Source organism: Clostridium sp. 1001271st1 H5 (genome assembly GCF_005845215.1).
In the GTDB taxonomy this organism is placed as follows: Bacteria; Bacillota; Clostridia; order Lachnospirales; family Lachnospiraceae; genus Enterocloster.
In genome coordinates this window covers 226,707-284,377 of record NZ_SPHO01000006.1, presented here as the reverse complement: position 1 = coordinate 284,377, position 57,671 = coordinate 226,707, and the positions used below count along the sequence as shown (strand labels likewise).

Below are 57,671 nucleotides of genomic sequence, written 5' to 3'. Positions count from 1 at the left end.
TTGGGACATCTGCGAAAGCACTTTGGGCCTCTCTGGCCGCCAGTGCAGAGCTGTTCCTGTCCCTGTACAAACGCCCTGTGTTTTTCCTGTGTGAGGCACGTAATAAAGGGGCGGAGGAAAGCTTGGATGAATATGCCGCCGCGCTGAAGGCGGAGGCCAAGGGGATAGACAGTTATTACGTCCAGGTGTGCAGCGCCTGGTCCCAGTACACACGATGGGACGGCCGGGAGCAGTGCATCAACAACGCCGGGATTGTGGCGGGACTGTACGGGATAGCCGGCGTGGCCCAGTCCATCGGCCGCGTGGATACCTTTTCCATCTCGGAGGCCAAGATGACCCGGCTGATGCCGGAGGGCATTGAGGACTATATCAGCGAGCTGGATGACGCCGGCTATCTGACTTGGCGTAAGTACTACGGCATTGACGGATGCTATGTAAACAACGCGCGCGTGCTGTGCCGCGAGGGCAGCGATTACCGGTATGCGGAGCATGTGCGCGTACTGAACAAGATGATACGGGAAATCTACAAGCGGGCTGTCAACATGGTGCAGATGGATATCAGCGCCTCCGATGACATGGAGACGGATATCAACAACATCCTGGAGACCCTGAACATCCCCCTGGAGGACATGGCGGAGGCCGGGGAACTGTCAAGCGGCTCCGTGTCCATTGAGGACCTGGAGCACGTGAACATCCTGCAGGATGAGCGCCTGGACCTGGTGATATCCTTTGTTCCGAGGGGGTATGTCCGGGAATTCCGGTTCAGCCTGGCCATGGAGAACCCGTACAGGAATTAGGAGGGACTGGGAAATGGTCAACGGAAAGGTATACAGCTGGGAGGACATCACCATTAATGTCCCGGGGCTGGAGGAAATCGCTATCACGGAGATATCCTATGACTTTGAGCAGGAGGCGGAGCTCATTTACCGCAGCGGCGGAGCCCCATGCGGCTATGGGACCGGAAACAAGAAAAACACAGTGAAGGTGGTCATGGGGCGTGAGGATTACAACGTGCTGTTAGCCTGGTGCAAACGGAAGGGAAAGACCCTGTCCCGTCTGCTTCTGGATAAGATAACCGTATCCTATGCCAATGAGGACCAGGACACGGTGACGGATGTCTTAAACAAGGTAATCCTTAACAAGCACAGCTTTTCCGCGAAACAGGGGGATAAGGAGAACACGGTATCCCTGGACGGCTTTGCCTGCCGCGGCGGGAAGTTAAACGGTGTGAATTTCTAAGAAAGGGGAGAAAGAAATGGAAACAAAGGAACTGAGAGAGCAGTTAAAGGGGACGGATGAGAAGTATTACGAGGTGACCGTCACCCTCCAGGTGGATGATGAGACAGAGGAGGATAAGACCTACTTTTTCCGTAAACCGAAAACTCCATCCTATGATCGGTATTTAAAGACGGTCCAAACCTCAAACAGCAAGGCCCTGACAGCATTCTGCCTGGATAACATTCATCCGGACCAGCGGGAGACGCTGGAGGCAGACTTTAAGGAGTACCCGGCCATGGCATTGTCGGTTGGCGAGAAGCTGCTGGCCATGCTTGGCCTGTCAAAGGCGACCGCAGTAAAAAAGTTATAGAGGATGCGCAGGAGGAACTGGAGGCGGACTTCGTGGGAACCAGCCGGCTGCTCATCCATATGTACCTGCCTTCCGGCATGATACCGGGAGAACTGGACGGAATGGACGCGGATGACTTCATCCGCCTGGCGGGCCTGGCCAGGTGCGCACGCCGCTGGCGGCAGGATGACCTGGAACAGGGATTCACTCGGGCACTGGGAAACCTGTTCCCGGAATAAAAAAGCCCCAGTCATAGAAAGACCGGGGGCTTGCCTGTCAGCCTGGAGCGGTAAAAACGCCATGCGTTGCGGAAATCCCGTCTCATGGAGAAGGGCCGCCTGTCCTTGGGGAGCCAGGCACAGGCCCACCACAGATAGGGACCACAGAACAGGAGATATGCGGTGACAAGGATGGCCATGACCACAAGGTACAGCGACAGGCTGACGGCCAGTATGAGTGCCATTATGAGCCAGAGACCATGGAACATACAAGCGCCTCCTTTCCAAACACATCTTTATACCATCATAATAACATAAGCGAGCCCGTGACACAAGGAGGAACGAACCATGGGGATGGAATCTGTTTATAAGCTGAGCGTGGTACTGAACATGGTGGACCAGCTGACCGCCCCCATGGGGAGGGCGTCCCAGAACCTGAGTTCCCGCCTGTCGGGGCTGCAGTCCGGTTTTGGGATGGCGGCCCTGGCCGGAGGTGGGATGACGGCGGCGGGCGTGGGAATCACAAACGGGATGATGAAGATTGCCGGTTCCACCTTCGAGACCCAGGATGCCCTGGCAGAGCTTAAGTCGCTGGGAATCACAGACCTGAAAGCGGTGGAGGATGCGGCCAGACAGTTTTCAGACACCTGGGCCGGGACCACAAAGGCTGATTTCATCACAGCTGCCTATGACATCAAATCGGGCATCGCGTCCCTGACGGACGAAGGGGTGGCGCAGTTCACGGAGCTGGCCGGCCTGACGGCCAAGGCCACCAAGTCCACGACCGGGGAAATGACCTCCCTGTTTGCGACCGGGTATGGCATTTATAAAGGGTATTACTCAGAACTGTCAGACCTGGAATTCGGGGAGATGTTTGCAGGCGGTATTGCGACCGCCGTCAAGGCGTATAAGACCAGCGGCTCGGAGATGGCCTCGGCCATCAGCGCCCTGGGAGGGACCGCCACATCGGCCAATGTGCCGTTGGAGGAGCAACTGTCCGTGCTGGGCATGCTGCAGGCCACCATGTCGGGCAGCGAGGCAGCTACCAAATATAAGGCGTTATTAAATGCTGCCACAGGAGCAGGTGAGAAGCTGGGACTCAACTTCCTGGATGCCAACAACCAACTGCGGAGCTTGCCGGAAATCCTGGGAATCCTGAAAGGTAAGTACGGCGATACCATCGACGCGGTGGAGAAGAAACAGATAAAAGAGGCCTTTGGCTCGGACGAGGCGGTGGCCGTCATCGACCTCCTGTACGGGAAGACAGGAGAGCTGCAGACGGGCATCCTGGATATGTATGATGCGCTGGGCGGAGGAAGCAGCGCTGCCCAGGAGATGGCAACGGCTATCAACGCAACGGAATCCCAGAAGTACACGGTGTTAAAGCAGCAGTTACACAACGTGACGGAGGAGCTTGGGGTGAATCTGCTGCCCACTGTGAATGACTGGATTGGGAAGGCGGGGCAGGCCGTGGGGAAGGCGTCCGAATGGATTGCGGAGAACCAGGGGCTTGTAACCGGCATCCTGAATGCGGTCCTGTTCCTTGGCATGTTCCTGACCGTGACGGGGAGTGTGACCTCCATCATCGGCATCTTCGGGACGGCGATAACACGGACCATTGGCATGGTGGGCGGCTTAAAAAGCGGCTTTGAGACCCTGCGGATTTACGGGATGTACGCCGCGGATGGAATCAAGGCCATGGGGGCCGGCCTGCTCAACATGGTCCGGCAGGGGATTGCTTCGGCAGCTGCGGCCCTTCCGGGCCTGATATCCAGTGTGTGGGGCTTCACAACGGCCCTGTTAGCCAATCCGGTGACCTGGATTGTCATCGGGATTGCGGCCCTGACGGCCGGGCTTATCCTGCTCTGGAAGAACTGGGATAAGGTATCCGCCTTCATCCAGAACGTCTGGAATGCCTGTGTGGAGAAAGTACGGGCGGGCCTGCAGGCCATGAAGGACTTCTTCTTCAACATTGGCGGCGCGATTGTCTCCACGGTATCCAATGTGTTTAACCGGGTCCGCGGGGCTGTCAGAAGCCGAATGGAGGCGGTCCGGAATGTAATGGGCAACGTGATGGGAGCTGCTGTCGGGACTGTCAAACAGAAGCTGGATAACATGAAAAATGCCTATGAGCAGAATGGCGGAGGTATACGTGGGATTGCAGCGGCTGCTGTAGAAGGTGTCAAGGGCTACTATACGGCAGGTTTTGATTTCCTGAATACATTGACGGGAGGAAAGCTGAACGGCATTAAGGAGCTGTGGAGCCAGGGCCTGGCAAAGGTCCGTGGTGTGGTGGATGGGGCTGTAGGTCTGTTCAAACAGTCTGGTGCCAAGATAATGGAGACCTTTACCGAAGGAATCCGTTCCGCCGTGAACAAGCCGGTGGAGGCGGTGAAGGGGGCTCTGTCCAGAATCCGGCAGATGCTGCCCTTTTCCGATGCGAAGGAGGGACCCCTGTCCCAGCTTACCCTGTCCGGCCGGCGTGTGTTTGAGACCATCCATACCGGCATGAGCCAGACGGCTTCCCTGCCGGCGGATACGGCGAGGGACGCATTCCAGGCACTGAGGGATGAAAACCAGGAAGGAGGCGCGGCTTTTGCCAGGCTGTTGACCGGAGGGAAGGAAGAAAGGAAACCGTCCGGCCAGGGAAACATATGGAGCCAGAGGCAGCAGGGAGGCGGGACCGTCATCCAACGCCTGGAGCTGCATGTGTCCCTGGAACGGCTGAAGGACCTTCCGCTCTTATTCAAGCTGATTGACGACATCAAGGAAAAGACCAACGGGAACGTATCGGTCACGCCTGCATAGAAAGCGGCTGGGAGGAAGGAAGAATGCTGTACATAAAGGATACATCCATGCTGGTGGCGGGGGTGGCCGTCCCGGGCCTCGTAAAGAAGCTGGAGATAACCGGGGCCGCCGTGATTGACGCGGTGACGGATGACAACAACGTGACCCTGGGTTACCAGCCTAATGGGTACGAACCGCTGAAGATGAATGTGGACCTACTGCTGGAACCCAGTGCCGGGGAAAGTGTTGAGAGTATGGTGCAGACCATCCAGCTACTGTTTAAGCCGCCAGGGCAGACGACCGCCATACCGCTGCCGGTGGTGAACAGCCAGGCCGCGGCCTGCAGTCTGAGCATGGTGTATTTTAAAGGAATCGACCTGTCCAAGAAGACAGAGAACAGTTATGGGGAGGCAGCACTGGAATTTTGGGAGTACCTGCCGGTTACCGTGCAGACCCAGGCGGCGGGGAGCAGTAAAACCTCATCCTCCGGCAGCAAGGCAGGGACGTCACAAGCCCAGGGAATCAGTAGCGACTACCAGGAATATCTGAACACACAGAGAGGTCAGGCCCCCAGGATTAAGGATAAGACATCGGAGAGCCCGGCCCGGGATACATAGGAGGCAGCATGGCAGAACGGAAACTGATTACACCACGGTTCCGGATAACCGTTGGGGACCAGGTATTCACGCAGGGAATCCGTGTGGAATGTCATTCCAGCCGGAGGGAGCAGTGCAGCTGGGCCACCTTGGAATATGACCCCGGTTATGCCGGGATCCTGGACCTTGCATCCATGGCCCCGGCTCAGGTGGAACTGGGCTATGATGGGGATTATGACACGCTCTTAACCGGATACATGGCGGACGGCCAGGCATTGGGGCCTTACCGGATACTGGACGATACACTGTTCCTGAAATGGACCTACGTAAAGGAGACCTTCCTGGACTGCTGTCCGCAGGATATCATCCGGTTCGGCCTTGGAAGGGCCGGGATTACGGATTACCGCCTGTCCGATACCATGTACCCCAAAAAGGATGTGGTCCCGGTCCCGCGCATGAATGTGGCGGAGCTTATCCAGGAGGTGGGCCGGGTCTGGGGCCTGGAGGCATCCTTTTATTTCCGGTCCGGCCGGTTTTTCTGGGGGACCGGGGAAGAGCAGACGCTTATCTATGTACTGGAGGAAGGGAAGAACATCCTTTCCTTCAACCAATGGAACGGCGGTACCGAAATCAAGACCATCGGGGTCCCGTGGATTCACCAGGGAGAGCGTATCCGGATAAGACACCGGAAGTTTGACGGGGAGGCCCTTGTGACCTCGGTCCGGGTGAAGGCGGATGAAACGGGAAGCGTGAGGATGTATGTATCATTTTAGCTGGAAGGAAGGGGATTCAAAATGGCCGGTTTTCTTGACGAATTTGTCAAACTGACGGTGAATGAGACCATAGGGACAGACTATCCGCATATACGCCATCCGGCCCTGTGCCAGGCAAAGGTGATGGAAGGGACCGTGAAGGATGGGGCATCGTATGTGACGCTGCGGTTGCTGAAGGAAAACGGGGAGACGGATGAAGCCTTTCCCGCGATTCCTTATATAAGGACGGAGCAGGTCCTGAAGAAAGGGGATGTAGTGGCAGTCGGGCTTTTATATGGGCAGTGCCGGCCGTACATCCTGGGGAGATGCTTATGATACTGACGGCAACGGACCTGATGTTAGACGATGCCGGGCAGCCGGTCCCCCTGGCATCGGGAGAGGAAGCACTGGCGGGCGGCCTGGACTGTTTCCTGCAGGACATCCGCCTGGAGGCCCTGACCATGGAGGGGGAATGTTTTTTTGATTCCGATTACGGATGGTCGCTGTTGGATTTCTGCCACCGGGAGATAGGCGAACTGGAGGAGCTGCAGATAAAGAACCGGGTCACGGAAAAGTTAAAGAAACGGGAGGAAATCAACCCGCACAGCATTGAGGTTGGCGTGTCCCGGATGGAGGATGACATAGTGAACATCCATGTGGGATTTAAGATTGCAAATGAGGATGTGTCCTACCAGATGAACCTGGAACTGGACGGGGCGGAGGTGAAACTCGTTGATTGATGAAAGCATTCTGGATGAAATCATACCGGTACAGGATGCCGATGCAAAGATGCAGGAGCTGAAGGAGGAGCTGGCGGCGGAAGGGTTTACCATCACCAAGTGGGGCAGTGGCGGCGTCTTTTACTGGCTGACACGTATCTGCGTGCAGATACACATCGAGCTGCTCCGGCTGGCGCGGACCATCCTGAATAATCAGTTCCTGAGGCATGCGGAAGGCAGGTGGCTGGAACTGAAGGCCGCGGACTTTTCCAAGTTTCGAAAGGCGGCGACCCGGACCCAGGGATATGTGACACTTATCCGGTCTGATTACGGGCAGGCCCTGATCATAACGAAGGGGCACATGTTTAAGACGGCCCCGGACATCAATGGGGATGAGCTGGTCTACTACGCGTTAGAGGATACGGTGATACAGGCGGGCCAGGCGGAGGGCAGCGTGCTGGTGGAGGCGGAAGCGGCCGGAGCGCGCTACAATGTGAGTGAGGACCAGATAAGGGTAAGCATGTTATATATGGAGGGCGTGTCGCAGGTCACGAACCGGCAGGGATGGATATATTCCGAGGGGGCAGATGAAGAGAGCGAAGCCGGCTTACGCAGCCGGACCCTGTCCAGCTGGGAGGAACTGTCCACCAATACCACATCGGCCAAGCTGAAGGCAGCCGTGGAGGCCATCCCGGGTGTGATGTGCGCCTACATTGATGACCAGCATCCAAGGGGGCAGGGAACAGTGGATGTGATTGTGGTGGGGACGGCGGGGGAAGCCAGCGAGGAGCTGGTGCGCAAGGCCCAGGCGGCGGCGGACCAGCTGAAGGATAATTACGAGGACTACCTGGCAAAGTCCGGAACCATCACCTATCAGGATGTGGACATCACCCTGTACCTCAAACAGGGGGCAGGGGTGACGGATGTGGAGGAAACGGCCCGGTCCCTGATAGCAAAGGCCATGTCTCTTTCCAACCGGACGGACTTCAACTTATTCTTACAGGATGACATCCGGTATGTGCTCCGCCAGAGCATACCGGACTACCGTAAGACCGTATTCACGGCCCCCGCAGTGGACGTGGAGCTGACGGCCGGGAATGTGGTCATGCTGGGGAGTATCACGGTCAAGGTAAGGAACACATAGGAGGGACGCCATGCTGGAGACATTCGGGGAATATATGTATTATCTGCTGTCCACGCCCTTCAAACAGGCAAGGAAGGCCAGGAACCAGTGGTATATCTATTTCAAAGTGACCGGGCGGCTGTTCGATGAAAACAAGACCATGCTCCGGCGGGCACGGGAGGAAGGCATGGTAAGGACAGCCAGCCCACGGATGCTTCCGGAGCATGGCCTGGACCGGAAACTGACGCGCTACGAGGGCGAGACCTGGGAAAACTTCCGGGTACGGCTGATGATGTATGCAGACACCTGCCGGCTTGGCGGGACGGAGGTGGGCACGCTCCAGGCGGTGCGGTCCCTGGGATTTACCGATGTGGAGATGGTGCCGGCGTATGAACTGGAGGGCAGCCGGGAGCACTGGGCGGAATTTTATGTCATCCTGTCCCGGGATATAGATGACTCCTTTGACATCGGCCATGATATCATCCGCCGGGAGGTGCGGCGGGTAAAGAAGGTAAGCGGACTGGATCGTTACCGTTTCCTGTACCGGATTCAGGATGCAAGACTGGAAGAATGCATCCGCCCTCATAACATCCTGATACGGGCGGAGGTACGCTGGTACAACAATAACATCCTGAACGGGGAGCACAACAACGATGGAAGCATCCATCATGACAATGTGATTGGAAACCACCTGCCCTATCTGCGCATACGCAGCCGGATGGAGGAGAGGGAGGAGGGAAGGCTGACATGTACAACCTGGCATCACTGGAGAATCCATGATGGGAGCACGTACAATGATGGAGCCAAACATATGGATGCACAAGTCATAGAGGAGGAAATCTGATGGCAAGTACAACCACGATAACCAAGTTGAGTAAGAACAAGATACTGAAGGCTAGGGCGGGCATCAAGGCATTGCCGGCAGTCACACAGATGGCATTTGGGAACGGTGCGGATGGTACGCCGTCAGAGAATGACAACACCTTGAAAAACGAGCTGTTACGGAAAGACCTGAGCAGCATCGAGCAGGTGACGGACACCAACTTCCGGTATATCTGTACCTTATCCAGGGAGGAGCTGGCCAACACGGCCATCAATGAGATGGCGTTGTGTGATGCGGAGGGTGACCTGGTGATGATACGCACCTGTTCGGACAAGAACAAGGATGATGACGAAGAGATGACCTTTGCGTTTGATGATATCTTTTAGGAGGCAGAGAAGATGGCGAATTTTGAGATAGATGAAGACCAGGCGGCGCTCATCCGGGAGTTGAGGAAGCTGGAAACCTCAGACCCGGTCCACGCAAATGTATACAATGCCCTATTCGAGAAACTGATTAACAATGATGCATTCTTGGAGCGGCTGGCAAACAAGATGATAGAAAAAAGCATGTTGTGCCATGTGTTGGACAGCGTCAACGCGCAGCAGGTCCTGGCAGCGGATGTGGGACCTAAAATCACGGCGATAACAAACGAGCTGAAAGAGAATGTTAGTGTGCTCAATACCAAGATTACAGATTTTGATAGCCGAATACATATTGACGATACCACTACCATTGCTAATCTTAGCTCCCAGATAAAAACAGGGTTCCAGTGTGTCTATCTGAAAAGCGCTAATTTAAAGCCCAACTATGGGCATGGTGTGATTTTAGAGTTAAATAATGCATCGGGACTATATGCGATAAGAATAATATCCTGGGATGATGATACACCCAATATAGGAATGTATTATGGCATTAAACTGAGTCCCTCCACGTTAATCAAGGATGTAAGTTACTTTAGCCTACAAGTCAATCGTTAGTTTATCCCTGATATTTGGTCAGTGATACATACGCAGAGTAACCATTAGGGTCCGTGACTATGAGCTTAGGGTTTTGATTATCCCATCTATATTCTAGTCTTTGGATGGAGACGCCAAGCTTATCATTACAATTAGTCCACGCTCCCCACACACCCTCAGTTTTAGCACGTGTGTATACAGTACCTCTATTGGTAATTGCATATATTACAATCCAGTCATTACTCACTGTTTTATGTATCTCAACATAGCCGTCTTGCGCATCTGGAGCACCTGAGGCTGTGCCGTTAGTTATTTCATAGCGTCTACGCAAAAATGTATTAAGTGGTGCATTGTCTGCAAAAGTTGCTATATCCCCGTTAATGGCATTGGTACGCGACATATTTATTAAATTGGTATTGAACACAGTAATAAAAATGCAAAAAAATAAGTTTTTCCTGAATTTTTATACTAATGGGCGCAATACCAATTTGAATATTTGGAAAATAAAAGAGCCTGTTCAAGGAACATGCAACTTGAATACAACTGCTTGGATAGAAACAGGTTCTTCGGTTGAATGGATTGTAGTGAATGGGTTATGTTTTGTACATTATGTGCTGATTGTAAAAACAGACTCTGCTTATGATGCTGAACTGGCAACTGGGTTACCAACACCAAAATTTTTTATACATGAATGCGTAAATGAATGGGATATGTCCTCTAGTAAAAAATGTCAGCTTATGGTTAGCGGCAAACGAATGACCGGGACTGTAAAAGCCGGGACCTACGCAGGGACTATTTGTTATGCAGTGGCATGATGATTAAATGATTATTTTTGATTAATCACATTTAATCGAGCCTTGTCCAACCGCGAATAGCACAGACGGCGGCTCCATCAATCAATATATAAATATAGCGATTTCCATATGTATCGGTACCCCATTTTAAACTGATTGTATTACTATCATATTTTCCGCCCATATCATACTGATCATAATATATATTTGCTTTCTTGGTATTGCGCAGTATAACATATCAAATTATGGTACTCAAAAACTTTAAAAATTTTTATATTTATTCAAGGAGGACGATATTATGTCAAAAGAAACAAAAAAGGGACCAGATTTTGAAAAAAAACAACCTACTACGTATCTGCATGATGCCCCGGTAAATGTGCCGCATCCGGGTAAACATCAGAGTGGTGTGGGCGGGCCATCAGATTGTAACAATAACGGGATAGATGATTCAAAAGAAGGAGAAAGAAAGTAATGTCAAAATTAGTTACTACAACAGGGATATCCATACCGGTTTTTAATGTGGTAAGATATCCAACTGTTCCAGCATTAGAGATACAAATTTTAGAATCACAGGTTCAGGAAATTGACCTGTTGAAACTTTTCAAGACAGAGAGTGAGCTTTCTACACTTACGTTAATGTCAGACCAGGAAATCCTCGAAAATCAGTACATGAATTATTCTAAGTTGGATACATATAACATTCAGAATGATTATATTGTTAAAGAAGCTATAGAGGGCCAGTCAGCTATTGTAGATGAAGAAGGCCATACCGTTTCAGAAGAAGTAACGGCAGCGCCAGCCATAATTGATAATCTTATTACAATAAGGTTGTTAAAAAAAAGTGATTTGGAATGCAAGGTAGATAATAACGGGCAGTTGATTGATGCCATGTCGGTAGCACTTGCTCAAATAATGGGAGGTTGACTTTATGGAAATATGGAAGAAAGTAATATTTGTTAATTCGATAAAAGTAAGACTTCAAAATGGAGAGGGAAGTGCGGAAGAGATAATTAACTCCTATGCAAAATTGACGGATAGCGAGAAGGAAATTCTTAAAGCAGAATTCTTAAAATAAGTGACAAAAATGGGGGCTTGAAGAGAACTATTTCAGGCTCCTATTTTCCCAAAATATTTTGCCAAAAATGTTGAGAATTTTTGCCAAAAATGTTGAGCGCGCACACATTCTATTTCAGGAAAGAGTTTGTTTATGATATTCAGAGTATGAGCAGATAATTAAATCAATTTTTAACTCAAATAGTTGAATCAATGCTCTATCCGGTATTTCAGGAGAGGTATAAGTAAGAAGCTCCGTATCATTGATGGAAAATAAGGTACACAGTGTAAAAAACATTACACCAAGTGGAAAGTTTCAGAGCAGGGGTGGGGGTCTATGAAGGATGAGCGGGGGAATAATCTTTATTCAATTGGTAAGCTGGCCGATATTGTAGGGGTTCCGACAACAGCCCTTCGTTTCTATGATGACCAGGGCGTGTTGAAGCCTCAAATAAGGGATGATGAAACGGGATATCGCTATTACACAGAAGAACAGGTCATGAAATCCATGTTTATATCCGAGATGCGGCGTCTGGGCCTTACGGTAGCTGACATTAAGGAATTATGTGAAAAGCCCGGCCTGACATTTCAGAGGGATGCCTTGATTAATAGGATGGCGCTTCTGAATGATGAGCTGGACCATCTGCTTTTTAAAAAGGCATATGTGGAAGAACTGATGAAAAATGTGGATATGGGGTTAGGGTATTTTGAGAGTGCAAAGATTTGCAATGAAAACCATATTCCTATAAAAATTAAGTATTACCCGGCAACCTATGCTGTTACCATACCGGTTTATAGGTGTTTTTATGAGCAGGAGAAATTTTCCACCACCCACAAGCTTCTCTATGATACATGTGAGAATAAACATCTGAGAATCTGCGGTCCGGCAACTTCCAGATTTGAGGATCCTGGCATGGAACACCTAAAAAAAGCGTTTTATAAATCCCAGTGGATATTACCAGTGATAAGGCCGGAAAAGGAAGTGGAGGGTGTCACCTTGTTTCCCGAAATGTGGTGTGTATACACATCTCATGTGGGTCCTTACGAGAATATTTCGGAGCAGTATGAAAAACTTCTGGATTATTGCGCAGAATACGGCCTGAAGATTTCCGGTAATCCGATAGAGGAATACATGATAAGCTGCGCCAATATATGCGGTTCAGAGAACTATATCACCAATGTGATGTTCCCCATTGAATTGCCGAAATAACTGAATAATTGGGCATATGAGCCTTAAAAACAGAGAGCATTTTCTGCTCTCTGTTTTTTGTGTAAAAATTATCAGGTAATCCTTGACTTTACATCAACTTGAATCTCTATAATCGAAGTTAGGAAAAACGCGTTTTCTTAATATTTTGTAGGAGGAGGTTAGTAGATGGGTACTGAAAAATCACTGCGCCTGGATATGGAAATCGTCCACATAAAGGACATCCGGTTCGGCGCAAAAACAGAAGTCAGGGGCGGTATCCTGTTTATCAGCAAGCAGGAAATGATTGAAGCAATTACGGACCCTTTCTTCAGTTCCATTGACATTGATTTGGCAAGGCCGGGTGAATCCGTAAGAATCATTCCGGTTAAGGATGTGATTGAGCCAAGGGTAAAACTTGACGGCAAGGGAGCTGGTTCATCCTTTCCGGGCTTTGCAGGGACCTATGAAGGATGCGGTGAAGGCCGGCTTAAGGTGTTTAAGGGTTGTGCCATTGTTACTACCGGAACCATAGTCGGTGTACAGGAGGGGGTAATTGATATGAGGGGAACCTGTGCAGACTATTGCTATTACTCTAAGCTGAATAATATTGTAGTCGTTGGAAATTGCCCGGATGGCACAGAACCCCATGCCCATGAGACAGCCTGCAGGCTGCTGGGGCTCCATGCTGCCAATTATGTGGCAGAGGCTGCAAAGGATGCTGAGGTTGATGCATATGAGACGTATCAGCTCACCCCTGTGGACCCTGCCGCAAAGCTGCCCAGGGCCGGTGTCATCTATATGGCCATGGCCCAGGGTCTGATTCATGATAACTATATATACGGGGTAAATGCGGGAAAGACCAATCCTGTTTTCATGAATCCCAACGAAATCTTTGACGGAGCAATTGTCAATGGATGCTGTGTAATTGCCAGTGACAAGAATACCACATGGGACCACCAGAATAATCCTTTGCTGAAGGAACTGTATAAGCACCATGGGGTGGATTTGGAATTTGGAGGCTGTATTGTTACACCTACGCATACGGTACTCCATGATAAGGAGCGCAACAGCCACGCTGCTGTCAGAATGGCCAGGTCTCTTGGCTGGGATGTTGTTGCGGTAGTTGAAGAGGGAGCAGGAAATCCGGATGCAGACCTGATGATGATGATGATACGCAGCCTGGAAAAGGCAGGAATCAAAACCGTGGGCATGCTTTCTGCATGCTGCGGGGAAGAGGGCACTACAGACAGTACACCGGAGGCCGATGCCTGCATCAACACCGGGACAGATGCCGATTATATTCCTGTCCATCTGGAGAAGATGGATAAGGTCATAGGAGATGCAAGGCAGATCAGGGTACTTTCCGGCGGTTCCCTGGACGGCTACAACGGGGATGGCAGTGTTGATGTAAACATGGTCGCCATTATGTGTTCAATGAACCAGATGGGGATGACCAGGATGTACTCTGTGGTTCTGTAAGGAGGATGGGAAAGAATGAAGATTATTCATTATATAAATCAGTTTTACGCCCAGATAGGCGGAGAAGAAAAGGCTGATACTCCTCTTTCCATAAGGGAGAATGCCATAATCGGTCCGGGTCTGGCGCTTAAGGCGGCAATGGGGGATGAGGCTGAAATCGTGGCAACCATTGTCTGCGGTGACAATTATTTTAATGAGAACCTGGAAGAGGTCACGGCAGGCATTGCAAAAGCAATAGAGAAATATAAGCCGGATATAGTAATCGCAGGCCCGGCATTCAATGCGGGACGTTATGGGATGGCCTGCGGCAATGTTCTTAGAATCTGCAGTGTGAAAGGCATACCGGCCTTTTCTGGAATGTATCCAGAGAATCCGGGCGCTGAAATGTTCCGTACGTTCGGTTATATTACAAAAACCAGAAATTCCGCTGCCGGAATGAGGTCCGCAATAGCCGATATGGCCGCCCTAATCAGGAAAGTCCTTGCAGACCCCAGGTCCTTAGACCCCAGGGCGGACAACTATATCCGGAGGGGACAGAGGATTAACCGGTTTTCCGACAAGACCGGCGCTGAAAGATGTGTTGAGATGATGCTTAATAAGGTCAATGGAAGGCCCTATGAAACAGAACTGCCCATGCCCACATACAACAGAGTGCCTCCGGCGCCGGCCATTAAGGATTTGTCTAAGGCCGTCATAGCACTGGTAACCACGGGCGCTGTTGTGCCGGAGGGGAACCCGGACCATATTGAAACCGGTATTGCAACTAAATTTGGAACGTACTCATTTACTAAGGATTACGGCGGCTTCCATATGCCCAGGCACCAGATGATACATGGAGGCTGCGACCCGGTATATGTCCAGGAAGACCCTAACCGGATGATTCCTGCGGATGTATTAAAGGATATGGAGGCAGAGGGAAAAATCGGTAAACTCAGCGATACGCTTTTTGTCACCTCCGGCAATGGCTGTGCAACCAACAATGCAGTTGCCTTTGGTCAGGCAATTGCAGCAGAGCTTAAGGCCATGAAGGTTGACGGTATTATTCTGACTTCCGCCTGAGGCACCTGTACTCGTTGCGGCGCAACGATTGTCAGGGAAACCGAAGCCCAGGGAATTCCGGCAGTGCATGTATGTACTGTAACTCCTATTTCCATCAATGTAGGCGCCAACAGGGTGGTTCCTGCCATGGCAATTCCTTATCCAACAGGAAATATTGAGCTGACAAAGGAGGAAGAAAAAATATTCCGCCGTCATATGCTTGATACAGCCGTGGAAGCACTTGCTACAGAAATTACGGAACAGACAATTTTTTGAGAGGAAAATGCGGTATGAACGTATTGGTAGTGACAAATAATCCGGCAGCCGGAGAAAAACTGGAAAAGCTGGGTTTCCGTGTGGAGCTGACAGAGGGGAGCGCCAAACAAAGCCTGCTCCATGCCAGGGACCTGGTCATTAATGGCTGGCATCTGGCTGCTGACCCCAGAGGCGGCTACAACAAAAGATATAATCCCTGCCATACGGTATTTTTGTGTGATGAGGCCTGCAGCAATATGGGAGAGGATGTGCTGGTGCTGGAAAAACTGGCACAGTTTCGTGATTCCCCTTATCGCCCGGATGACCCTCACACGGATTTGGAGCTTAAAGACTTTCAAACATTGGACACGTCAATTGCTTTGAGAACCACGGAGCATCTGAAGAACTATATGGACGAATCATCTTTTAAGAAAGTGAGGAAAGAATGAATAAAAAGCTTAATTTTGGCAGGGTCGTCACCATTGGCGGCGCATTCATCGCATTTGCTATTGGTTCAGGTTTCTCTACAGGTCAGGAAATCATGCAGTTTTTTGCAGCATATGGAAAAGAGATATTTCTTTGCGCGGTTGTTTTCTTTATTGGTAATCTCTATATGAACTATAATTTCCTCGAGGCAGGCCGCAAAGGCCAGTTTGAGAAAGGAAGCCAGGTATTTAACTATTTCGGCGGAACATACATAGGCCTGTTTTTTGACTGGTTCTCTGTTATTTTTTCCTTTGCCTCTTACTTTGTCATGATTGCAGGCGCGGGAGCTACCCTGCAGCAGCAGTTTGGAATTCAGCCTGCCATTGGCGCTGTAATTATTGCTGCTCTCGCAGGTGTGACGGTAATGCTGGGACTCAGCAAGCTGGTTGATATCATAGGAAAAATCGGTCCTGCAATTATCGTCCTCTGCCTTCTTGCAGGCCTTGTAGGCATTATGAACGGAAATCTCAGCTTCTCAGAAGCAGAGGTCCTGATTCCCGGCTCCGGTATCATAGCGGCATCGGGCACATGGTGGGGTTCCATGATATCCTATCTTGGTTTTGGCATGCTCTGGTTCGCGCCGTTTCTGGCAGCCATTGGCAAGGAGGAGGAGAATCCCAAGGATGCCCAGTACGGTACAATCATGGGTGTTCTTGTCCTGACCCTGGCGGTTTTGATTGTGGGCAGCGCATTGATTAAGAATATAGATTTGGTTGGCGCATCCCAGATTCCGCTTCTGCTGATTCTGCATCAGAGCAGTCCCTTCCTTGCAACTGTTTTCAGCGTGGTGATTTTTGCCGGAATTTACACAACAGCCTGTCCGCTTCTCTGGACACCGGTAAACCGGGTGGCCAAGGAAGGAACTAATACCTACAAGATTGTTGCCATTGTTCTGGCAGCTGCCGGCTGCGTCATTGGATTGGTAGCGCCTTATGCAGCTATTGTAAATTTTATTTATGCTGTTAACGGCAAGGTCGGTTTCCTGCTGGTGGCATTGGTTATTATCAAGAATGTCAGGGATGCGGCGGCTGGTAAGAAATCATAACTGTAAATCACCCACTTTGTCTGCCGGCGGATTTCCTTCCGCCGGCAGTATGAATTGCGAGTATATGAAATGAGAAAAAAATCTTCTGCGTGGCTGGTAATCATTTGTGCTGTATCAGGCGCTGTTGCGGTTGCCATAGCCCAAAATAAAGTACTGCCCTGTATGGACGTCATTCAGGATAGTTTCCATATAGATATGGCGTCTGCAGGATGGCTCTCATCTGTATTCAGCGTCATGGGGATAGTCATGGCGTTCCCTGCGGTAATGACAGTCAATAAGCTGGGGGCAAAAGCCAGCTGCCTTATCTCTGTGGGCTGCAGCATCCTGGGAGCTGCCATAGGACTGATTTCCCGTTCTTTTCTGTTGATACTTTTTAGCCGGGTAATAGAAGGCGTTGGCGCCGGACTGATATCCATTGCAGTACCCAATCTTATCGCCATGTGGTTTCCGCCGGAAAGCAGAGGGCTGCCAACCGGAATCTGGACTTCATGGCAGTATGTCGGACAGTCTGTGTGCTTTTTCTTTGGAGCGCTTATTTCCGCGGAGACTGGCTGGAAGGGAGTCTGGGTGTTCAGCCTTTTGATTGCGGCCATTTGCTTTGTATTAAATGTTATCTTTGTGCGAGCTCCGGAGCACGGTGAAAATCGTGCCGTAGACTGCAGTGATTCAGCCTTTTCAGCCTTCGGTAATAAAAATGCATGGCTGGTCAGCATTTCCATTTTCTGCTTCTGTTTCGCGTCATTTGGTTTTATAACGTGGGCAGCTGCCTGTTGGACGGAAACTTTGGGAATGGACGGAACCAAGGCTAATCATTATATCAGTCTCTTTGCCGCTATCTCCCTGCCGATGGTGCTGTTAACAGGTTGGATTTTAGACAGGGTCAACCGGAAAATCTTTGGAATCATTGTATTTATTTTCTATGCCTTTGCGGTTGCCGGAGCCTTCGTGCTGCCTTCCCCAGGATGGGTCGTTGTCTTTGTTATGCTGTACCCTTTCTTTGAAAGCGGGGTTATTACAGCCTTATGGACCATCATATCCCAGGTCGCGGGAAGCAGCTCAGAAGTTAACTCTGCCGTGGCCCTGCTGACATTGAGTTCTAATATCGGGATGCTGGTGGGGCCGCCGATGGCAGGTTTATGCATCAGTACTTTTGGCTGGACAGCCGCCGCTTTATTGGTGGGCGGGGTATCCATGGCAGGCGCAGCCTGCATCATGCTGGTAAAGACAGATGAACATCATCCCATATCCAGTCCAACCGATGATGGCGCCGGTATTCCGCGGGCAGCCCCCTGAATGAGGCGTATGGATATACAGCGCACTGACCTCCCGTGCGCTCCGCACAAACATGATTTCAGCCAGAAGGGGATATGTGATTGAAGCTTAAAAGGGTATAATTCAGTATATCCGGGGAGAACATATAAGGGATAACAGACTTAAATTCGGTCACTGTGTGCCCGTAACAAGGAGGTGATATTGTGAACAGTCAAGACAACATACCCAATAGGTTAATCAATGAGAAATCCCCCTACCTGCTGCAGCACGCCTACAATCCGGTGCAGTGGTTTCCCTGGGGGGAGGAGGCGTTTGAGAAAGCAAGGCTTGAGGATAAGCCGGTTTTCCTATCTATTGGGTACAGCTGACCTGTTCCGGATGATGTACATGTCATTGGTGTCATGTAATGGAACGGGAATCCTTTGAAAATGATGAGATTGCGGGGATTTTAAACAGGGAATATGTGTGTGTTAAGGTGGACCGGGAGGAACGGCCGGATGTGGATTCTGTGTACATGTCAGTGTGCCAGGCCATGAACGGCCAGGGAGGCTGGCCTCTGACCATAATAATGACGCCGGATTGCAGGCCCTTTTTCTCCGGCACCTATTTTCCTCCCAAGGCCCGTTATGGAAGGATGGGGCTTAAAGAGCTGCTGACAGCGGTGGCAGACCAGTGGAAGGTGAAAAAAGAAAGACTTCTGGATAATGCAGAACAGATAGAGAGGCATTTAAGAGACAAGGAACAGACAAGTGTATGGGATGAGCCGGGGCTTACAGCGGTGCATCGGGCCTTCCGGCAGTTTGAGGACAGCTTTGATGGTAAAAATGGCGGGTTCTCAGGCGCACCAAAGTTTCCCACGCCTCATAACCTGATATTCCTCATGGAGTATGGCGCAAGGGAGAAGCGCCCCAGTGCCTTGTCCATGGCGGAGAAAACCCTGGTGCAGATGTACAGGGGCGGTATCTTTGACCATATTGGAGGCGGATTTTCCAGATATTCCACGGACAACCAATGGCTGGTGCCACATTTTGAAAAAATGCTCTACGACAACGCACTGCTGGTCATGGCATATGTCAAAGCCTACGGCCGGACCGGCCGGAACATGTATGGATGGGTGGCAGGTAAGATTCTGGAATACGTGGAGCGGGAGCTCACGGATTCACAGGGAGGCTTTTACTGCGGCCAGGATGCGGACAGCGGCGGCGTGGAAGGAAAATACTATGTGTTCACCCCGGATGAGATAATGACGGTATTGGGAGAGGATGCAGGCAGGGACTTCTGTCAACAATACGGGATTACCCTGCACGGTAATTTTGAGGGCGGGAGCATACCCAACCTGCTGCAGAATGAGAACTATGAGGAGATTTGTAAGGAAGCATGGGGCGGTGAGGGTGGCAGCAATACCAACGGAAAAAGAGAGGAATACCGGAGGTTGTACCAATACCGGCTTAACCGCAGCCGCCTTCATAAGGACGACAAGATACTGGTTTCCTGGAACGGGTGGATGATTTGTGCGTGCGCAAAGGCAGGGGCAGTATTAAGAGAAAAACGGTATGTGGATATGGCTGTCCGGGCAGAAGCATTTATCAGCAGCCACCTTGTGAAGGATGGACGTCTGATGGTGCGCTACCGGGACGGGGATGCGGCCGGTGAGGGAAAGCTGGATGATTATGCCTGCTATATCCTTGGGCTGCTGGAGCTTTACCAGGTAACATTCCGGACTGATTATCTGAAGCGGGCAGCCGCCTGGGCAGAGATAATGACGGAACAGTTCTTCGACCTCAAACGCGGGGGATTCTATCTGTATGCAGAGGACGGGGAGCAGCTTATTGTGAGGACAAAGGAGACGTATGACGGCGCCATGCCGTCCGGGAATTCCGTGGCAGCCCGGGTACTGCACCAGTTGGCGCAAATCACAGGTAAACTCAAATGGCAGGAGGTGCTGGAGAAACAGCTCCATTACCTGGCAGGCGCCATGGACGGGTATCCTTCCGGACACAGCTATGCACTTCTGACCATGATGGATGTACTGTATCCCTCAAAGGAACTGGTATGTACGCTGCCGGCTGTCTGCGGCATGGAAACAGGCAGGGAACTGCTTGCTCAGCTTGCATATTTAGCCGGGACCATGGAGGGATTTTCCGTGGTGGTGAAAACAGAGGAAAATGCACGGGAAATGGAACAGCTGGCGCCTTATACGAGAGACTATCCGGTGTCTGAGGCCGGAGAACAGTTTTATCTCTGTGCGGGACAGGAGTGTATGCAGCCTGTATCACGCCTGGAACAGGTAATCCAGAAACTGAAAGAAGAGGATGGGGAGGGGGAGTGAGTCCGGAGGAACTGTTTGGAGCGATTGAAACACATTTACTTCTGGAGGAACAGCCGTCCGGATATTCATTTTAATCAGAGGCTCCGGTTAACGGATTAGCTGGCGCATGAAAAACGGACTGCTTCAGCATTGATATGGGGAAGCAGTCCGCTTATTTTAATTGATTTAATCCGGTGTAAATCCGCAGCCGCAGGCAGGCAGGCGCACGGTGACGCAGGCGGTGTTATTCCTGGTATCCGGGTCAGGTGTCAGGGAGGAAACAGCTGCCGTGTTCACGATGCAGCAGGCGGAGCACGGGCTTACGGTTCCACGTATGAGGATACACAGACAGCTCCCTGGGGGCAGCTCGCGTACCGTAAGGCTTCCGGTCCAGGGGCACCAGGTCCGGCCCTGGTCCGTGGAGTAGGACGGGCTGCATATTTCGCAGGGCAGTGTATCTGTGATAACCACCTGCCGCGCTGTCTCCGGCCCGGCATTGGATACGCTCAGGGTAAAGGTGATGCGTGGAGCGCAGTCAGAGGCCGTGACACAGGCTGTTTTGCGGATGGACAAATCCGCTCCCTTTTGTACGGGAGTAAAGGTGGAGTCTGTGTTGTTATCCGGATTTGGGTCCGGGTTGGAGCTGGCGGCCACAGCCGTATTATTAACTGTATTGCAGGCTGAGGAAGTCACTGTCCCGCGTATCAGGATGGTTGCGCTTTCACCGGCTTCAAGCCGTCCTAGGGAGTATGGGTTACTCCATGTGTTCCATGTGGCGCCTCCGTCCACAGAAAATTCAACACCTGATAAATCAGGGGATACCTCATCATAGAGTACTGTGCGCTCAGCCGGGTCCGGGCCGTGATTTGTGACAATGATTGTATAGGTCAGGCGTTCTCCGGGAACAGCCACGCCGGGGCATGCACGCTTCGTGACTGAGATATCTGAAACAGCCCCGTTTATAATATCAGTGGTATTTCTGTCAATATTATTGGAGGTATCCGGGTCAGGCGTGTCACTGGTAACAACTGCAAAGTTTGTCAGGGAACCGTTTGGCCGCGAACCAATGACAGCCCTGATTAATATCGTAAAGACAGCCCCGGGAGACAGCGTGCCCAGCCTATAGATATTGGACCAGGGCTGCCAGCTGGTTCCGCCATCCACGGAAAATTCAGGATTAATCAGTTCTGAGGGAATGTTATCCTGTATCAGCACATTGGATGCGGTGGATGGACCGGCATTGGACACGGTCAGGGTGTAGGTCAGAAGGCTGCCGGGCCGGGCCGGGTTAGGGGCGGAACTCTTTGTGATGGAGAGGTCTGCAGACGGCACGGCCTGTATATCTGCGGTGGATGTGTTGTTGTCAAGGTCCGGGTCATAGGTGTCACTGCTGACAGAGGCTGTATTGCGTATGGTTCCGATTGCACAAGGGCATACCTGGGCGCGAATCAGAAACAGAATGGATGCGCCGGCTGCCAGAGTTCCAATCTGCCAGGTGCCGTTAAAGGGAGACCAGGTAATGCCTCCGTCTGCCGATATTTCAGGGTTTCTCAGCTCAGAGGGAATGGTATCGGTCAAAATGACCTGCTCCGCCTGGCTGGGCCCTGCATTGGAAATCAGCAGCGTATATTTTATCTCTCCGCCGGCCGGCACAGGAGAGGGCTCTGCTGTCTTGATGATGGACAGGTCGGCAAAGGCCCGGATGGGTGTCCTGTCAGTGGAGGTGTTGTTATCCGGATTGGGGTCAGGCGTGGTACTCTCGGCCACAGCTGTATTTATAATCTCACCGGCAGCAGCAGGGCTTAGGATTCCCCTAATCAGGATGGTGCGGCTGGTATGGGCAGCCAGTATGCCCAGGGTAATGGGACTGGTCCATGCAAAGTAAGTGGCGCCATTGTCCAGGGAAACCACAGGGTTTTGGAGTATGGACGGCACTGAGTCAATCAGCGTTACGGACCTGGCATCCGAGGGACCGGCATTGGTCACAGTAATGGTGTAGCTGAAGGGCTGGCCCGGCAGGCCGGGAGAAAAGTCAGCTGTCTTGGATACAATCACATCGGCGGCAGATATAACCGGTGTTTCCGTGGTATCTGTGTTATTATCCGGATTGGGGTCAGGCGTGGTGCTGCTTACAACCGCTGTATTGGTAAGGGTTCCATTGGACGCGGACGGATTGACGGTTCCGCGTATGGTAACAGTGAAGGTACCGCCTGCCGCCAAGGTTCCCACTGCGTAGGGGCTGGTCCATGGGATGAAATTGCTGCTGCCCTGCACTGCAAATTCCGGGTTAATCAGCCCGGAGGGCAGCATGTCGGACAGCTCCACATTCTGCGCCGCATTCGGTCCTGCATTTGAGATGACAAGAGTGTATGTCAGCAGTTCCCCTGCATTTACAGGTACAGGATAGGCAGTTTTGGAGAGAGATAAATCTGCCGACTCCCTTACCGGAATGATTGCAGTATCCTGGTTGTTATCCGGATTTGGGTCTGGTGTGTCGCTGGACACCAGGGCTGTATTGGTGATGATGTCCGGGGCCGAGAGGCTTACCAGTCCTCTGAGGAGAATGGTCTGCACAGCACCGGATGCCAGTGTACCTAAGGAGTAGGAACCGGTCCATGGATTCCAGGCAGTACCGCTGTCAATGGAATACTCCACGTTAGTCAGGGAAGAAGGTACGGTATCCGTGACAACCGTGTTCACTGCAGGATTTGGGCCGTTGTTTTCAACACGTATGGTGTAAAAGAGATACTGGCCCGGAGTGGCCGGGATGGGGCTGCCGGTTTTTGCAATGGATAAATCAGCGGAGGTATTAATGGGCGTGATTTCAGTATCCTGGTTATTGTCCGGATTTGGGTCGGGCGTGGTGCTGCTTACGGTTACTGTGTTTGTGATGGTTCCAACCGCTGTTTCATTTACAATTCCGCGGATGATGACTGTGCGGGATGCACCCTCAGCCAGGCTTCCAAGGCCGGCTGAACCGGTCCAGGGCTGGAAGGTAAATCCTCCGTCCAGTGAATATTCTGGGTTTCTTATCTGGGCAGGAAGGGAATCCGTCAGTGTTACATTCTGCGCATCTCCGGGTCCGTGGTTGGCAGCCACTACCGTATAGGTCAGCTGGCTGCCGGCAGCTACAGGAGACGGACTGCCGCTTTTTGTGACGGACAAATCGGCGCTGGCTGTTACCGGCGTATTTTCAGTGGAGGTGTTATTGTCCGGATTGGGGTCGGGCGTGGTGCTGTTTACCACGGCGGTATTGGTTATGGTTCCGGAGGCAGAGGGGCTTACGGTTCCGCGAATCAGCACATTCAGCACAAATCCGGGTTCCAGTACACCAAGGGACAGAATACCGCCCCAGGGCCGGAAGGTAACGCCGTTATCCGTGGAAAATTCCACATTTGTAAGCTGTGCAGGCACATTGTCAGTCAGCGTGGTATTCACGGCAGCCCCTGGTCCGGCATTGGAAACAGTTACTGTGTAGGTGAGCAGCCCGCCCGGCGTTACGGGATTTGGACTGCCCAGTTTCACTACTGAGATATCCGCCTGCTCAACCACCGGCGTCTCTGTGGTACTTGTATTGTTGGAGAGGTCTGGGTCGGGCGTGGTGCTGGTGACAGCAGCCGTGTTGATGATGCTGCCTGCGGCGGATGAGGTCACCAGTCCGCGGATGAGAATCGTACGGGACGCGCCGTTTGCCAGAGTCCCAATCTCATATGAACCGGACCAGGACTGCCAGGTAAAACCGTTGTCAGTGGAAAATTCCACCATGGAGAGTACAGGCGGTACCGCGTCGGTCAGCCTGACATTTTCAGCAGGGGAAGGCCCCCTGTTGGTCACGCCGATGGTGTAAGTCAGGGTGCTGCCTGGTTCAACCGGTACGGGGGAAGCTGTCTTTACTACGGCAACATCGGCATTGGCTGCCACTTCCACAGGCACCTCATTGGAGGTGACATTATACCTGCCCGGTATGCCGCCTTCCACCGGTGTATAGGAATAGTCCACGGCTGCCTGGTTCAGGGCCGGATTGGGGTTGGGAACAGCGTATACCAGGGCCTCAAAAGAAACAGTTGCAGTTCCTCCGCCAGGTACATCCGGCAGGTCAAATCCGAAGTTGGGATTATTCCCGGCAAAGGATATTCCATTGACTGTCACGCTTCCGGGTACAAAGGACAGGCCGTCCGGGATGACATCCCGGAAAAACAGGCTGGTCAGAGGGCTCTGGCAGGTATTGGTGAGGGTGACGGTAAAACGGACGGTTTCCCCCACATTGGCAGTCTGGCGGTCAACGGTCTTGACCGGAATAAACCGGGGTACCTGTATCTCGTTAAAGGAGATATCGTCAATGGCATAGTCGTTTCCAATCACCTCAGGACCTTCACTTAAAAATTCAACGGTAAGATGGGTGTTGTTCCGGGAATTAACAACACTGCCAATCTGTTTCCATTCCGGTGCATTCAGATTTGGCGGTATCAGCGCTCCCAGAGTCGCGCTGTAGAGAATGCCGCCATTCTCGTCCAGGACACGTACACCCAGCTGCGGGTCCGGGTAACCGGTAACTTTAAAGAGATTCAGAATCCATGCCGTAAACAGATAACTGGTGTTTGGCTGTACGGTTACAATATCCCGGAAGAAAACTGTGCCGGGATTATCCCCGTTTACAACCATCATCCGTCCTGTTTCGGTGCCGGTGGTATGGTCTGCAATACGCCACCAGGCGCCGATGGCCTGGCTCAGAGCATTATTCATGATATTCTGGACCGTGTATTGGCCGCCAAAGGGCGTATAGGTGTCAGGATTTGGCAGTACGTAGGTGAAATCCGGCGTTACCCCCGGGTATGGTTCAGTGGGAGCGCCGGTATTGGCCGGCGTACCCTGGGGGAAAAACCCAAAGGTCCCATTGTCAGCTGCCTGGATTAGGTTGCTGCCGGAAATGACAGCGCAGGGGTCCAGTATGGTCTGGACCGGGGTATAGATAACGGGTCCGTTTAAAAAGTTCTGGTTGGACAGCCCTGCACTGGTTACTGTTACATACAGGGTATCCGGGGTGACGGAATCCAGGTTGGTGGCTCCGGCCGGCGGATTGCCGGCAGCGGTAATGGGCGGATTGATTCCCTGGGGAATGCTGCCCGGCTCTGCAAGGGAAAAATCGCCGGGTGTGGCAAAGCCGCCTGTGGTTCCATAGGATTCCACAATCCTGTATTCGCCGTTTGGAACATTGATAAAGGAATAGTTGCCGGCAGAGTCAGTCAAAACAGTAAGCCTTAGGCTTGTGCTGATATTCTGAAGCACCACCGGGATATTAGCGAGGCCCGAGTCGCCCCCGGAAATCGTGGCGCTTCGGTCCCGGTCAAAGATTACGCGGCCTGATATGGTAGCCATTGAGATATCCCACCTTTCAATTATGGTTTAAATGCCCGTTTGCGGGCGGAAAACAGATACAAGTTCATGATGTCCTCTCTATAAGAATATGCTGGATTTGGACGAGGTGTGCCTGCTCCGGGTAGATATGAAGAGCGGAATGTGGTAAACTTGAGTGAAAGACGTTTATGGAGGAAAATAGAAGGGTATGGTGAAAAAGATGGTTAAGAAAGAGATGGTATCAAAAACAGATTTAATGAACCTACTGGACCTGATGGAGTCAATATCAGGTATGGGGTACTGGCTGGACGGCGGCTGGGGCGTGGATGTGCTGGTTGGGAAACAGACCAGGGAGCACAGGGACGCAGACATCAACTTTGACGCCCGGTATACAGATGCATTGCTGGAAACATTGATTACCCATGGTTATGAAATCACCACGGACTGGCGTCCTGTGCGGATAGAACTCTGCCACCCGGAGCTGGGCTATGCAGACATCCATCCCTTTGTAATCAATGAGGACGGAACCGCAAAGCAGGCGGATCTGGAAGGCGGGTGGTATGAATTTGAAGCTGATTACTTTGGAAAGGCGGTTTTTGAGGGCAGGACCATACCGTGTATCTCGGCAAAGGGACAGAAGATATTCCATACAGGATATGAACTCAGGGAAGTTGACAAGCATGATATCAGGAATATTGACAATTTGCTCTCCGGTGGCGGGGCATCCGACGGTAAACTGCCGGATGGCGGCCTGTCTGAGGATGGGCGCCATAATTAGCAGGGAGGTTTCCATATGCCGGGTGCAACAATAGCAGAGCGGTTATCCTCGTATCTTAGAAAAAAGAATGAATCCATGCCGTCCCGTACATATGAGCCATTGTCGGATGCCCATGCCGCGTATATAAAGGATTTGGTGAAGCGGGCAGGGAAAAAGGATGAAAACAGGGATGTTTTCGGTTCATCAAGGCATGGGTATAAACTGAATCCCACCGTGACGCGGGAGGAGGTACGGCAGTTTGAGGAGCGATTTCATCTGACCCTTCCGGATGAATATGTATTCTTCCTTACCAAGGTGGGAAATGGCGGGGCCGGGCCGTATTACGGCCTCTATTCCCTGGAAAGCCTGCCAATGTACGCGGAATGCCTGGAGTCCTATGACGACAGGGATAAGGATGGCCTGCCTGCATTCATTGACCGGGATATGAGTCCCGGTGACTGGGCACGGGCCATGGAAGAGTTAGAGGAAACGGATGACGATGAAGCATATAATGCCAGAATGAAGCAGGTCTGTTCCGGCCTGCTGGTCATCGGGACCCAGGGATGCACCTGCGATAATCTGCTGATGTGGAAGGGGAGCGAGAAGGGAAAAATTGTATACATGGATTGGAATCTGGAACCGGAATACGGCCCTTTTTTTACAGGACATACATTTCTGGAGTGGTATGAGCAGTTTTTCCTGGAAATTCTGGCCGGACACGACCTTGTATCCTATGGTTATATCAGCCTGAAATCGGAGCAGGAGCTCAGGCAGGAATATGCGGGCGCTGTCCGGACAGAAGACAAACTGCGGATTCTGTCCGGTTTCCATAAGTTCAGGGAGGCGGAGCCTGAAACCATTGAGCTGCTGATGCAGCGGGACAGACCGGAGACAGATGGAGCCAAGGGAGAGCTGCTGTTCAGGCTGGCGCCGATGAAGGGCCTGGAGGTATTTGAAGAGACCTTGGCGGGAAACCATCCCCAGGGAGCCGTGTCCTGTGCAAGAAGAATGCCGGACCAGTATAAAGACAGGTTTTATGAAAAAATGGTCCGTTTACTGTACCGGCCTGACATAAAGGATAAGTCCAGGATTCTATTTTTCCTGGGAGACTGCAGCTGCAGGAAAGCATCTGATTTGGCTGATTTTGCGGAACATAGTGAAAACAGCATCCAGGACAGGCGGACAGCTGTCTGCGTGATGGGAGGGTGCCCGGATAAGCTGGATTTCATTGAATTATTTGCAGGACTGATGCGGGGAGAGGATTACTGGCTGGCTCACGCCGCATTGCAGGCAATGTCCCGTACCCCCTGTCCGGAGCTGACGGACACATATAAGTGGATGGGGGAGCGGTATAAGGGAGACAGCACAATGGAGTCCAATCTGAAGATTGCGTTTAAGACAAATAAGGTTGCAGATTATACGTTAATAAATCGGAATCAATAGGATTGGGGAAACATGATAATGAAAAAGACAGGGGATATGAAAAATCCTCTGTCTTTCTGTTTTTATAATACCACGAAAACACCCGAAAATCAAGACTTGTAATGCTCCTGCCCCCGCCGTATCATGGGTATCCACTTTAAGGAGGGGTGACGCATATGGGAGAAACAGGGACTTTTTTTATGCTGCTGCAGCAGGAGAAAAGCCGCAGGGAATTAGCGGAGATTCTGGCCTGCAATGAGGAAACGGCCCGGTTCGGGCTGGCACTGTCACAGATGGAGGCGCAGGAACTGGCAGTATGCCGCAACGAGAGCCTGAGAAGATGGCAGCGGGTGGAATTTGGCAGGGGAATCTGCGGCAGAGGCGGGAAAAGGACTGAATACACTGGCCCTTACAGCCGGGGATGTGCGCAGAATTAGCCTGTATTTTGAAGGAAAATCCAGGGAGGAAATTACGCTGGATATGGAGAAGGCCATAATACGGGTGATTAACGGAACCGTGGGCATGGTTCCGTATTCATCCATGCCGTCATCCACAGGTGCTGCCCCGTGGAGCCATGTGGTTATAAAGGCGTATTTTCTTCGTGCAGCCAAAGGATTCGGAACACGGATTTGGAACGGACTCCAACAGGACTGCATGGCAGCTGTGATGCATCAGTGTTGCATACATCCCCCTCTCTTTGTTGCATACATGTTACACAATTATCAAAGTTACTTTTAGGGCTGCCATTCCTTCTGGCCGGAAACCCTTGTATTTAAAATGGTTCTCCCTGTTTTTGGTTCATTTCCTCAAGAGGCTGCTTTTGGCATAATATTTGCTAATATATGTTAATAGCAGCAGCTTTATCGGATAAGCATGGGAAATGAAAATATAAAACAGAAAGGAATTGCGCGGTATGGATTACACAACTTTATTGAAGAACAGCGGCGGAAAAAAGTCGAGAGTAGGTATCATTGGTGCGACCCGCGGTTATGGCTATACACTGCTGGCACAGATTCCAAAGGTTGATTCTATGGAATTGAGGCTGATTTCTTCACGGCACGTGACTGAATGTATAGAAGTGCTGACCGGATTAGGATATGCTGAAGACAGCATTATCATATGTGAAAATAAAGAGCAGGTCCGGGATGCGGCCAGGGACGCGGTCATTATTGTACATGATTACAGGCTGGTTTTGGAAAGTGATATAACGGCATTGGTGGAGTGCACCGGCAATACGGCCGTGAGTTCAGAGGTAGCAGAGGATGCTTTAAAAAAGGGAATCAATGTATACATGGTTTCCAAAGAAACCGACAGTGTCTGCGGTCCGGTTTTAAACCATATTGCTGACGAGTGCGGAACGGTGTATTCCCTTGTAAACGGTGACCAGCCGCGAAATCTTCTGGACCTTTATTCATGGGGCAGGATTCTGGGATTGGAAATCATAGCAGCCGGAAAGGCCAGTGAGTATGACTTTGTCTGGAATCCGGATACCTGTCAGTTTACCTATATGGAGGGCGAGGAGAAACCCCAGGAGAATATACCGGGACTCAGGGAGTTTTGGAACTATGAAGGACGGGAAACACTTGAGGGGCGCCGAAAGGTGCTGGATAAGTATATGGCTGTCATATCTGCGGACCTTTGTGAGATGAACCTTGTTTCCAATGTGACAGGACTGCTTCCCGCGGACGCACGTTTGAATTATCCGGTTGCCAAAATCAGCGAACTGGCAGATATCTTCATTCCTGAGGAGGACGGAGGAATCCTGAAAAAGACAGGGGTCGTGGATGTGTTCTGCAACCTGAGGGCACCGGATGAAGCAAGCTTTGCAGGAGGTGTATTCATCATTATAAAGTGTGAAAATAAAACCGTGTGGAATCTGCTCGCAAGCAAAGGCCATGTGGTAAGCAGAAATGGCAGATATGCCTGTGTCTATCTCCCCTACCATTATATGGGACTTGAGACGCCTCTGTCCATCCTTCTGGGGGATATGCTGGGAATAGGGACCCACAGGGAATGCCGTCAGGTTTCTGTGATGACAGGAGTTGCCCAGAGGGATTTGGCAAAGGGAACTGTCTTAAAAGTGCAGGGGCATCATCATTCCATTGACGGTCTGGTACCTGAGTTGTGGGAGCTTAAGGATGCAGAGAACATTGCGCCGTTCTACTTGCTGAACGGTATGGAGCTTCTTAGGGATATAAAGGCTGGAGAACCCATAACAAGGGACGCAGTGGACTTGTCAGGAAGCCTGCCGTATGAATTATATAACAAGGGGACAAAGCTTTAAGGAGCTGTCATGGGTAAGGCAGTCATATATACAATATGCTGCAAGGATATGCTGCGGGACTGGCGCTGGTTGGTTTTGCAGCATTATCATTTTTGCAGGTTTAACTGAAACTGGATTTGACGTATAATGATTCAAAAGGACTATTTCATAATAACAGGAGGAAGACTATGCCAATATTCGGATGTGTAGCCGATGATTTTACAGGCGCCAGCGATGCAGCCTCATTTCTGGTAAAGGGAGGCATGTCGGTCCAGCTCTTTAACGGTATTCCGGAAAAAGGAAGCAGGATTGCAGAGGGAGTACAGGCCATTGTGATTGCGCTTAAGTCTAGGACCCAGAACACCAGGGAGGCTGTGGCGGATACCATGGAGTCCCTGGAATGGCTGAAGGAGCAGGGTGCTGAGAAGTTTTATCTGAAATACTGCTCCACCTTTGACTCAACACCTCAGGGGAATATTGGCCCTGTTGCGGATGCGGCCATGGAATTTCTTGGCACGCCCTATACGGTCCTGTGTCCGGCGCTGCCGGTCAACGGACGGGCGGTAAGGAACGGGAAACTGTATGTGGGCGGGGTTCCGCTGCATGAAAGCCCTATGAAGAACCATCCTCTGACCCCCATGTGGGACTGCAGAATCGCCAACCTGATGGAGCCTCAGAGCAAATATCCCTGTGTGGAGCTCTGGAAGGAGCAGATGGACGGGCCTGCTGATGAAATCCGCGCCATGTGCATGGGGCAGTCAGGGGCACAGGCGCATTTTTACGTAATACCGGATTATCAGGATATGGCGGATGGGGAGCGGATTGTGGAGCTGTTCGGGGACCTGCCCCTGCTGACAGGGGGAAGCGGGATTCTGGAGCCACTGGCAAAGCGCCTGAGCAAACATCAGGAAATGCCGCCGGAGCTGGACATCCAGGCGGAAGGACCGGCCATCCTGCTGGCAGGCAGCTGTTCTAAGGCTACCCTTGGGCAGATTGGCTATTATCAGGCGCACGGAGGACTCAGCTATAAGATGGACCCCATAGCCATGCTTGAGGGCAGGGAGACGCCGGAGGATGCCTGGAGGTTTGTGAGGGAAAACTGGGGAACCCCGGTGCTGGTGTACAGCTCAGATACAGCCCAAAACGTGAAAGACGTGCAGCGGTACGGCCAGGAGCATGTGGCCCGGATGCTGGAGCAGGCAGCCGCTGAGCTGGCGGAACGGGCTGTGGCCCATGGAATCAGGAGAGTGGTGGTGGCAGGGGGAGAGACATCAGGCGCAGTGACAAAGCGGCTGGGATTTTCTTCTTACCGGATTGGCGCCAGCGTTGCGCCCGGAGTACCGGTCATGGTGCCCATGGAGAACAGGGAAATCCGGCTGGTGTTAAAGTCCGGGAATTTTGGGCAGGAGGAGTTTTTTGAAAAGGTATTGGAGATGACCCGGAGGGAGGAAGGATAGGGATGGACAAGGAATTAGGGCAGAATTTATTAGAGCAGAAATTAAAGGACGCGGTCTGGATTGGAAGAAGCCTGTTTGAACGGAACAAGACAGCCGGTTCATCGGCCAATATGAGTTTTATTCATGATGGAAGAATGTATATCAGCCGGAGCGGAAGCTGCTTTGGGAACATGAAGGAGGATGATTTCGCTGTTATGGATATGGACGGCACCTGTCTGAGCCGGAACAAGCCCAGCAAGGAGTGGCCCCTGCATCTGAAGGTATACCGGAAAAAACCGGAAACAGGCGCTGTCCTGCATACCCACGGCACCTATGGAGTGCTGTGGAGTTTTGTGCCTGCCTTGGACGAGACGGATGCAATCCCGGACCATACCCCATATCTGAAGATGAAGCTGGGAAGGGTGGGTCTGATACCCTATGAGAAACCAGGCTCCCAGGCGCTGTTTGACGCCTTTGAACAGCGCGTAATGGACAGTGACGGCTATCTTCTGAAACAGCACGGGGCAGTGGTGCCGGGAAAAAGTCTGATGGACGCCTTTTACTGCCTGGAAGAACTGGAGGAAAGCGCCAGGATTGCCTGGATGCTGAGGGCGGCAGGGGTGAGGTAAGCGCCGGGACTGCCTTGATTCGTTTTGCTGTTTCCCTTAACACGGCGTCGCCGCAGGCGTGCCCCTGGGTGTCATTGACGGGTTTGAACTTGTCCAGGTCAATATAGAAGACGGCAAAGGTAAAATACTGGTCACGGCAGCGTATATCCATGTATTCCTTCAACCGCCTGCGGTTAAACAACCCGGTCGGCATATCTGTCTCCTGTCAAATATAATCATACTGCCATTGTACCAAATTCCGGACATATTTTCTATATCATACCTTTAAATCAGGCGGCCCCGTCAAGGGGCCGTATTGTTTCTCCCAGCCGGTCCGGTTACACACTAGCTTCATTTGATGGCCTTTCCGGGTCATATGTACTTTAGGGATAGCAAGTCAGGCAAATACGTGATAAAATAAATAACAGCAGGCTTTTGACTTAACCATGGCTGTGTAACACAGCAGAAACCGGACAGGACGGAAAAAAGGAGCTCTGATATGAGAAAATCAATACAGGCAAAAAAGAGGATGGCGGGAGTGGCAGGTGTCCTGGTCTTTTTATGCTTGTTTTTTGTGCTTTCATGCAGCGATGCGCAGGCAGGTATCAGGAACGAAGATAAGGCGCAGGAAGGGGATAAGGTGCTCAGGGTGGCATTCCCGCCTGTGGAGGGAATGTCGGAGACAGACGGGAACGGGACCAGACACGGTATAGTGGTGGACTATCTGAATGAAATAGCAAAGTATACAGGCTGGCAGTACGAGTATATTGATACAACTGCGGAGGCCATGATTCCGGATTTTCTGGACGGGAAATACGACCTGATGGGCGGGACTTATTACCAGCCGGAGTTTGAACAGTATTTCGCCTATCCGGATTACAATACAGGCTACAGCAAAACCGTACTTCTGGCCCGCAGGGATGATGAGAGCATCAAGACTTATGACTGGAAGAGCATGGACGGCAAGACCATAGGCGTATATGAACAGGCTGTGGAGAATACGCGCAGGCTACAGGAATTCCTGGATTTTAACGGGATGGACTGCACCCTCAGATACCTTTCCAAGGAACAGCTGACAGATGGAAATCTTTATCTGCATCTGGCCAATAAGGAAGTGGACATGCTTCTGGGAAATAACTCAGATACAGCGGGACCCTTCCGGGTGGTTGCGGAATTTGACTCCCAGCCATATTATATTGTGACCACTCCGGGGAACCAGGAAATCCTGGATGGCATGAATATGGCTATGAGCAAGATTGTTGACTCCAATCCTAATTTTGCAGAGGAACGGTATAATGCCAATTTTCCGGACAGCGGCATTGAGAGTATTTACCTGAACGAGGAGGAACGGGCATATATCAGCGGAAAGCAGTGTGTGTCGGTTGCAGTGGTCAGGGACTGGCATCCCCTGTTCTGTCTGGAAACAGAAAGTGATATGCACAACGGACTGATTCCGGACGTGCTGGAGATTGTCACTGACTTTTCAGGGCTGGAATTCAGCTACGTATATACAGACACCTATGAGGAAGCCCTGGAGCTGGTACGGCAGGGCAGGGCGGATGTGCTGGGGGCATTCCTGGGTTCCGAGGAGGACGGGGCGGACATGCGGCTGGCTCTTACCAAGGCCTATGCATCCATGAGCGATATCATTGTCAGAAACAAGGGCGTCAGCTATCCTTCGGAGGGCCTGGTGGGGGCTATCATCGAAGGGCGCCGTCTGCCAAAAGGGTTAAAGGCGGATGAGGTCAGATATTTCCCCAATGTCAAGGCGGCGCTGAGGGCAGTAAACAATGGGGAGGTAGACTTTTTTTATGGGATATCCACCAAGATTGAGCACGAAATGCAGGCCAGCCACTATCCTAATGTGGTGCCAAATACACTGATTAACGACAGGAATGATATCTGCTTTGCAGTTACCAGACCGGTTGACGGCGAGCTGCTCCCTATCCTGAATAAGTCCATCAACAGTCTGAGCAGTGAGCAGAAAACAGCATTGACCAACCAGAACATGATAACCATTGGATCCAGCTCCGCTACCATCGTGAAGATGATATATGCGAACCCGGTGATGTTTGTGTCTGTTACGGTGTGCATTTTCCTGATAGTGATGGTCCTGGTAATGGCAGCTGCCCGTTCCAGGGTCCGTGCCGCCAGGATGCAGAGCAGCCTGGAACGGGCAGAGGCGGCCAGCCGGGCCAAGGGCGAATTCCTGTCCAGGATGAGCCATGAGATACGTACGCCCATGAACGCTATTGTGGGGCTCAGCGATTTGACCTCAATGATGGAGGATGTGCCGGAGCCGGTAAGGGAGAACCTGAAGAAAATCAGGTCCTCCTCCCAGTACCTCCTGCGGCTGATTAGCGATATACTGGATATGAGCCGCATCGAGAGCGGCAAAATGACAGTGGCACACGAAGCCTTTTCCATGAAGGATACCATGGATGAGCTGGAGGGGATGATGACGGCAGAGGCTGTACGCCGGGGCCTGGAGTTTACAGTGGAAATGGATGTGGGAGACCATACCCTTATGGGGGATTCTATCCGTCTTCAGCAGGTCCTGACCAATCTGGCTTCCAATGCCTTTAAGTTTACACCGGCCGGCGGCAGCATCCGCATGCGGGTGACCCGGACCAGCTGCACGGACCGGCAGGTGACCTATAAGTTTCAGGTAATCGACAATGGCGTAGGTATATCTGAGGAGAACCAGAAACGCATATTCGGAGCCTTTGAGCAGGTAGGCCCCAATTACTCCAAGAGCCAGGGAACCGGACTGGGACTGGCTATCAGTAAGACCATTGTAGGGCTGATGGGAGGAGAGCTGAAGCTTAAGAGCGAGCCCGGTTATGGCAGTGAATTTTATTTTTCAGTTGTATTTCCCGTAGCAGGTCCGGATGCAAAAGACGGTCTGAAGCTGAAACAGGAGAAACGTCTGACAGACAGGTCAGCCGGCAGCCTGGAACACATGAACATCCTGCTGGCTGAGGATAATGACCTGAACGCGGAGATAGCCAGTGAGCTTCTGAAGATGAAGGGGGCCGCTGTGTGCAGGGCGGAGAATGGCAGACGGGCCGTGGAACTGTTTGCAGAGAGCAGCCCCGGGGTCTATCAGGCCATACTTATGGATATTCAGATGCCTGAAATGAACGGGCTGGAAGCCTGCCGCGCCATCCGGGGGATGCAGAGACAGGACGCTGCATCCATTCCCATTATTGCCATGACCGCTAATTCCTTTAAGGAGGATGCGGATGCGGCAGCAGAGGCAGGTATGGACGGCTTTGTGACCAAGCCCGTGGATGTGGAATATCTTTACCAGGTGCTAGAAGGCGCCCTGAAACGCTGACAAAGGGCGGAAGGCGGCAGGCTGATTGAGGACTGCCAGCGATTTTATGCCGCTGTCCGTATCCGGGATGCCGGGCAGTGATGCACAGGTGATGCAGGAGCCGCTGTAGGTCCGGTAGAAGTATTCTTTGGAGGACAGGTTGATAAAGGCTGTGTACTGGGTGTAATCCGGGGTATCCCGGTCCGTGACAACAGGTCCCTTTGGAATGCTGACGCTTTCCATTATATGGAAACAGGCCGTGACTGCCTCCTCCCGGTCCGCAGGAACAGGCGTATGGGTTTTTAAGAAAGCAGTCCTGACGAACCTGGATGGAGGAGAGTAATCCCCAGGCAGGCCAATGCTTCCTCCGCCCTGTCCAAAGGGGGACAATTCCAGGCTGCCCCAGGTCTGTGTCTGCTTCTGCACAGGGGATGCATTCATGTAATTGCGCAGGTTGGCAAGGTGCCACTGAAAGTCGGGGCTGTTGGAAAGGACGCCTATGGGATTATCCATGAGATGGAGGCCGTCTGCCGTCTTTTCTATGACCATGGATTTGCCGGTCCTGTCCGCTATCAGCCAGTGAAGAGGTGCAATGGTTCCGGTTACAGAGTCCTCAGTGCCCACGATTTGGATGGTGCGCAGCAGGGAGGCTACCTCCTCCACGGATGGGCTCAGGCCCAGGAGGAAGCCGGCCAGCTCCAGGGCAGAGATGGGTGGCCTGGACCGGTCTTTCAGATTCGGGGCGTCATACCGTGCATAACCCGGAAAGTAGAGCACAGCAGCTCCAAAGCCCATCTCATTGACTCCGTCTGTAAAGATGACAGGGGATATATCCTGTCCAATTCCCATGAAACGGTAACGGTTGCGGACCTGATGGGTGTTCAGGATGTTATTCCACTGATAGCCTTTGGGAACCACATACAATTCAGGTTCAAGAGGATAGGAAAAATCCATGGTCCGGCCAAAGTAAATATCCCCCTGGGCTGTCTGTGTGACGATAGCTGTGCACATGGGTGAAAACCTCCTTCATACGAAGTTTATAGAAGCTATGGTTATATATATTCCCTTTGGAGGAGGAACATTCCCGCCAAAGGTTTTTTGGTTTGGCGGATAGAAACCAAAACCATAAAACGGAACAGACAAAAACCACAGAATGAAGCACCCCCGGAACAGGCAGGGAATCCATTTCCCTTCCCGTTCCGGGGGTGTTTTTTGTTTGGAATCTGTTAATAACCCAGTTTTTTCCCAATCTTCAGTGCTGTATCCTTTACCAGGGCAACGTAGCGGTCCCGGTTCAGTTCCATGCGCGTGGTGGGACCTGAAATACTGATGGCCGCAATAGCCTGCCCCATGCTGACAACAGGGGCGGCGTAGCAGGTAAGCCCTGTCTCGGATTCCTCCTCGTCGCAGGCATAGCCCTGGGCGCGAATCTGAGGTATCAGCCGTTCCAGCTGTGAACGGGAGGGAATGGAGTTGGGGGTCTGCATGGTGAAGGGCGCTTGTTCCATGTAGGTGCCTATGACCTCCGGCGAGGAGTAGGCCAGCAGGGCCTTCCCGGTGGCCGTCATATGGGCTGTGCGGGTAAATCCCACCATGGACTGCATGCTTATGGTAGCAGTGCCGATTACCTTGTCTACAAAGATGATTTCCGTATCTGAATGCCAGGTGACCAGATGGGCTGTCTCTCCGGAAAGGGCTGACAGCTCCATCAGGAAAGGATGTATCAGCTCAATCAGTTCGGAGCGTTTGGTGACAATGGTTCCGATGCGGGCGAACTTGAAGCTTAAATGATACTTGGAATTCCTGTCCTTTGACACATAGCCTTTGTGCTGCAGCGTGTACAGCAGGCGGAAAACCGTACTTTTTCCAAGATTCATATAAGCGGCCAGCTCGGCCAGCCCTAAATTGTCGTGTTCACAAAGCACATCTATGATTGCCAGTGCATTATTCACGGATTGCAGAAGGTATTTATCATCTGAGGTTTGTTCGGACATAAAATTTCCCTCCTTATAATTTGTATTTTTATTCTATCATAGATTCCTGAAAAAAGATATGTTTCATATAAAGAAACTATAATTCATATAATAAAACAAAATTCACAAAAATCTTAGCTGATAACCAGGTAAATGTAAGGCTTATTTGTGAAAAACAATGAAAAATATGAAACTAATTGATTTGATATTTACAAATAGGATAAAAAGTTCTATAATCCATTTAGTTCATATAAAGAAACTATATTTCATATAGAGAAACGATGAAGGAGGAATTCAGAATGAAGAGGTTAAAATTCTATGGACTGGGCGGCCAGGGCGTTGTAACTGCCGGAAAAGTCCTGTCTTCAGCAGTGTCCCTGCATGAAGACAAGTATGCCATCACGGTTCCGGCATACGGCCATGAGCGGAGAGGGGCCCCGGTATTCACCGATGTGGTCATGGACGAAAAGCCTGTGCTGGTGAATTGTTTTGTGTATACACCCGATATCGTGGTGGTGATGGACGAGACAATCATCCAAAAGCATGTGGATGTGGCCCAGGGTATTACGGATGACACCGTTCTGGTGCTCAACGCATCCAGCGAGGCTGTTGCAAGAAAGTACCAGGAGGCGTTTTCCTTTAAAACCATTTATTATGTCAACGCGACCCAGGTGGCATTGGACAATATTGGAAAGGGGATTCCCAACGGTTCCACCCTGGGGGCGCTGGCAAAGACCGGTGTGGTATCCATTGAATCTGTTGAGAAGGCATTGATTGAATTTTTTGGAGAGAAGGCAGGTGCGAAGAATGCAAAAGCAGCAAGAGACAGCTACAACCAGACAAGACAGATGTAACGTACAGGGGCCATGCGCCTACATATTTGACTCCGGCAACACGGGAAGCTGGAGACTGGAACGGCCAAAGGTGGACTACGATGCCTGCATTAAGTGCGGCACCTGCGCCATGTACTGTCCGGCCAATGTAATCACTGTGGACAAAGAAAAAAAGGAATGTATCGAAATCATGTGGGATTACTGTAAGGGGTGCGGAATCTGCGCCAATGAATGTCCCAGACATTGCATTACCATGATAGATGAGAGGAGTGTGGAATAATGGCTCATTACAAGATGTTGGATGGAAACGGGGCGGCAGTGGAAGCCATCAGGATGGCAAAGGTAAAGGTAGTCTCCGCCTACCCCATAACCCCTCAGAGCACCATTGCGGAAAAACTGTCTGAACTCTGTGACAGCGGGGAACTGGACGCAAAGTACATACGGGTGGAATCAGAGCACACAGCCATGAGCTGCGCCCTGGGAGCCCAGCTTACAGGAATCCGGTGCGCCACAGCAACTGCTTCCGTGGGGCTGGCCCTGATGCATGAGGTGCTGAATGTGGTTTCCGGCTGCCGCGTACCCATTGTGATGCCCGTGGTGAACCGTTCCCTGGCATCCCCCTGGAGCCTTTGGTGCGACCATCAGGACTCCATGGCTGAGAGGGACAGCGGATGGATTCAGCTGTACTGCGAGAATGTCCAGGATGTCTACGACACAATGATTATGGCCTACCGCATTGCGGAGGATGACCGGGTGCTGACGCCTGCCATGGTCTGTCTGGACGGATTTTTCCTTTCCCATTCCATGCAGAAGCTGGTGGTGCCGGAGCAGGAGGAAATCGACGCATTTGTAGGTGAATACGGTAAGAAGAACATGTATCTGGACCCTGCCAATCCTCTGGTCATCGACAACCTGACCGGCTCCAATGAGATTACCGAGATGAAGTACCAGCAGTCCAGGGGATTTGTGAATGCAGAGACTGTAATGGAAGAAGTGTTTGAGGAATTTGCGGCAAAATTCGGCCGCAGGAAATCCACGGTGGAAGGCTACAATATGGAGGACGCAGAGGCTGTGATTGTATGTCTGGGCTCCATGGCCGGAACAGCAAAATACATATCCGATAAACTGCGGGCCGAAGGCAGGAAGGTGGGCGTGGTGAAGGTGGTATCCTTCCGGCCGTTCCCTTACAGGAAACTGAGAAGCGTTATCGGAGACATTAAAAAGGTGGCTGTCCTGGACCGCACCACGGGATTTGGCGGACAGGGTACGCCCCTGTGGACAGAGACAAAGTCAGCCCTGCCTGGAGACTGTCTGGTCAAGGATTACATTGCAGGCCTGGCAGGCAGGGACATCAGCCTGGATACCATAACCAGGGTATACCAGGACATACTGGAAGGAGAGCCGTCAGAGGAGCCCGTCTGGATTGACTGTGACACGGAGCATGCAATGGGAATCAGGGAGGTGCGTAAAGCATGATAGATATAAGGACAGAATCAAAGGGATATGTGGCCCACGGCGTAAGCGCCTGCGCGGGCTGTGGTATGGAACTGATTATCCGCAATGTGCTGGATGTGCTGGGGCAGGACACCACCCTGGTCATTCCGCCGGGATGTTCCGCCTTATTCTGCGGATTTGGCTGCGAGACAGGAATCAAGGTGTCTGCCTTCCAGGGAAATCTGGAAAATTCGGCAGCCATTGCCACCGGTATACGGGCCGGATATGAGGTACAGGGAAACAACCACTCCCATGTGGTGGCATTTGCAGGCGACGGCGGGACCCTGGATATCGGACTGCAGTCCCTGTCCGGCATGATGGAGCGCGGGGAGGATGTGCTCTATATCTGCTATGACAACGAGGCATACATGAACACCGGAATCCAGGGCAGTTCCGCCACGCCTGTGGGGGCCTGGACCACCACCACTCCCGGAGGAAAGAGCGTATGTAAGAAGGATTTACTGGGAATCGCCATGGCCCACGGTATTCCTTACTGCGCATCCGCCAGCATTGCCAACATACCGGACCTGCGCAAAAAAGTGCAGAAGGCAAAGGACATCAGGGGGCCGCGCCTGCTTCATATCTTTTGTCCGTGTCCAACCGGATGGGGCTATGAACCGGCCAAGAGCGTGGAGGTGGCCCGGATGGCAGTCCAGACAGGAGCATGGGTGCTCTATGAATGTGAGGACGGCAAGGTGCGGGTGACTGTGAAACCCAAGGAGTTAAAGCCTCTGGGTGAATACCTGAAGCTGCAGAAGCGTTTTAAGGGTATCACAGAGGAAGAGGTAAAGATATTCCAGGATTACATAACAGCAAACTATCAGAAACGGCTGGGAGCAGAATAAGAGAGGGCGCCCGCCCACAGGGCGCCGTAAGGGGGTAGCTATGGAACAAAAAAACGGGGTTAGAAAATATGTCTGGATGATAATTACGATTTTACTCTATGTGGTCTGCAGCAGGATGACCCCTCCCGAGGGATTGAGCGTGGAAGGGTGGAGGGCCATTGTGCTGATGGTGTGCGCCATCATTACCTGGGTCACTGAATTCATACCCATTGGCATATCATCCTGTTTGCTGCTGTTTATACCCGGACTGACCGGGGTACAGACCACGAATGTGATAATGCAGAATTTTGGAATCACCACCATCTTCTTTATGCTGTCCTCAGGCATCATTGCCAGGGCATTCATTGACTGCGGTCTGGGATACAGGATATCCCTGTATATCACCCCCATGCTGGGGAAGAAGAGCAGGATGGTGCTGTTAAGCTTCATGATATGCTCAGCAGTCATATCCACGGTGCTGGCGGATATCCCCACCACCATTATCCTCAGCGGAATCGGATACACCCTGTTAAAGGAAAACGGCTGTCTGCCCGGCAAGTCCAGATTCGGACGCAGCATGATGATGGGAATTCCCATTGCAGCCTGCCTGGGCGGGTTTGCCACGCCTGTTGGCAGCGGCATCAATGTGCTGTGCATCAACCTGTTAAAGAACATAGCGGGCCAGGATGTGACCTTTTTGCAGTGGACGCTGATTGGCGCACCACTGGCAGTGGTGCTGACCCTGCTGGCCTGGTTCATCCTCAGCGTGCTGGTGAAGCCGGAGATTGATGAGGTACAGGGACTGGATAATGTGAAGGAGAAGCGGAAAGAGCTGGGAAGCCTGACCCGCGATGAGATGAAGTTCTCCGTCATATTCGGCATTACCCTGCTGCTGTGGCTTACCCAGACATGGACAAAGCTGGATTTGACCCTGATATCACTGACCTGTTCTGCCGTATTCTTCCTTCCGAAGGTGGATTTAATGGACTGGAAGAAGGCAGTGGACGCCACCGGATGGGCCGGCCTTCTGATTGTAGGCGCTTCCAATGCCCTTGCCATGATTTTGAGCCAGCAGGGCAGCGCCGAGTGGATTAGCAACCAGTTCCTGGGAGGACTGGTGGGAAGCTCCATGCTGGTAATCATGCTGGTGGTGACTGCTTTTGGCCTGTTCATCCATTTCCTGGTACCGGTAGGCAATGCGGTGCTGGCTGTATGTGTGCCCCTGATTGTGATTCTTGCGGAGAAGGCGGGAATCAATCCCATGTATCTGGTACTGATTCTGGGCTACACATCCAAGTGCATTTTCCTTCTGCCTCTGGACCCTATACCCATGGCCACCTACGACTACGGCTATTGGAGGCTGGGCCAGATGACAAAGGTGGGATTTGTCATAGCAGTGCTGTGGATTCCCATTATGGTTGCCTTCATGTACGCAGCCATAGGGCTTCACATTATTTAGGAAGAACAGGAGAGACAGAACTATATGAAGGTGTATAAGATTGCTGCAATCAATCTTGGCTCCACATCCACCAAGATTGCCTACTATGAAAATGAGAACTGCGTGTTCAAGGACAGCATTGTCCATCCTGCCAGGGAGCTGGAAGGATTTTCAACCATATGGGAACAGTCTGAATTCAGGAAACAGGCCATTGAAGGCTATCTGAAGGAAAAAGGAATTCTCATATCCGGACTTGACGCGGTGGTTACCAGAGGCGGACACACAGAGCCCATAGTGGGCGGTGTGTACCGCATCACCAAAAAGATGCTGGAACAGTCCGCCAGTGAGAAATATGGGAATCACGCCACGGACCTGGGCCTTAAGCTGGCGTATGAGTTTTCCGGACAGGGACCCCAGGCATTTACCGTGGACCCTCCTACCACAGACGAATTTGAACCCCTGGCCCGCTACAGCGGACTGCCCCAGATTAAGCGCCGCAGCAGTTTCCATGTGCTGAACCACAGGGCTGCGGGCAGGCAGTATGCAAAGGATGCAGGAAAGGACTATAAAGACCTGAACCTGGTGGTTATCCACATGGGGGGAGGCATCAGCATTGCGGCACATAAAAAGGGCAGGCTGGTGGATGCCAACAATGCCATAGACGGGGACGGACCCTTTTCCACCAACCGGTGCTGCTCGGTGCCCATTGGAGATTTGATTAAAATGTGTTATTCTGGAACATATACATATACCGAAATCCGCAGGCTTATCAACGGAAACGCAGGTCTTATGGCATATGTAGGCGAAAATGACGTAAAGACCGTGGAAGAGAGGGCGGCAGCAGGGGACCAGGCCTGCGGTGAGGTGCTGGACGCCATGTGCTACCAGATTGCCAAGGAAATCGGGGCGGCAGCCACCGTACTCATGGGCCGGGTGGATGCCATTGTGTTCACCGGCGGCATTGCCCACTCCAGGCGGATTGTGGAGAGCGTATCGCGCAGGGTATCCTTCATTGCCCCCATTGCGGTTTATCCGGGGGAATATGAGATGCAGTCCCTGGGACTGAACACACTGGCAGCCCTGCGGGGGGAAGAAGAGATAAAGGAACTGAAGGATTGACCGGGTTGACGACAGGGAGGAGACACAATATGTTTCATAATTTCCAGGAAATGGAAGATTATATTAGGAGCCGGACTATCAGGAAACGCCTGGTATTGGCCAACGCCCATGACGATGATGTGCTGGAGGCTGTTGTCACAGCCAGGAGAAAGGGAGTCATAGAGCCCATCCTCATTGGTCTGGAAGACAGAATCAGGGAACTGCTGGCCGGCATGGGAGAGAAGGCTGAGGATTACCACATCATACCCTGCGGGGACGAGCGGGAGGCTGCCAGGATGGCCTGCAGAATGGTTAAGGACAAAGAAGCAGATATTCCCATGAAGGGTCTTATGCAGACAGCCAGCTTCATGCGGGCCATACTGGACAAGGAAGCATATGGGTTTGTGCCGGAGGGAGGCCAGCTGAGCCAGGCCACGGTAATGGAATACCAGGGCCGTCTGATGATTGCCACGGACTGTGCGGTAAATGTGGCGCCGGATTACAGCGAAAAGGTAAAAATTATCAATAATGCGGTAAAGCTGGCCGGAAAGCTGGGAATCCAGTGTCCAAAGGTGGCTGTAATCACCCCGGTGGAGGTGGTGAATCCCAAGATGCAGTCCACCATAGACGCAGCCATGCTGAGTATGGCTGCCCGGAGGGGCCAGATTAAAAACTGTCTGGTGGACGGTCCATTGGCCCTGGATAATGCCCTTTCAGCGGATGCGGCCAGACACAAGGGCATCACCAGCCAGGTGGCCGGACAGCCGGATATCCTGCTGATGCCGGATTTATGTGCAGGCAATATATTTACGAAATCCCTGACCTATTTTGCCCATATGGTATCCTCCGGCACCCTGAACGGCACCACAGTGCCTGTGGTTATGACCAGCAGGACGGATACGCCTGAGGATAAGTACGATTCCATTTTAACGGCCATCGTACAGGGATTATAAAGAAGTAAAAAAGAGGACAGTCTTTATGTGATGTCCGGACGGAGATGCCGGAAGGCGGGATGCATTAAGTGTCCCGCCTTTTAACTTGTCTTTTCCTCTGGGGCTGGTTATAATAAAATGAAATCAGGACACCGGGAAAAACGGATGATGTGCTGCACGGCGCCATAAGCAATTTCATTAAATACGAGAAGTGATTTGGAGAAAAGTATGGAATATCAATGGAATACAGTGACAGAGGAAGAGCTGAAGCATTTATATTATGAGGAAGGCATGACGGACAGGGAGATAGCGGAGCGGTTTGGAGTCTCCATGGGAAAGGTGGCCTATAAGAGAAGAAAGTATGGTATAACCATTAAAAATATGGTATACCAGGAATTCATGGATGAGAATTCAGAATTGTTTGCACAGCTGAATGAAAATTCCAGGGAACGACTGCTCAGAAAGGATAATATTGACGCCATTTCCAAGGCAGTGACCCACTATGTATTCAGGAATGGCCCGGTTGAGGACATGCACGCCAATGGACAGCTGTCGGAACAGGATATGAAGACATTGAACAAGTATATGGTGAACCGCATCGCAGGGCTGCTGACTGCGGCCATGGACGGAGACTGGCTGAATCTGGAACAGCTGTTTTCCTTTTACCGTTTCTTCGGCAGTGACTGGGATGCTGCGGTGCCTGATATGGAAACCATGAAGATGTTGATGGAGCGGATGAAGAAGCGGATGAAGAAGCAGTGACTGGGCTGGAAAGAGGGAGACAGCGGGGATTCATCCGTCATATCAGAACGGTATCTTTTGGATACCATGGCACTTTATAGTGCGTAATTTACCATGTCCTGCGGGCCGGTTATAATAAAAGCAGATTGGGCGGCTGCCCTGGAAAGGATGGGATGACATTGAGTACCGGAAAGACCGGAGATTATCTTAAGATATTAAAGGACGAAATCCATTCTGCTGTGTTTGCCACTGTGGACAGGGACGGGCATCCTGCGGCCAGGGTCATTGATATTATGCTGGCGGATGAAAATACCCTGTATTTTATTACGGCTAAGGGCAAGGAGTTTTACCGGCAGCTGACAGAACAGAAGTATGTGGCCATCAGCGGAATGACCGGGGGCCAAGGCTCCCTCAGCAAAAAGGCCATATCCATCCAGGGCCGGGTGAAGGAGCTGGGGCCCGGACTGTTGGACCGTGTATTTGAAGAGAACCCTTATATGGCGGAGATATATCCTGACAGGGAAAGCCGCATGGCCCTGACTGTGTTCTGCATAACAGGGGGAAGGGGAGAGTATTTTGATTTGTCCGCAAAACCCATTATAAGACAGGGATTTTTAATTGGGGATTGGGATAGGGAAGAAGAGGTCGGATATTTTATCACCAGCCAATGCCGCGGATGCAGAATCTGCTATTCCAGATGTCCGCAGAAATGCATAACCATGGAACGGGTTCCGTTTGAGATACTTGGGGAACACTGCATCCGGTGCGGAAACTGTCTGGAGGTATGTCCCTTCGGCGCGGTGGAGCGCCGGTGAACCGGCTGGGCAGAACCCAGGAAATCAAACAAAGGAAGTGGGATAATGGAAGTCAGGGAACGGAATAAGGGGCTGTTGGAGCAGAACAAAGAGCAGTTAGAGCGGAACAAAGAGCTGCTGAGACAGCGTCTGGAACAGGCGGATGCCATTGTCATCGGTGCGGGCAGCGGCCTGTCCGCGGCAGCGGGCCTGACCTACGCCGGCAGGCGGTTTGAGGAGCATTTCCAGGAGTTTATAGAGAGGTACGGCATGAGGGACATGTACTCGGCGGGATTCTACCCGTTTCCTACCCAGGAGGAAAAATGGGCCTACTGGAGCCGCCACATTTATTATAACCGTTATGACATGCCGGCGGCAAAGCTGTACAGGGACCTGTATGGGATGATGAAGGATAAGAACCACTTTGTCCTGACCACCAATGTGGACCATCAGTTCTGGCTGGCCGGTTTTCAGGATGAGCGTATATTTGCAACCCAGGGTGATTACGGTTTGTTCCAGTGCAAACGGGCCTGCCATAAGAAGCTGTATGACAATGAATCCCTTGTCAGGGCCATGGTGAGGGAGCAGAAGGACTGCAGGATTCCCTCCGGTCTGGTGCCAAAGTGTCCTGTCTGCGGAGGCGATATGGAAGTGCACCTGCGGTGCGACGGTTATTTTGTGGAGGATGAGGCATGGTACAGGGCAGCGGTGCGTTATGAAACATTTCTGAGGAACAACCAGGAAAAACGTCTGGTTTTCCTGGAATTGGGAGTGGGAATGAACACGCCCGGCATCATCAAATATCCCTTCTGGCAGATGACAAAGCAGTGGGACAATGCATATTATGTCAGCATTAACCTGGAGCAGGCGTGGGCGCCGGCTGACATCATGGACCGGTCTTTGGTGCTGGGGGCGGACATTGCCGGTGTACTGGAGCATCTGACACCAGCATCTGCCGGAACGGATGATGGGAGCGGTATGCGGGAAAATGAGCCCGGTGCGCTTGAAAATAGGCCCGGTATGCAGGAAAGCAGTACCGGTTTCCGGGAAAGGAGCAGACAGTCATGAGGCAGATGGACCAGGAACAGCGTCTGGACTATATTGTGGACGCACTTAAGACAGATTCGGTCCTGTACAGGGATATGGAGGTGAGGCCGGGGGACAGGCGCAGGGTTATGCGCTCCCTGATGAATATCCGCATGCCCAAGCCCCTTCCGGCTGGTTTCCTGGAGATTCAGGATGAATTCCTGAGGGAGGAGGCCAGGGAAAAAGGAATTCTGGGTCTGGAGGATATACCGGATGTACAGGAACAGTATGGAAGCAGTATTCCCTTTGGGGACCGTATATCCATATGGCAGGGTGATATTACCCGCCTGCAGGTGGACGCCATTGTCAATGCGGCCAATTCCCGGATGCTGGGATGCTTTGTACCCTGTCACGGCTGCATTGATAATGCGATACCATTCTCAATCACACAGAGTTGTATGCAGTCAAGAATGGCACATGGTTGATGCACTTACGGTATAGGTGGAGTTTTGTTGAGCGTTCTGCCCCGCCACATGAACAGTTGAGATACTATCGAAATTTCAGAGGGCTGTTAGGAAAAGAGCTTGCCGCTCTGATAGGCGTCAACCACGCAACGATTGTAAATTATGAAAATCTAAAATCCCCATTTGATTATAACAACGCAATCAAGATAGCCGAGGTGCTTCAGATTAAAAAAGAATTACTTTTCGATGACTTTAACAAATTTATTGATTATCCATATCATCAGAAGCTGAAAGAGGTACGGACAGAACTACATATGACACAGGTTGAATTTGCTGCATTTTCTGGTATCAATCGTTCTACCCTCTCGGCTTGGGAACAAGGAACTTGGATACCGACCAGAGAGAATTACATATTATTAGCAGAAGCATTTAGAAAGGCTTCGGGAATAAAGGAGGATTGAGCCATGACACATAGCGAAAAAAGATTATATCTGATTAAAGAATTATTGTCAGAAATGCCGCAATATAGGGATATGGACATCCCAGACAATGCAGAGGAACAGAAACGGCTTCTTAGAAGTCTTATGAATATCCGCTCCCCTCGTCCGATTGGGACTGAATTTCTCAAGGTGCAGGACGAGTATCTAAATGAGGAAGTCAAGGAAAAAGGCGTTACTGATTGTGATACTTTACCCGTATCCCCCATAAATAACCGCCTTGTCCTTTGGCGTGGTGATATTACCACATTAAAGATAGATGCGATTGTAAACGCCGCTAACAGTGCTTTAAGGGGATGTTTCGTACCTTGCCACTCTTGCGTGGACAACATCATTCACAGCGTTAGCGGTATCCAGTTGCGTTTGGCTTGCGATGAGCTGATGACAGAGCAGGGATATGACGAACCGACAGGAAAAGCAAAAACTACGCCTGCTTTCAATCTCCCATGCAGCTATGTACTTCACACAGTCGGACCGATTGTATCGGGCATTTTAACAAAAAAACATTGTGAACAGCTTGCTGATTGCTATAAATCTTGTTTGGAATTGGCATCTGATAAAGGTTTAAAGAGTATTGCCTTTTGCTGTATTTCCACAGGGGAATTTCATTTTCCGCAGAAAAAAGCAGCTGAAATTGCGGTAAAGACGGTTACTGATTTTTTGCAGACGGATACACAGATAGAAAAGGTAGTCTTTAATGTTTTCAAGCAAGATGATTACGATATTTACAAAGAGATTTTGCATATTTGAATATTTCAGCACTTCCGTATATGATGAAATTAAGAAATGGAGGTGTTGTTTATGAGAGAAAAGAAAAATCATTTGTATGTGGATAGCCAAGAAAGAACATTGCTTTTACATAGCCTTGTGGAACTAAAAAATCAGCTTATACAGCAAGGCAGATATACGGACTGCGTTGACGAGTTGATATTTAAGGTAGTAAACGCACCGACTAAGAGAATGAAAATTGAATATGTCTAAGGCACATTACTATGAAGCCGCTTATTCTTATTTATTTTTAAGAGTAAGCGGCTTTTTTGCGTGTTGCAATGAGCCAAGTAGAAATGCTTGCATTTCCATTTGGCGACTGCACGGTCAGCGAGATGCTAATCGAGCTGCGTTCTCTGGTACTGTTACATAGCCACCTTGACAAAGTGGCTAAATCTATGCGAAAGGAGGACGCACCTATGTCAAATTGCAAAGTAATCGCTCTGACGAACCAGAAAGGCGGTGTCGGAAAGACCACTACGGCGGTCAATCTGGGTGTCAGTCTGGCACAGCAGGGTAAAAAAGTCCTGCTGATTGATGCCGATGCACCGGCAAATCTTACGATGTCGCTTGGCTATGGCAGACCCGATGATTTATCTGATACGCTCTCAAGCATCATGCAGGACGTGATAGACGATAAGCCTGCCAATGTCCAGAAAGCTATCCTGCACCATGACGAGGGCGTTGACCTGCTCCCGTCCAACATTGAACTGTCGGGCTTGGAAGTAAGGCTTATCAATGCCATAAGCCGTGAAAGCGTGCTGAAAACCTGCATCAATGAGGTGAAAAAGAATTATGATGTGGTTCTTGTGGATTGTATGCCGAGTTTAGGTATGCTCACAATCAATGCACTTGCGGCGGCTGACAGCGTGGTTATCCCGACACAGCCCCACTATCTTTCTGCCAAAGGCTTAGAGTTGTTGCTTCGCTCCGTGTCTAAAGTCAAACGGCAAATCAATCCCCATCTGCGGATTGACGGTATCTTAATGACAATGGTAATGCCACGCACGAACATTTCTAAGGAGATTACCGCAACGGTAAAAAGTGCCTATGGACAGAGGATTAAAGTTTTTGATGCCCAGATACCCCATTCTATCCGTGCGGTTGAAGCCACCGCAGAGGGAAAAAGCATTTTTGCCTATGACAAAGGCGGCAAAGTAGCCGCAGCCTATGAACAGTTTGCAAAGGAGGTGGCAGAGATTGGCGAGAAGCAAAAGAACAGGAATCGAGCTGACCGCATACGATGACCTCTTTGAAACAGACGAGAGCCGTGCAGAAGCGAATTTAAGCAAGATAAGGGAAATACCCATTTCCGAAATTGACGAGTTTCCAGACCACCCGTTCAAGGTTTTAATGAATGAGGATATGGAACAGCTTGTGGAAAGTGTCAGTCGGAGCGGCGTAATGACCCCTGCGACAGTTCGGCAGATGTAGGACGGATTTTGCGGACATTCAAAATAAAAAAGAATGTGGAGGTAACAGACAATGGCAAAATCATTATTTGAGGAACTGGACGGCAAATACGAAAGGCAAGGGGATTATTTGATACCGTGCTTAACTGTACCCGCCGAAGAAGAACAGGCAATAGGCATCTGGGGGCAACGGCATTTAGATTATCTAAAACAGTACCGTAAAGTTACATACACCAATCTTCTTACAAGCGGCAGGCTAAACGCCTACCTTGCCGACATCAACAGACAGGCACAGGAACGCTTTGAAAGGCTCATAGAGGTATGAAACAGGCACAGGGCATAACGGAACAGCTAAAGGCAGAAAACGCCTTAGAATGGACAGGATGCCTCAATAACATAAGGGCTTGTGCGAGGGAGATTGTGGAAAAGGAAATTATTTTTGCATAAACAGATGATTAGTGGCAGGGGGAAATCCTGCCGCTTTTTCTGCTTTAGTTTGTCAGCTTGACAAATAAAGGGTTAAGGAATATAATTAGATTCAGTATTATACAAGGAGTTAATAAATATGCGGCAAGGTATTCTTAAATAAACTGTCAATTTGATAGTGGGAACAAAAAGTAGCAGTCCCGTTTCACTTTTAATATGGGGCTTAGTTTTTTGTACCCAGTTTAAGAATACTTTTATCATGTAATTTTATATGCCCGAAAACATATAAGTGTTTTGGGGCTATTGGAGTTATTTACCCAGTGATAGGAGTATTTATCACTGGGTATTTTTATGCCCTTTTTTGGGTGTTGATAGGAGGAAAATCACATGAAAATAATTAACTTAGGCATTCTGGCTCACGTTGACGCAGGAAAGACAACATTAACGGAAAGTTTATTGTATACCAGTGGTGCAATTGCAGAACTAGGGAGCGTAGATGAAGGCACAACAAGGACAGATACAATGAATTTGGAGCGTCAAAGGGGAATCACTATCCAGACAGCAGTGACATCTTTTCAGTGGGAGGATGTAAAAGTCAACATTATAGATACGCCAGGCCATATGGATTTTTTGGCGGAAGTATACCGTTCTTTATCCGTATTAGACGGAGCAGTATTATTAGTTTCTGCAAAGGATGGCATACAGGCACAGACCCGTATACTGTTTCATGCACTACAGATAATGAAGATTCCGACAATTTTTTTCATCAATAAAATTGACCAAGAGGGGATTGATTTGCCAATGGTATATCGGGAAATGAAAGCAAAGCTTTCTTCGGAAATTATAGTGAAGCAAAAGGTTGGGCAGCATCCCCATATAAATGTAACGGACAATGACGATATGGAACAGTGGGATACGGTAATTATGGGAAACGATGAACTATTAGAGAAATATATGTCAGGGAAACCGTTTAAAATGTCAGAACTGGAACAGGAAGAAGACAGGAGATTCCAAAACGGAACGTTATTTCCCGTTTATCACGGAAGCGCTAAAAACAATCTGGGGATTCGGCAGCTTATAGAAGTGATTGCCAGTAAATTTTATTCATCAACGCCTGAAGGTCAATCTGAACTATGCGGGCAGGTTTTTAAGATTGAATATTCAGAGAAAAGGCGGCGTTTTGTTTATGTGCGTATATATAGCGGAACATTGCATTTGAGGGATGTTATTAGAATATCTGAAAAAGAGAAAATAAAAATCACAGAGATGTGTGTTCCGACAAACGGTGAATTATATTCATCCGATACAGCCTGCTCTGGTGATATTGTAATTTTACCAAATGATGTTTTGCAGCTAAACAGTATTTTGGGGAACGAAATGCTGTTGCCGCAGAGAAAATTTATTGAAAATCCTCTCCCTATGCTCCAAACAACGATTGCAGTAAAGAAATCTGAACAGCGGGAAATATTGCTTGGGGCACTTACAGAAATTTCAGATGGCGACCCTCTTTTAAAATATTATGTGGATACTACAACGCATGAGATTATACTTTCTTTTTTGGGGAATGTGCAGATGGAAGTCATTTGTGCCATCCTTGAGGAAAAATATCATGTGGAGGCAGAAATAAAAGAGCCTACTGTTATATATATGGAAAGACCGCTTAGAAAAGCAGAATATACCATCCACATAGAAGTCCCGCCAAATCCTTTCTGGGCTTCTGTCGGGTTGTCCATAGAGCCGCTCCCTATTGGAAGCGGAGTGCAGTATGAAAGCAGAGTTTCACTTGGATATTTAAACCAATCGTTCCAAAATGCGGTTATGGAGGGGGTTCTTTATGGCTGCGAGCAGGGGCTGTATGGATGGAAAGTGACAGACTGTAAAATCTGTTTTGAATATGGATTGTATTATAGTCCTGTAAGTACCCCCGCAGACTTTCGGCTGCTTTCCCCTATCGTATTGGAGCAGGCTTTAAAAAAAGCAGGGACAGAACTATTAGAGCCATATCTCCACTTTGAAATTTATGCACCGCAGGAATATCTCTCACGGGCGTATCATGATGCTCCAAGGTATTGTGCAGATATTGTAAGTACTCAGATAAAGAATGACGAGGTCATTCTGAAAGGAGAAATCCCTGCTAGATGTATTCAAGAATACAGGAACGATTTAACTTATTTCACAAATGGGCAGGGAGTCTGCTTGACAGAGTTAAAAGGATACCAGCCAGCTATTGGTAAATTTATTTGCCAACCCCGCCGCCCGAATAGCCGTATAGATAAGGTTCGGCATATGTTCCACAAGTTAGCTTAACAGCTTGCAAAAGTCATATAAAATGAGATTTGAAAGGATTAGAGACTAATTATGATGAAATGCGAATGGATATTGTGTCCTGTTTGTGGGAGCAAAACCCGTAATAAAATTAGGAAGGACACTGTTTTGAAGAATTATCCCCTTTATTGTCCAAAATGCAGACAGGAAAGATTGATTAAAGTTGACAACTTGAAGATAACTGTCATCAAAGAGCCAGACGCTTAAGACGCAGAGCCGATGAAATTGTGGAACAATTCACGAATCATCGGCTCTTTTTGTTTCGTATTTGAAAGAACAAACTCACCAAATAAAAAAAACGATATTCGGGTGGGTTATTTTGTTATACCCTAATTTACCCTCTGAATTTGTTTTTAAATTTGGAGGGATTTTTTTATGTCCTTTTTTCGGGCGGTTATCTATCTGCTCATACGAAGTAAAATTTATCAATACATAACACATCAGAGAATGGCAGGAAACCAGTTAAAAAAATCTTTGTCTATGCAACAGTACTTCCTGCCTTGAAAGTAGAAGTACAATCTCCATACAACAGAATTAGCATTTCCTATAACCGTAAAGGTCACAGAGCCTTTGCGGTTTTTCTTTTGTCATTTTTTGTTGGAATATGCCGCAGGGCTGTTTCTGATATGCGGTGTCGTTCTCCGCCTCTCCATCTGGATTTTTTACATTTCAAAAATTCAGATGGAGGTATTAGCGGTGAAATACGCACCAAAAAAAGTATATATCAAAGAAAGCGGCAGTTATGTGGAACTGTCCTACACGGAGTTTTGCAGCCGCAGGAACGCCGACCAGACCTATATGGACAAGCTGTTTATCCCCATTCAAGGATGTCTGCTTGAAGTCGTGAGGGAGCAATACACAGACTTCTACCGTGACAAGGAACGGTGGCGTTATCTGCAAAAATTAGATACAAAGAATAGACTGCTATCTCTCGACGGATTTACAGACAGCGAGGGTAATTCTCTGGACTTTATCACTGATGAAGCGGTGGACATTGCAGAAACCGTTGTCAATGCGGTCATAGTGGACAGGCTGAAAGCCGCCCTGCCTTTGCTGTCGGATAGTGAACAGGAGCTGATACAGGCAATCTTTTTTGACGGACTTTCCGAGCGTGAAGTCGGGGCGAGGTTGGGCATAACCCAGAGCGTTGTAAACAAACGCAAAGCCAGAATCCTAATAAAACTAAGAAAGATAATAGAAAATTAAAATTTAAGGCGTTCAGCCCCCTTGTTTTTTCCTTTGGGAAGATGAGGGGGCTTTTCTCTGCCCTCTCAATCAATTCTGATTGGAGGAAGTAAGAATGGCATACAACCACGGACGGGAGGACAGGAAATGGCGTATCTGGAAAGAAGCGGAGGAAAAGCTGCTGCGTGAGTGCGGCGTTGATGAAGCGACTATTGAGCAGATACGAATAGCGGACAGGGCAGACTTCAATTCCAACAGGCGGTTTTACCGATGGACGAATGACGTTGCGGAATACCTTGAGGATATGGCAGACAGGGAGCGGCAGGCGGAAGTGGGTACGGTTGCGGAGTTACTGGACGAGATTGAGAGCGAAAATCTCTATCAAGTATTAGTCACGGTGGACGGGCGTACCTTGAAAATCGTCCTGCTGAAAATGCAGGGGTATTCCACAAAGGAGATTGCCCCGCTCGTGCATTTGACGACTGGCGCCATCTATGCGAGGTTAGACCATCTGAGGAAGAAGCTGCGAAAATTTTATAGCGTCTAAAACAGCCTGCCGTCCTGTGGGCTACTGGGTGAGGGATGGAAATCCCCTCACTCATTTTTGGCAGGAGGACAACAGGATGGTATACAGAGTTAAGGCATACACGCTTCGGGAGGAATCTACGGAAAGCGGCACAAGGTATTTTATCAGCTTTAAGGACGGGCAGGGCAAATCCCACGAGTTGGAAGTGTCGGAACAGTTCTTTATGGAGTTTCGGCAGATGGAACGCAGGAACAGGAGTCTTCTCCAATGGGACGAGCGGCACAGGGAGTTTAACGAGGTATGGGACGAAACCCTTTACAGACGGGCGTTGCGTGTGCCTAAGAGCCTTGATGAACACATGGTTGAGGAAGAACGGAATGAAACGCTCTGTAAGGCGGTTGGGAGCCTGCCAGAGATACAAAGGCGGCGTTTCCTGCTCTATTACGAGTATGAGTTCAATTTTTACCAAATCGCCGCTATGGAGCATTGCACCGCTTCGGCAATACAGAAATCTGTTGCGATTGCAAAGGAGAAAGTAAAGGCGGAAATGAAGAAGTATCTCCAACCGTGACCGACACCGTCCGAAAAGGAAATCTGTTTTTTATTTGCGTAGGATTGGCGGCATTACATACTCTCACTTTTTTCGTGGGAGTAAATCTATTTTTAAGGAGGTCAACGCCTATGTGCAACGAAAACAAAAACACCGCTCGAAAGGAGGAAACCCATGCAGAAGTTACAGACAGTCAACGCCGAAACGCTCCTTTATGAGCCGCTTGAGAAGCCGTCCTTTGTGGTGGACAGCCTTATCCCCACAGGATTGTCGCTGTTCTGCGGCTCACAGAAGATAGGCAAGAGCTGGCTTATGCTGAAGCTATGCTTATGCGTGTCGCAGGGAATCCCCTTATGGGACATGACGACAATGGAGGGCGACGTGCTTTACCTCTGCCTTGAGGACACGTTCTGCCGCATACAGGACAGGCTGTTCCGATTGACGGACGAAGCAAGCGGGCGGCTCCACTTTGCCGTGGCAAGCTGCAAGCTGTCAGACGGTCTTATCGTGCAGTTGGAAGATTATCTGAAAGACCATCCAGACAGCAGGCTCATTGTGATTGATACCTTGCAAAAAGTCCGAACCGCATCCAAAGACAATGCCTATGCAAGCGACTATGGGGACATCTCCCTAATCAAAGACTTTGCCGACAGGCACTCTCTGGCGGTCATTGTCGTACACCACATCCGAAAGCAGAACGACAGCGACGTGTTCAACAAGGTGTCTGGCACGACAGGCTTAACGGGGAGTGCAGACGCTACCTTTGTTCTGGAAAAGGAGAAACGTGCGTCTGACACCGCCAAGCTGTATGTGACAGGCAGGGACACGCCTTATCAGGAATACACGCTGCGTTTCCGTGATTGCAGTTGGGAACTTGTGGAGAGGAAAACGCAGGAGCAGCTTGCGAAAGAAACGATACCAGACGTCCTTTTTCGGTTGGTGGATTTTATGAGGGATAAGGAAGAATGGGCAGGCACGGCAACGGAGCTGTTAGCCGCTATGGGGGAAACGGAAACCATACCCACGGTGATTACGAAATGGCTGAATGAATACCGCACCACATTTTTAAATGAGAACCATATCGCCTATCAGTACAGCCGCAAAAAACACGGCAGGCAGATTGCCCTTGCAAGGAGGGCGGGTGACAGCGGTGACGGTGGTGACGGCGATATTGGGATACCCCTTGTTACTGTCATTGACGGTTAAAGCCATGTAAAGCTGGCGGCTCTGCCCTGCGGGTGACAGCGGTGACGGCGGTGACAGTGATTTTAGGATACCCCGCCGCTGTCATCCCTACGGGAGAACACCCCGTAAACGCAAAGTGCAGGCGTGGGATTTACCCGTCCTTTTCGGGCGTGTAAAACCACCCCTGCGGTCAGAAAAATCTCTCCGATTTTTCCGACTGCGTTTACAGGGTGTAACACACTACACTTTGCCCTGCAAAGTCGTGTGCCAGACGTTCCCTCTGGACTCCCTTAAGGCAGGGCTGCGCCCTGCTATCCTGCGCCTTGCGGCTTCGGATAAAAGAATGGCGGCATGACGGTGACGGCTCTTGCGAGGGGGTATCCCAAAAACACCGTCATCATCGACATGGCCGTCATGCAGGGGATAAGGGTGACAGTTACGGCAGTCGGCAGGGGGTATCCCAAAACTGCTGTCACCGCCGTCACCGCTGTCACCCAAAGGGCAGTTACCCGCCGAAGAAAGGAAGATGATGAATCATGCCCTATGCAATCCTGCGTTTCCAGAAACGCAAAGCGGGCGGCGTTGCGGCTTGCGAACGCCACAACGAGCGGAAGAAAGAAGCCTATAAAAGCAATCCAGATATAGATATGGAACGCTCGAAAAATAACTACCACCTTGTAAAACCGCCACGTTACACCTACAAGAAAGAGATTAACCGCATGGTAGCCGAAGCAGGGTGCAGGACGAGGAAAGACAGCGTGATGATGGTGGAAACGCTTATTACGGCTTCACCAGAATTTATGAATCAGTTACCGCCCGAAGAACAGAAAGCGTATTTTACGATGGCTCTGGACTTCATTTCGGAGCGTGTCGGGGAGAAAAATATCCTCTCCGCAGTTGTCCATATGGATGAGAGAACACCGCACATGCACCTCTGTTTTGTACCGATTACGTCAGACAACAAGCTGTCAGCGAAAACCATTTTAGGCAACCAGAAATCATTATCCGAGTGGCAGACCGCCTACCATGAGCGGATGTCCTCACGGTGGAATCAGCTTGAACGGGGGCAGTCCTCAATGGAAACGAAACGGAAACACGTCCCCACATGGCTCTATAAATTGGGCGGCAGGCTTGATAAACAGTATGGGGAAATCGTGTCTGCCCTGTCCGACATCAACGCCTTTAACGCAGGGAAGAAGCGTGACAAGGCTCTGGAACTGATAGCGGCATGGCTCCCAGACGTGGAGAAATTCTCTAAGGAAATCAGTAAGCAGAGTGCCTATATCGACAGCCTAAAGGAGAAAATCGGGCAGGAATCAGACTATGCGGGGCGTATGCGTGATGAAAAGTACGAACAGGAATTAAAGGTGCAGAAAGCGAATCAGAAGATATTTGAATTGCAGAGAACCAACGAGCAGATGGGGCGGCTGCTGTCAAAAATACCGCCAGAAGTGTTGGAAGAATTGCAGAAAAACCATAAAAGCAGAATGAAAGAAAGGTAGATATGTGAATGAAGAAACAGGATTTTAAGGTGTTAAAGACCAAAGATTTGTACCCATT

At 50.4% G+C, this 57,671-nt stretch carries 60 protein-coding genes and 3 pseudogenes (2 of these 63 cut by a window edge); 58 read left to right on the top strand and 5 right to left on the bottom strand.

Translation table 11 applies throughout. The features are described 5' to 3' along the window. The 4 genes in view from FGS84_RS11850 to FGS84_RS11835 are tightly spaced (at most 32 nt apart) and all read left to right on the top strand, a layout consistent with a single transcriptional unit that may run on beyond the window. Positions 1-797, top strand: partial view of a DUF2586 domain-containing protein gene (locus FGS84_RS11850; RefSeq protein ID WP_002572716.1) — the 3' portion only. 613 nt of this gene lie to the left of the window's left edge; only the last 797 of its 1,410 coding nucleotides appear in the window; its start codon lies off the left edge, out of view; its stop codon occupies positions 795-797. 13 nt (positions 798-810) lie between these two features. Further along, positions 811-1,239: a hypothetical protein gene (locus FGS84_RS11845; protein WP_002572715.1), complete on the top strand. Its 429-nt coding sequence runs from the start codon at positions 811-813 to the stop codon at positions 1,237-1,239. Positions 1,240-1,255: 16 nt separating this feature from the next. Further along, on the top strand, positions 1,256-1,588 hold the full coding sequence (locus FGS84_RS11840; protein ID WP_138308494.1) for a hypothetical protein: 333 nt from the start codon (positions 1,256-1,258) through the stop codon (positions 1,586-1,588). A 32-nt stretch (positions 1,589-1,620) separates the two neighbouring features. Next, positions 1,621-1,806, top strand: coding sequence for a hypothetical protein (locus FGS84_RS11835; protein WP_002572713.1), 186 nt, complete (start codon positions 1,621-1,623; stop codon positions 1,804-1,806). Between the two features lie 11 nt (positions 1,807-1,817). Here the strand turns inward: FGS84_RS11835 and FGS84_RS11830 are convergent, their stop codons facing one another. Next, positions 1,818-2,054, bottom strand: a complete 237-nt coding sequence (locus tag FGS84_RS11830; RefSeq protein WP_138308492.1) for a hypothetical protein — start codon at positions 2,052-2,054, stop codon at positions 1,818-1,820. Between the two features lie 79 nt (positions 2,055-2,133). On the opposite strand from FGS84_RS11830, the gene FGS84_RS11825 reads away from it, so the two are divergent. From FGS84_RS11825 to FGS84_RS11735, 21 genes are all read left to right on the top strand, one after another. Further along, positions 2,134-4,593 carry a phage tail tape measure protein gene (locus tag FGS84_RS11825; protein WP_138308490.1) on the top strand — a complete coding sequence of 820 codons (2,460 nt, stop codon included), beginning with the start codon at positions 2,134-2,136 and terminating at the stop codon, positions 4,591-4,593. Positions 4,594-4,616: 23 nt separating this feature from the next. After that, on the top strand, positions 4,617-5,189 hold the full coding sequence (locus FGS84_RS11820; protein WP_138308488.1) for a hypothetical protein: 573 nt from the start codon (positions 4,617-4,619) through the stop codon (positions 5,187-5,189). A gap of 8 nt (positions 5,190-5,197) precedes the next feature. Further along, on the top strand, positions 5,198-5,941 hold the full coding sequence (locus FGS84_RS11815; RefSeq protein ID WP_138308485.1) for a hypothetical protein: 744 nt from the start codon (positions 5,198-5,200) through the stop codon (positions 5,939-5,941). A gap of 21 nt (positions 5,942-5,962) precedes the next feature. Next, complete coding sequence (locus FGS84_RS11810) at positions 5,963-6,256, top strand: hypothetical protein (protein WP_002572708.1); 294 nt, start codon at positions 5,963-5,965, stop codon at positions 6,254-6,256. Then, positions 6,253-6,660 (top strand): hypothetical protein, encoded by a 408-nt coding sequence (locus tag FGS84_RS11805; RefSeq protein WP_002572707.1) that lies wholly within the window; start codon positions 6,253-6,255, stop codon positions 6,658-6,660. The genes FGS84_RS11810 and FGS84_RS11805 overlap by 4 nt, the downstream gene beginning before the upstream one ends. Then, positions 6,653-7,783 carry a baseplate J/gp47 family protein gene (locus FGS84_RS11800; RefSeq protein WP_138308483.1) on the top strand — a complete coding sequence of 377 codons (1,131 nt, stop codon included), beginning with the start codon at positions 6,653-6,655 and terminating at the stop codon, positions 7,781-7,783. The genes FGS84_RS11805 and FGS84_RS11800 overlap by 8 nt, the downstream gene beginning before the upstream one ends. Before the next feature lie 10 nt (positions 7,784-7,793). Continuing rightward, positions 7,794-8,606, top strand: coding sequence for a hypothetical protein (locus FGS84_RS11795; protein WP_138308480.1), 813 nt, complete (start codon positions 7,794-7,796; stop codon positions 8,604-8,606). Beyond that, complete coding sequence (locus tag FGS84_RS11790) at positions 8,606-8,971, top strand: phage tail protein (RefSeq protein ID WP_002572704.1); 366 nt, start codon at positions 8,606-8,608, stop codon at positions 8,969-8,971. Before FGS84_RS11795 ends, FGS84_RS11790 begins: the two co-directional genes overlap by 1 nt. A gap of 12 nt (positions 8,972-8,983) precedes the next feature. Next, the gene (locus tag FGS84_RS31495) at positions 8,984-9,562 is read left to right on the top strand and encodes a hypothetical protein (RefSeq protein WP_243129953.1); all 579 of its coding nucleotides are present in this window, start codon (positions 8,984-8,986) and stop codon (positions 9,560-9,562) included. Positions 9,563-9,921: 359 nt separating this feature from the next. Continuing rightward, complete coding sequence (locus tag FGS84_RS11780; protein ID WP_171042614.1) at positions 9,922-10,356, top strand: hypothetical protein; 435 nt, start codon at positions 9,922-9,924, stop codon at positions 10,354-10,356. 277 nt (positions 10,357-10,633) lie between these two features. Beyond that, on the top strand, positions 10,634-10,807 hold the full coding sequence (locus FGS84_RS30860; protein ID WP_002594552.1) for a hypothetical protein: 174 nt from the start codon (positions 10,634-10,636) through the stop codon (positions 10,805-10,807). After that, positions 10,807-11,259 (top strand): hypothetical protein, encoded by a 453-nt coding sequence (locus FGS84_RS11775; protein ID WP_002594553.1) that lies wholly within the window; start codon positions 10,807-10,809, stop codon positions 11,257-11,259. Before FGS84_RS30860 ends, FGS84_RS11775 begins: the two co-directional genes overlap by 1 nt. Before the next feature lie 4 nt (positions 11,260-11,263). Further along, positions 11,264-11,410, top strand: coding sequence for a hypothetical protein (locus tag FGS84_RS30855; RefSeq protein WP_002594554.1), 147 nt, complete (start codon positions 11,264-11,266; stop codon positions 11,408-11,410). 315 nt (positions 11,411-11,725) lie between these two features. Next, positions 11,726-12,598 (top strand): MerR family transcriptional regulator, encoded by an 873-nt coding sequence (locus FGS84_RS11770; RefSeq protein WP_138308475.1) that lies wholly within the window; start codon positions 11,726-11,728, stop codon positions 12,596-12,598. A gap of 165 nt (positions 12,599-12,763) precedes the next feature. Continuing rightward, entirely contained in the window at positions 12,764-14,056 is a 1,293-nt protein-coding gene (locus FGS84_RS11765; RefSeq protein WP_138308473.1) for a glycine/sarcosine/betaine reductase component B subunit, read from the top strand. Between the two features lie 15 nt (positions 14,057-14,071). Further along, the gene (locus FGS84_RS11760; protein ID WP_138308471.1) at positions 14,072-15,370 is read left to right on the top strand and encodes a glycine/betaine/sarcosine/D-proline family reductase selenoprotein B; all 1,299 of its coding nucleotides are present in this window, start codon (positions 14,072-14,074) and stop codon (positions 15,368-15,370) included. A 14-nt stretch (positions 15,371-15,384) separates the two neighbouring features. Further along, positions 15,385-15,798, top strand: coding sequence for a hypothetical protein (locus FGS84_RS11755; RefSeq protein WP_138308470.1), 414 nt, complete (start codon positions 15,385-15,387; stop codon positions 15,796-15,798). Then, positions 15,795-16,880 (top strand): hypothetical protein, encoded by a 1,086-nt coding sequence (locus FGS84_RS11750; RefSeq protein WP_138308468.1) that lies wholly within the window; start codon positions 15,795-15,797, stop codon positions 16,878-16,880. Before FGS84_RS11755 ends, FGS84_RS11750 begins: the two co-directional genes overlap by 4 nt. A gap of 69 nt (positions 16,881-16,949) precedes the next feature. Then, complete coding sequence (locus FGS84_RS11745) at positions 16,950-18,173, top strand: MFS transporter (RefSeq protein ID WP_138308466.1); 1,224 nt, start codon at positions 16,950-16,952, stop codon at positions 18,171-18,173. 182 nt (positions 18,174-18,355) lie between these two features. Continuing rightward, a complete protein-coding gene (locus FGS84_RS31815) occupies positions 18,356-18,520 on the top strand; it encodes a DUF255 domain-containing protein (RefSeq protein WP_138308464.1) in 165 nt (54 codons plus the stop codon). 38 nt (positions 18,521-18,558) lie between these two features. After that, positions 18,559-20,481, top strand: coding sequence for a thioredoxin domain-containing protein (locus FGS84_RS11735; protein WP_138308462.1), 1,923 nt, complete (start codon positions 18,559-18,561; stop codon positions 20,479-20,481). A gap of 165 nt (positions 20,482-20,646) precedes the next feature. Here the strand turns inward: FGS84_RS11735 and FGS84_RS11730 are convergent, their stop codons facing one another. After that, a complete protein-coding gene (locus FGS84_RS11730; RefSeq protein ID WP_138308460.1) occupies positions 20,647-25,836 on the bottom strand; it encodes a DUF11 domain-containing protein in 5,190 nt (1,729 codons plus the stop codon). Positions 25,837-26,035: 199 nt separating this feature from the next. On the opposite strand from FGS84_RS11730, the gene FGS84_RS11725 reads away from it, so the two are divergent. The 7 genes from FGS84_RS11725 (at position 26,036) to FGS84_RS11700 (ending at position 32,322) form a co-directional block, all read left to right on the top strand. After that, on the top strand, positions 26,036-26,593 hold the full coding sequence (locus FGS84_RS11725) for an aminoglycoside adenylyltransferase (protein WP_138308547.1): 558 nt from the start codon (positions 26,036-26,038) through the stop codon (positions 26,591-26,593). A 15-nt stretch (positions 26,594-26,608) separates the two neighbouring features. Continuing rightward, complete coding sequence (locus FGS84_RS11720; protein ID WP_138308458.1) at positions 26,609-28,015, top strand: SMI1/KNR4 family protein; 1,407 nt, start codon at positions 26,609-26,611, stop codon at positions 28,013-28,015. Positions 28,016-28,170: 155 nt separating this feature from the next. Further along, positions 28,171-28,431 (top strand): DUF6323 family protein, encoded by a 261-nt coding sequence (locus FGS84_RS11715; RefSeq protein WP_138308455.1) that lies wholly within the window; start codon positions 28,171-28,173, stop codon positions 28,429-28,431. Continuing rightward, positions 28,352-28,732, top strand: coding sequence for a hypothetical protein (locus FGS84_RS30850; protein WP_178332146.1), 381 nt, complete (start codon positions 28,352-28,354; stop codon positions 28,730-28,732). The genes FGS84_RS11715 and FGS84_RS30850 overlap by 80 nt, the downstream gene beginning before the upstream one ends. A gap of 175 nt (positions 28,733-28,907) precedes the next feature. Next, on the top strand, positions 28,908-30,278 hold the full coding sequence (locus FGS84_RS11710; RefSeq protein ID WP_138308453.1) for a homoserine dehydrogenase: 1,371 nt from the start codon (positions 28,908-28,910) through the stop codon (positions 30,276-30,278). Positions 30,279-30,445: 167 nt separating this feature from the next. Beyond that, positions 30,446-31,714 carry a 3-oxo-tetronate kinase gene (gene otnK / locus FGS84_RS11705; RefSeq protein WP_138308451.1) on the top strand — a complete coding sequence of 423 codons (1,269 nt, stop codon included), beginning with the start codon at positions 30,446-30,448 and terminating at the stop codon, positions 31,712-31,714. A 2-nt stretch (positions 31,715-31,716) separates the two neighbouring features. Further along, positions 31,717-32,322, top strand: coding sequence for a class II aldolase/adducin family protein (locus FGS84_RS11700; RefSeq protein ID WP_138308450.1), 606 nt, complete (start codon positions 31,717-31,719; stop codon positions 32,320-32,322). Positions 32,323-32,344: 22 nt separating this feature from the next. Here the strand turns inward: FGS84_RS11700 and FGS84_RS31810 are convergent. Further along, positions 32,345-32,515 (bottom strand): annotated as a pseudogene (locus tag FGS84_RS31810) (diguanylate cyclase); the annotation flags it as partial. Positions 32,516-32,800: 285 nt separating this feature from the next. Here FGS84_RS31810 and FGS84_RS11690 point away from each other — a divergent pair. Then, the gene (locus tag FGS84_RS11690; RefSeq protein WP_138308448.1) at positions 32,801-35,641 is read left to right on the top strand and encodes a transporter substrate-binding domain-containing protein; all 2,841 of its coding nucleotides are present in this window, start codon (positions 32,801-32,803) and stop codon (positions 35,639-35,641) included. On the opposite strand, the gene FGS84_RS11685 is transcribed toward FGS84_RS11690, so the two are convergent. Both FGS84_RS11685 and FGS84_RS11680 read right to left on the bottom strand, forming a co-directional pair. Then, positions 35,618-36,631 carry a choloylglycine hydrolase family protein gene (locus tag FGS84_RS11685; RefSeq protein ID WP_138308447.1) on the bottom strand — a complete coding sequence of 338 codons (1,014 nt, stop codon included), beginning with the start codon at positions 36,629-36,631 and terminating at the stop codon, positions 35,618-35,620. The genes FGS84_RS11690 and FGS84_RS11685 overlap by 24 nt on opposite strands. 215 nt (positions 36,632-36,846) lie before the next feature. Beyond that, positions 36,847-37,614 (bottom strand): IclR family transcriptional regulator, encoded by a 768-nt coding sequence (locus FGS84_RS11680; protein WP_138308445.1) that lies wholly within the window; start codon positions 37,612-37,614, stop codon positions 36,847-36,849. Positions 37,615-37,892: 278 nt separating this feature from the next. On the opposite strand from FGS84_RS11680, the gene FGS84_RS11675 reads away from it, so the two are divergent. From FGS84_RS11675 to FGS84_RS11545, 25 genes and pseudogenes are all read left to right on the top strand, one after another. Then, the gene (locus FGS84_RS11675; protein WP_138308444.1) at positions 37,893-38,447 is read left to right on the top strand and encodes a 2-oxoacid:acceptor oxidoreductase family protein; all 555 of its coding nucleotides are present in this window, start codon (positions 37,893-37,895) and stop codon (positions 38,445-38,447) included. Next, positions 38,401-38,706 (top strand): 4Fe-4S binding protein, encoded by a 306-nt coding sequence (locus tag FGS84_RS11670; protein WP_138308442.1) that lies wholly within the window; start codon positions 38,401-38,403, stop codon positions 38,704-38,706. The genes FGS84_RS11675 and FGS84_RS11670 overlap by 47 nt, the downstream gene beginning before the upstream one ends. After that, complete coding sequence (porA, locus tag FGS84_RS11665) at positions 38,706-39,902, top strand: pyruvate ferredoxin oxidoreductase (RefSeq protein WP_138308440.1); 1,197 nt, start codon at positions 38,706-38,708, stop codon at positions 39,900-39,902. The genes FGS84_RS11670 and porA overlap by 1 nt, the downstream gene beginning before the upstream one ends. Next, on the top strand, positions 39,899-40,765 hold the full coding sequence (locus FGS84_RS11660) for a thiamine pyrophosphate-dependent enzyme (RefSeq protein ID WP_138308439.1): 867 nt from the start codon (positions 39,899-39,901) through the stop codon (positions 40,763-40,765). The genes porA and FGS84_RS11660 overlap by 4 nt, the downstream gene beginning before the upstream one ends. Before the next feature lie 40 nt (positions 40,766-40,805). Next, positions 40,806-42,203, top strand: coding sequence for an SLC13 family permease (locus tag FGS84_RS11655; protein ID WP_227147270.1), 1,398 nt, complete (start codon positions 40,806-40,808; stop codon positions 42,201-42,203). A gap of 24 nt (positions 42,204-42,227) precedes the next feature. After that, positions 42,228-43,301, top strand: a complete 1,074-nt coding sequence (buk, locus tag FGS84_RS11650) for a butyrate kinase (RefSeq protein WP_138308437.1) — start codon at positions 42,228-42,230, stop codon at positions 43,299-43,301. A gap of 29 nt (positions 43,302-43,330) precedes the next feature. Beyond that, positions 43,331-44,233 carry a phosphate acyltransferase gene (locus FGS84_RS11645; protein WP_138308435.1) on the top strand — a complete coding sequence of 301 codons (903 nt, stop codon included), beginning with the start codon at positions 43,331-43,333 and terminating at the stop codon, positions 44,231-44,233. A gap of 207 nt (positions 44,234-44,440) precedes the next feature. Continuing rightward, the gene (locus FGS84_RS11640; protein WP_138308434.1) at positions 44,441-44,974 is read left to right on the top strand and encodes a hypothetical protein; all 534 of its coding nucleotides are present in this window, start codon (positions 44,441-44,443) and stop codon (positions 44,972-44,974) included. A gap of 152 nt (positions 44,975-45,126) precedes the next feature. After that, positions 45,127-45,768, top strand: coding sequence for a 4Fe-4S binding protein (locus tag FGS84_RS11635; RefSeq protein WP_138308433.1), 642 nt, complete (start codon positions 45,127-45,129; stop codon positions 45,766-45,768). 45 nt (positions 45,769-45,813) lie between these two features. After that, positions 45,814-46,815: a Sir2 silent information regulator family NAD-dependent deacetylase gene (locus tag FGS84_RS11630; RefSeq protein WP_227147235.1), complete on the top strand. Its 1,002-nt coding sequence runs from the start codon at positions 45,814-45,816 to the stop codon at positions 46,813-46,815. After that, positions 46,812-47,258, top strand: a complete 447-nt coding sequence (locus FGS84_RS11625; RefSeq protein ID WP_347563829.1) for a hypothetical protein — start codon at positions 46,812-46,814, stop codon at positions 47,256-47,258. The genes FGS84_RS11630 and FGS84_RS11625 overlap by 4 nt, the downstream gene beginning before the upstream one ends. Positions 47,259-47,314: 56 nt before the next feature. Then, positions 47,315-47,698, top strand: coding sequence for a helix-turn-helix transcriptional regulator (locus FGS84_RS11620; RefSeq protein WP_171042612.1), 384 nt, complete (start codon positions 47,315-47,317; stop codon positions 47,696-47,698). Between the two features lie 3 nt (positions 47,699-47,701). Next, positions 47,702-48,484, top strand: coding sequence for a protein-ADP-ribose hydrolase (locus FGS84_RS11615; RefSeq protein ID WP_138308428.1), 783 nt, complete (start codon positions 47,702-47,704; stop codon positions 48,482-48,484). Between the two features lie 51 nt (positions 48,485-48,535). Continuing rightward, positions 48,536-48,715, top strand: a complete 180-nt coding sequence (locus FGS84_RS11610) for a hypothetical protein (protein WP_138308426.1) — start codon at positions 48,536-48,538, stop codon at positions 48,713-48,715. A gap of 206 nt (positions 48,716-48,921) precedes the next feature. Then, positions 48,922-49,749 (top strand): AAA family ATPase, encoded by an 828-nt coding sequence (locus tag FGS84_RS11605; RefSeq protein WP_138308424.1) that lies wholly within the window; start codon positions 48,922-48,924, stop codon positions 49,747-49,749. Continuing rightward, positions 49,703-49,927, top strand: a pseudogene (locus FGS84_RS11600) (chromosome partitioning protein ParB); the annotation flags it as partial. The gene FGS84_RS11605 and the pseudogene FGS84_RS11600, both read left to right, overlap by 47 nt. Positions 49,928-49,987: 60 nt before the next feature. After that, positions 49,988-50,361, top strand: a pseudogene (locus tag FGS84_RS11595) (TnpV protein). A gap of 366 nt (positions 50,362-50,727) precedes the next feature. After that, positions 50,728-52,647 (top strand): tetracycline resistance ribosomal protection protein Tet(O), encoded by a 1,920-nt coding sequence (gene tet(O), locus FGS84_RS11590; RefSeq protein WP_138308422.1) that lies wholly within the window; start codon positions 50,728-50,730, stop codon positions 52,645-52,647. A gap of 51 nt (positions 52,648-52,698) precedes the next feature. Further along, positions 52,699-52,872, top strand: a complete 174-nt coding sequence (locus FGS84_RS11585; protein WP_071705139.1) for a cysteine-rich KTR domain-containing protein — start codon at positions 52,699-52,701, stop codon at positions 52,870-52,872. Between the two features lie 489 nt (positions 52,873-53,361). Continuing rightward, entirely contained in the window at positions 53,362-53,871 is a 510-nt protein-coding gene (locus tag FGS84_RS11570; RefSeq protein WP_347563828.1) for a sigma-70 family RNA polymerase sigma factor, read from the top strand. Positions 53,872-53,965: 94 nt separating this feature from the next. Continuing rightward, the gene (locus FGS84_RS11565) at positions 53,966-54,397 is read left to right on the top strand and encodes a sigma-70 family RNA polymerase sigma factor (protein WP_138308418.1); all 432 of its coding nucleotides are present in this window, start codon (positions 53,966-53,968) and stop codon (positions 54,395-54,397) included. Between the two features lie 76 nt (positions 54,398-54,473). After that, positions 54,474-54,947, top strand: coding sequence for a sigma-70 family RNA polymerase sigma factor (locus FGS84_RS11560; protein WP_138308416.1), 474 nt, complete (start codon positions 54,474-54,476; stop codon positions 54,945-54,947). Between the two features lie 153 nt (positions 54,948-55,100). Further along, on the top strand, positions 55,101-56,132 hold the full coding sequence (locus FGS84_RS11555) for an AAA family ATPase (RefSeq protein ID WP_138308414.1): 1,032 nt from the start codon (positions 55,101-55,103) through the stop codon (positions 56,130-56,132). A 515-nt stretch (positions 56,133-56,647) separates the two neighbouring features. Continuing rightward, entirely contained in the window at positions 56,648-57,613 is a 966-nt protein-coding gene (mobV, locus tag FGS84_RS11550) for a MobV family relaxase (RefSeq protein WP_138308412.1), read from the top strand. 8 nt (positions 57,614-57,621) lie between these two features. After that, positions 57,622-57,671, top strand: partial view of a ParB/RepB/Spo0J family partition protein gene (locus tag FGS84_RS11545; RefSeq protein WP_138308410.1) — the 5' end (the start) only. The gene runs 805 nt beyond the window's last position; 50 of the gene's 855 nt are visible here — the first part of the coding sequence; the start codon lies at positions 57,622-57,624; its stop codon lies off the right edge, out of view.

Coding starts and splice junctions, on each gene's coding strand:
- FGS84_RS11845 (WP_002572715.1), top strand. CDS start 811: ATGGTCAACGGAAAGGTATACAGCTGGGAGGACATCACCATTAATGTC.
- FGS84_RS11840 (WP_138308494.1), top strand. CDS start 1,256: ATGGAAACAAAGGAACTGAGAGAGCAGTTAAAGGGGACGGATGAGAAG.
- FGS84_RS11830 (WP_138308492.1), bottom strand. CDS start 2,054: ATGTTCCATGGTCTCTGGCTCATAATGGCACTCATACTGGCCGTCAGC.
- FGS84_RS11825 (WP_138308490.1), top strand. CDS start 2,134: ATGGGGATGGAATCTGTTTATAAGCTGAGCGTGGTACTGAACATGGTG.
- FGS84_RS11820 (WP_138308488.1), top strand. CDS start 4,617: ATGCTGTACATAAAGGATACATCCATGCTGGTGGCGGGGGTGGCCGTC.
- FGS84_RS11815 (WP_138308485.1), top strand. CDS start 5,198: ATGGCAGAACGGAAACTGATTACACCACGGTTCCGGATAACCGTTGGG.
- FGS84_RS11810 (WP_002572708.1), top strand. CDS start 5,963: ATGGCCGGTTTTCTTGACGAATTTGTCAAACTGACGGTGAATGAGACC.
- FGS84_RS11805 (WP_002572707.1), top strand. CDS start 6,253: ATGATACTGACGGCAACGGACCTGATGTTAGACGATGCCGGGCAGCCG.
- FGS84_RS11795 (WP_138308480.1), top strand. CDS start 7,794: ATGCTGGAGACATTCGGGGAATATATGTATTATCTGCTGTCCACGCCC.
- FGS84_RS11790 (WP_002572704.1), top strand. CDS start 8,606: ATGGCAAGTACAACCACGATAACCAAGTTGAGTAAGAACAAGATACTG.
- FGS84_RS31495 (WP_243129953.1), top strand. CDS start 8,984: ATGGCGAATTTTGAGATAGATGAAGACCAGGCGGCGCTCATCCGGGAG.
- FGS84_RS11780 (WP_171042614.1), top strand. CDS start 9,922: ATGGCATTGGTACGCGACATATTTATTAAATTGGTATTGAACACAGTA.
- FGS84_RS30860 (WP_002594552.1), top strand. CDS start 10,634: ATGTCAAAAGAAACAAAAAAGGGACCAGATTTTGAAAAAAAACAACCT.
- FGS84_RS11775 (WP_002594553.1), top strand. CDS start 10,807: ATGTCAAAATTAGTTACTACAACAGGGATATCCATACCGGTTTTTAAT.
- FGS84_RS30855 (WP_002594554.1), top strand. CDS start 11,264: ATGGAAATATGGAAGAAAGTAATATTTGTTAATTCGATAAAAGTAAGA.
- FGS84_RS11770 (WP_138308475.1), top strand. CDS start 11,726: ATGAAGGATGAGCGGGGGAATAATCTTTATTCAATTGGTAAGCTGGCC.
- FGS84_RS11765 (WP_138308473.1), top strand. CDS start 12,764: ATGGGTACTGAAAAATCACTGCGCCTGGATATGGAAATCGTCCACATA.
- FGS84_RS11755 (WP_138308470.1), top strand. CDS start 15,385: ATGAACGTATTGGTAGTGACAAATAATCCGGCAGCCGGAGAAAAACTG.
- FGS84_RS11750 (WP_138308468.1), top strand. CDS start 15,795: ATGAATAAAAAGCTTAATTTTGGCAGGGTCGTCACCATTGGCGGCGCA.
- FGS84_RS11745 (WP_138308466.1), top strand. CDS start 16,950: ATGAGAAAAAAATCTTCTGCGTGGCTGGTAATCATTTGTGCTGTATCA.
- FGS84_RS11735 (WP_138308462.1), top strand. CDS start 18,559: ATGGAACGGGAATCCTTTGAAAATGATGAGATTGCGGGGATTTTAAAC.
- FGS84_RS11730 (WP_138308460.1), bottom strand. CDS start 25,836: ATGGCTACCATATCAGGCCGCGTAATCTTTGACCGGGACCGAAGCGCC.
- FGS84_RS11725 (WP_138308547.1), top strand. CDS start 26,036: ATGGTTAAGAAAGAGATGGTATCAAAAACAGATTTAATGAACCTACTG.
- FGS84_RS11720 (WP_138308458.1), top strand. CDS start 26,609: ATGCCGGGTGCAACAATAGCAGAGCGGTTATCCTCGTATCTTAGAAAA.
- FGS84_RS11715 (WP_138308455.1), top strand. CDS start 28,171: ATGGGAGAAACAGGGACTTTTTTTATGCTGCTGCAGCAGGAGAAAAGC.
- FGS84_RS11710 (WP_138308453.1), top strand. CDS start 28,908: ATGGATTACACAACTTTATTGAAGAACAGCGGCGGAAAAAAGTCGAGA.
- otnK (WP_138308451.1), top strand. CDS start 30,446: ATGCCAATATTCGGATGTGTAGCCGATGATTTTACAGGCGCCAGCGAT.
- FGS84_RS11700 (WP_138308450.1), top strand. CDS start 31,717: ATGGACAAGGAATTAGGGCAGAATTTATTAGAGCAGAAATTAAAGGAC.
- FGS84_RS11690 (WP_138308448.1), top strand. CDS start 32,801: ATGAGAAAATCAATACAGGCAAAAAAGAGGATGGCGGGAGTGGCAGGT.
- FGS84_RS11685 (WP_138308447.1), bottom strand. CDS start 36,631: ATGTGCACAGCTATCGTCACACAGACAGCCCAGGGGGATATTTACTTT.
- FGS84_RS11680 (WP_138308445.1), bottom strand. CDS start 37,614: ATGTCCGAACAAACCTCAGATGATAAATACCTTCTGCAATCCGTGAAT.
- FGS84_RS11675 (WP_138308444.1), top strand. CDS start 37,893: ATGAAGAGGTTAAAATTCTATGGACTGGGCGGCCAGGGCGTTGTAACT.
- FGS84_RS11670 (WP_138308442.1), top strand. CDS start 38,401: ATGCAAAAGCAGCAAGAGACAGCTACAACCAGACAAGACAGATGTAAC.
- porA (WP_138308440.1), top strand. CDS start 38,706: ATGGCTCATTACAAGATGTTGGATGGAAACGGGGCGGCAGTGGAAGCC.
- FGS84_RS11660 (WP_138308439.1), top strand. CDS start 39,899: ATGATAGATATAAGGACAGAATCAAAGGGATATGTGGCCCACGGCGTA.
- FGS84_RS11655 (WP_227147270.1), top strand. CDS start 40,806: ATGGAACAAAAAAACGGGGTTAGAAAATATGTCTGGATGATAATTACG.
- buk (WP_138308437.1), top strand. CDS start 42,228: ATGAAGGTGTATAAGATTGCTGCAATCAATCTTGGCTCCACATCCACC.
- FGS84_RS11645 (WP_138308435.1), top strand. CDS start 43,331: ATGTTTCATAATTTCCAGGAAATGGAAGATTATATTAGGAGCCGGACT.
- FGS84_RS11640 (WP_138308434.1), top strand. CDS start 44,441: ATGGAATATCAATGGAATACAGTGACAGAGGAAGAGCTGAAGCATTTA.
- FGS84_RS11635 (WP_138308433.1), top strand. CDS start 45,127: ATGACATTGAGTACCGGAAAGACCGGAGATTATCTTAAGATATTAAAG.
- FGS84_RS11630 (WP_227147235.1), top strand. CDS start 45,814: ATGGAAGTCAGGGAACGGAATAAGGGGCTGTTGGAGCAGAACAAAGAG.
- FGS84_RS11625 (WP_347563829.1), top strand. CDS start 46,812: ATGAGGCAGATGGACCAGGAACAGCGTCTGGACTATATTGTGGACGCA.
- FGS84_RS11615 (WP_138308428.1), top strand. CDS start 47,702: ATGACACATAGCGAAAAAAGATTATATCTGATTAAAGAATTATTGTCA.
- FGS84_RS11610 (WP_138308426.1), top strand. CDS start 48,536: ATGAGAGAAAAGAAAAATCATTTGTATGTGGATAGCCAAGAAAGAACA.
- FGS84_RS11605 (WP_138308424.1), top strand. CDS start 48,922: ATGTCAAATTGCAAAGTAATCGCTCTGACGAACCAGAAAGGCGGTGTC.
- FGS84_RS11585 (WP_071705139.1), top strand. CDS start 52,699: ATGATGAAATGCGAATGGATATTGTGTCCTGTTTGTGGGAGCAAAACC.
- FGS84_RS11565 (WP_138308418.1), top strand. CDS start 53,966: ATGGCATACAACCACGGACGGGAGGACAGGAAATGGCGTATCTGGAAA.
- FGS84_RS11560 (WP_138308416.1), top strand. CDS start 54,474: ATGGTATACAGAGTTAAGGCATACACGCTTCGGGAGGAATCTACGGAA.
- FGS84_RS11555 (WP_138308414.1), top strand. CDS start 55,101: ATGCAGAAGTTACAGACAGTCAACGCCGAAACGCTCCTTTATGAGCCG.
- mobV (WP_138308412.1), top strand. CDS start 56,648: ATGCCCTATGCAATCCTGCGTTTCCAGAAACGCAAAGCGGGCGGCGTT.